Raw genomic sequence first — 50168 nt, 5'->3', positions numbered from 1 at the left:
CCCTCCTCGCTGCTGCACTGGACCCGCCGCATGATCGAGATCCGCAAGCAGAACCCGGCGTTCGGCCTCGGCACCTACACGGAGCTCCCGTCGACGAACCCGGCGGTGATCGCGTTCCTGCGCGAGTACGAGGACGACCTCGTGCTCTGTGTGCACAACTTCTCGCGGTTCGCGCAGCCCACCATGCTGGATCTGCGGGAGTTCGACGGCCGGCATCCCGTGGAGCTGATCGGCGGGGTGCGTTTCCCCGCGATCGGTGAGCTGCCGTATCTGCTGACGCTCGCGGGGCACGGCTTCTACTGGTTCCGGCTCTCACCAGTCGCTCCCCGCAACGGCCGACGACTTTGAGGATGTGCCCGCGAAAGGACGCGTCACCATGCCGAAGACCGCACCCCTCCGACCGAGCAGCCCTGGTGTCGGCCGTCCTGCGGCCACGCTCGCCGGGCTGCTGCGCGAATGGCTGCCCGGGCAGCGCTGGTTCGCGGGCAAGGACCGGCCGGTGGCCGACCTCGACGTGCTGTCCACCACGGAACTGTTCCCGGGCTGTCTCCATCTGTTGGTCCACGCGTCCCACACGGAGGTTCCCGCGCCGGGTGGCACTCCCCCGCCCGGCGACTGCTACCAACTCCTGCTCGGTGTAAGGGAACATGTCTCGCCGCGGCTCGCCCGGGCCTTCATCGGCCGTGTGCACGAAGGTCCGTTGGCCGGGCTCGCGGTGTACGACGCCCTGCGGGACCCGCGGTCGGCGGAACTGCTGCTGGAGCGGCTGCGGCAGCCCGGTGCGGCGGGTCCCCTGCGCTTCGAGGCGGACCCGTCGATGTCGGTGTCCGCCGGTCTCGCGCCCCGGCTGCTGGACGCCGAGCAGTCCAACTCCTCGCTGGTGTACGGCGACCGGTTCATCCTGAAGGTGTTCCGGCGCATCCAGCCCGGCGTCAACCCGGACCTGGAACTGCCGGGGGCACTGGCGGCACAGGGCTGCACACGCGTGCCCGCTCCGGTGGCGTGGTTCCGGACGACGGAGCCGTGGGCCGCGACGCTCGGTGTGCTCCAGCCGTTCCTGCCGGACGCCTCCGACGGCTGGGCGCTGGCGCTGCGCGCACTCGCCGCCGGCGATCAATTCACCACGGAAGCTCACGAGTTGGGGCAGGCAACCGCCGATGTCCATCTCGCGCTGGCCGCGGCTTTTCCGTCCGAGAGCGCTACGGGAAACGAACACACGGCGACTTCGATGACCGAGCGTCTCGAGGCCGCCGCGCACTCCGTTGCCGCGCTGCGGCCGTTCGTGCCGGGGCTGCGGACCGCGTTCGGCGCGCTGGTGGGCCGTGACGCCGGGCCGCCCGCCCAGCGGATCCACGGTGATCTGCATCTCGGGCAGGTGCTGCGGGCCGGCCGCGACTGGTTCGTCATCGACTTCGAGGGCGAGCCGTCCAAGCCGCTGGCCGAGCGGCGCAGCGCGCAGTCCCCGGTGCGGGACATCGCCGGGATGCTGCGTTCCTTCGACTACGCGGCCCGGCAGCGCCGTCCCTGGCGCCCCGAGTGGGCGCTCCGCTGCCGCGAGGCTTATTGTGCGGGCTACGCGGCCCGGGCCGGCTGGGACCCCCGCACCAAGCATGCTCTGCTGCGCGCCTACGAGACGGACCGCGCGGTCTATGAAGTGCTGTACGAGGCCAGACACCGCCCGGACTGGCTTCCCGTACCCATGGCGGCGATCGAGCGACTCGCCGTCCGAGGAGGCTGAACTCCGTGGCCCTGCGCGACACTTCACCCTCGGAGGCGGGCGGCCCTGCCGTGTACCTTCCCCTGGACCCGGCCGACCGCGAGCGCCTGCTGTCCGGTGCCCATCACGACCCGCACGCGCTGCTCGGCGCGCGCCCGGTCGCGGGTGGGATCGCCTTCCGGGCGCTACGGCCGTACGCCCGGGCCGCGAGTGTCGTGATCGACGGCATGCGCAACCCGCTCGCCTCGGAAGGGGGCGGCCTCTTCTCCGGCGTACTGCCGCTCGACGCGATCCCGGCGTACACGCTGCTGGTGTCGTACGCGGAGGGCGACGAGCGCGAGGTGGACGATCCGTACCGTTTCCTCCCCGCGCTCGGGGATCTCGATCTGCACCTGATCCGGGAGGGGCGCCACGAGGAGTTGTGGAAGGCGCTCGGCGCGGAGCCGATGACTCATGAGGGAGTGTCCGGTACCCGCTTCTCCGTGTGGGCGCCGAACGCCCAAGGGGTGCGTGTCGCCGGGGACTTCAGCTCCTGGGACGGGACGGCCTTCCCGATGCGGTCGCTGGGTTCGTCGGGTGTGTGGGAGCTGTTCCTGCCGGGCGTGGGCGAGGGTGCCCGCTACAAGTTCGAGATCACCTCGCGGCAGGGCGACCGCTTCCTCAAGGCGGACCCGATGGCCCGGCGCACGGAGGTGCCGCCCGCAACGGCGTCCATCGTGACGGCCTCGCACCACGAGTGGGACGACGGCGAGTGGCTGGCCCGGCGGACGGAGACTCCGGTCCATGAAGCGCCGTTGTCCGTGTACGAGGTGCATCTCGCGTCCTGGCGGCCCGGCTTGACGTACCGTCAGCTCGCCGTCGAACTCCCGGCGTACGTCAACGACCTGGGCTTCACCCACGTCGAGTTCATGCCGGTGACCGAGCATCCCTTCGGTGGTTCCTGGGGCTACCAGGTCACCGGCTTCTACGCCCCGACCGCGCGCCTCGGCACCCCCGACGACTTCAAGTTCCTGGTCGACGCCCTGCATCAGGCCGGTATCGGCGTGATCATGGACTGGGTTCCGGCGCACTTCCCCAAGGACGACTGGGCGTTGGCCCGGTTCGACGGGGAGCCGCTGTACGAGCCCGGGGACGCGCGGCGGGCCGAGCATCCGGACTGGGGGACGTACGAGTTCGACCTCGGGCGGACCGAGGTGCGCAACTTCCTGGTGGCGAACGCCGTCTACTGGTGTCAGGAGTTCCACATCGACGGCCTGCGCGTGGACGCGGTCGCCTCGATGCTCTACCTCGACTACTCGCGCGACTCGGGCCAGTGGACCCCGAACGTCCATGGCGGGCGCGACGATCTGGACGCGGTCGCGTTCCTCCAGGAGATGAACGCGACCGTGTACCGGCGGGTGCCCGGTGTCGTGACGATCGCCGAGGAGTCCACCGCCTGGGACGGTGTCACCCGCCCCACCGACACCGGCGGCCTCGGCTTCGGGTTCAAGTGGAACATGGGCTGGATGCACGACTCGCTCGGCTATCTGGCGCACGAGCCCGTCCACCGCAGGTTCCACCACCACGAGATGACCTTCTCGATGGTGTACGCGTACAGCGAGAACTACGTCCTGCCCATCTCCCACGACGAAGTCGTCCACGGGAAGCGGTCGTTGGTGTCGAAGATGCCCGGCGACTGGTGGCAGCAGCGCGCCGACCACCGGGCGTATCTGGGGTTCATGTGGGCCCACCCCGGCAAGCAACTCCTCTTCATGGGGCAGGAGTTCGCCCAGGGCGCCGAGTGGTCCGAATCCCACGGCCCCGACTGGTGGCTCCTCGACCCGGCCTACGACGCCGAGCCCGACCACCGGGGTGTCCAGAACCTCGTCCGCGATCTCAACAGCGTCTACCGCCGCACGCCCGCTCTCTGGCAGCTGGACACCCGGCCCGCCGGCTTCCGGTGGGTGCTGGGCGACGCCGCCGAGGACAACGTCTTCGCGTTCCTGAGGTTCGACGCCGAGGGCGCGCCGCTTCTCGCCGTCAGCAACTTCTCCCCCGTCGTCCGCCACGACTACCGGCTCGGCGTCCCGGACGACATCCCGGCCTGGCGCGAGACGCTCAACACCGACTCCGCCGCTTACGGCGGCAGCGATGTCACCAACCCCGACCCGGTCAAACCGGAGGACGGCCAGATCCGGCTCACCCTCCCGCCCCTGGCGACGGTGTGGCTGACACCGGCGTGAGTCGGCCGTGTCCTCGTACACCCCTCTTTGTCAGGTCGGTTCCGGGCAACCACCAAACTCCGTAAGGCCACTTCCCTGTTCCCCTCACCAATCGCTCACACCTGGGCTACATTCGAGCACCGTCGATAACAGCAATGATCGGCAGAGTCACGCCCCGTACAACCCAGGAGCAGCGCATGCGCGACTTCGCCGTCGCTCCACCCCCCACCTCCGCCCTGACCACCCTGACCGGCGGCCTCGCCGACAGCGTCTTCGAAACCGCGGCCGTCAATCCCACCCTTCCGCTGATCGCACGCCGGACCGACCCTTCCTCCACGGTGTGGGAGGAGGTGACGGCGGTCGAGTTGCGGGACGAAGTCGTCGATGTGGCCAAGGGGTTGATCGCCTCCGGGATCTCGCCGGGCAGCCGGGTCGCGATCATGGCCCGCACCCGTTACGAGTGGACGGTGCTCAGCCACGCCCTGTGGGCCGTCGGCGCCGAGGTGGTGCCGGTCCATCCGACGTCCTCGCGCGAGCAGGTCGAGTGGATCCTGCGGGACGCCAACTGTGTGGCCGTGGTGGTGGAGGACGAGCAGGGCATCATGACGGTCGGCACGGTGTGTGCCGCGCTGCCGCTGCTGCGGCACGTCTGGCAGCTGGACTCCGGGGCGCTGGCCCAACTCGTGGAGCGGGGCACGTACATCCCGCAGACCACGGTGGACTCGCTGCGCCGGATCGTGATGCCGGACTCGACGGCGGTCGTCGCCTACACCTCGGGCACCTCGGGCCGCCCCATGGGCTGCGCGCTGAGCCATCGCAGCCTCGCCAGCCCCTGCGACACCCTGCTCTCGGGCTGGCCGAACACGGCGGCGCCCGCGGGGGAACAGCCGGCCGTGCTGGCCTTCCTGCCCTTCTCCCATGTGTACGGCCTGATGATCCAGGGGCTGTGCACGCGCGGCGGCTGGCTGATGGCGCACGAGCCGGAGATGACCGAGGCCGCGCTGGTGTCGGGGCTGCGCTCCTTCCGGCCCACCTATCTCTACGCCGTGCCGTCGGTCTTCGAGAAGATCTACAAGAACATGTTGCGGACGGCCCAACAGCTGGGCCGCGGCGCGCTGTTCGAGCGGGCCGCGGCGACCGCGCGGGAGTTCGCGACGGCCGAGGAACGGCTGAGACTCGGCCGGGGCTCGGGCCCCGGCCTCGATCTGCGGCTGCAACACGCCGTGTACGAGCGGACGGTGTACCGCAAGCTGCGCGCGGGCCTGGGCGGCCGGGTGGTCGGCGGCACGTCGGGCGGCTCTCCGTTGAACCGTGAACTGTCCCTGTTCTACGCGGGCATCGGCATCATGGTGCACGACGGCTACGGGCTCACGGAGACCGCGGGCGGGATCACCATGCAGCCGGCGGGCCGGGAGAAGATCGGCACTGTCGGGCAGGCGCTGCCGGGCACCGAGATCCGGGTCGCGGAGGACGGCGAGATCCTGGTGCACGGTCCTTCGGTGTTCCAGGGCTACATCAACGACGAGCGGGCGACCCGATCGGCGATGCACGCGGGCTGGCTGGCGACCGGGGACATCGGGCGGCTGGACACCGAGGGGTATCTGACGATCACCGGCCGCAAGAAGGACATCATCATCACCAGCAGCGGCAAGAGCGTCGCGCCTGCCGCCCTGGAGAACCGGCTGCGCATGCATCCCCTGATCCATCAGGCGGTGGTCGTCGGCGACGACCGGCCCTGTGTGGGGGCGCTGCTGACCCTGGACCCGGAGTTCGTGGCGCACTGGCAGGCCGGTCTTGCGATGCAGAGCGACGCGCGGGGCCGGGAGGCGCGTGAGGAGAACGCGCTGCGGGAGGAGATCACCCGGGCCGTGGCAGCCGCCAACAGCCCGGTGGGGCGCGCCGAGTCGATCCGGGTGTTCCGGGTGCTCCCGCAGCCGTTCGACGTCGCGGGCGGGCTGTTGACGCCGTCGATGAAGCTGCGCAGGGACGCGATCGTGCGGAAATACGCGTTCGAGATCGACGCGATGTACCAGGCACGCGCGCGTGCCCCGCGACTGCCGACGGCGGACGAGCAGGTCACGGGGTGGGAGGACGCGGACAACGTGTTCCGGTAAAGCCCGTCCGGGGGTCAGTCCGGGCGGTGGGCGACGACCGCGAACATCGTCACGGACATGTGCAGCGCGCCCTGTTCGGCGGCCTCGGTGAGATCGGCGTAGGCACGGTCGCGCTGGGACTCGGTGAGCGCGCCGCGGCGCACCGCGGACTCGCCCAGCATGCGGATCAGGGGCCAGACGACCGACCGGTGGTCCTGGAGCAGCGCCTGCGAACCCCGGTCGTCGACGACGAACCCGGCCGCGCTGAGCTGGCCGACGAGCCGGCGTCCCGCGTAGGGGTTGGCCGCACCGGTGAGGGCGCCCGAGGTGAGCGCGGCCATGATCTCCGGGTCGCCGGGGTGCAGGATCGTGGTCGCCCAGTCGGTGTCGAGGAGGGCCACGCGCCCGCCGGGGCGCAGCACACGCGCCATCTCGGCGACGGCCTTGTCCGGTTCGGCGAGGTGCTGGAGCACCCGTTCGCACCAGACGACGTCCACGGAGGCGTCCGACACGGGCAGGGACAGCGCGTCGCCGTCCGTGAAGCGGGCCGGGTTGCCGGCCTCGGCGGCGCGTTCCTGGGCGATCGTCCGCAGCCCGGGGTTGGGCTCGACACCGAGCGCCGACCCGCTGTCCCCGACCGCCGCGGCCAGTTCACGGGTCGTGGAGCCGGTACCGGACCCGATGTCGAGGGCGCGCTCGCCGTCACGCGGGGCGAGTGCCTCGTGCGCCCAGGCCCGCAGCCGTCGTACGCCGGGATTGGTTTCCTGTATGTCGAGCGCGGCCACCAGCCGCGTCACGTTGCCGGGGTCGATGTTCTGGGTGCGGAAGCCGGACCCCGGCTCGGGCTGAGTGTGCGACATGGCGTGCACTCTACGGTCCGTAGTGGTCGCCCAAGAGCGGGTAGGGGCCGGTTCGCGTACGCCATTTGTTCATGCGCCCGGGGCGTACGCCGGGCGTCGGCGGGGCATGCTGGTGCCCACGCGTTCGTCTGCCTGCCGCGCTCAGCTGGCGGAACGGCTCCCGGCACGGTGGGATCGATGTTGGTGTGCGAAGCAGCGATCCAGGGGCAGGCGGACGACGTCGAGGCAGACCGCCTGGAGCCGCAGAAGGGATGAACACCGTGACACGACCGAGGATCCTGGTGGTTGGCGCCGGCTTCGCAGGAGTGGAGTGCGTTCGCCGCCTGGAACGGAAACTGAACACCGACGAGGCGGACGTGACGCTGGTGACGCCGTTCTCCTACCAGCTCTATCTTCCCCTGCTGCCCCAGGTCGCCTCCGGCGTTCTGACCCCGCAGTCGATCGCCGTCTCGCTGCGCCGCAGCAAGAAGTACCGCACCCGGATCATCCCGGGCGGTGCCATCGGTGTGGACATCAAGGCCAAGGTCTGTGTGATCCGCACGATCAACGACGAGATCGTCAACGAGCCCTACGACTACATCGTGCTCTCCCCCGGCAGCATCACCCGCACCTTCGACATCCCCGGGCTGACCGATCACGCCTTCGGGATGAAGACCCTCGCCGAGGCCGCCTACATCCGCGACCACGTGATCACGCAGCTCGACCTCGCGGACGCGAGCGACGACCCGGCGGAGAAGGCCTCGCGGCTGCAGTTCGTGGTGGTGGGCGGCGGGTACGCCGGCACCGAGACGGCCGCCTGTCTGCAGAAGCTGACGCACGCCGCGGTCAAGCGCTACCCGCGTATCGACCCGGGGCTGATCAAGTGGCATCTCATCGACATCGCGCCGAAGCTGATGCCCGAGCTGGGCGACAAGCTCGGCAAGAGCGCGCAGAAGATCCTGACCAGGCGCGGTATCGACATCTCGCTGGGTGTCTCCATCGCCAAGGCCGGGCCGGAGGAGGTCACCTTCACCGACGGGCGCGTGGTGCCGACCCGGACGCTGATCTGGACGGCCGGGGTGGTCGCCAGTCCGCTGATCGCCACGCTCGGCGCGGAAACGATTCGGGGGCGGCTCGCGGTCACCGCCGACATGAACCTCCCCGGGCACGACGGGGTGTTCGCGCTCGGCGACTCCGGCGCGGTGCCGGACGAGGCCAAGGGCGGGGACGGTGCGATCTGCCCGCCGACCGCGCAGCACGCGATGCGGCAGGGCAAGGTGGTCGCCGACAACGTGATCGCGACCTTGCGCAACCAGCCGCTGAAGCCGTACGTCCACAAGGACCTCGGGCTCGTCGTGGACCTCGGCGGCAAGGACGCGGTGTCCAAGCCGCTGGGCATCGAACTGCACGGTCTGCCCGCCCAGGTCGCCGCCCGCGGCTATCACTGGGCGGCACTGCGCACGAACGTGGCCAAGGTCCGCGTCGCGACGAACTGGACGCTGAACGCGCTGGCCGGCGACGACTTCGTGCGCACCGGCTTCCAGGCCCGCAAACCGGCCACGCTCAAGGACTTCGAGTACACCGACTCGTATCTCACGCCGGAGCAGCTGCGGGACCGCGTCGAAGGGGCCGGACCCCAGGAGCCGTAGCATCGGTCGTACGGATCTTGGCGTGAACCTGGGGAGAGTACGGCGGCGTGAGGGCAGCGGGACGGGCGGCGTGGGCACGGGTGCGGTATCGCGTCGCGGCGTCCGATCCCGGGCTGCTGCGGCTGACGGCCGGGCTGCGGACGGTGGCCTCGATCGCACTCACGCTGACCGTGCTGTCCCTCCTGCATGCCTCGGTGCCGCATCTGGTGGCCGGGGCGATGTCGGCGATGGTCTCCACGTTCGCGATCCGCGAGAAGCAGCGCGCGCAGCAGGCGGTGACGCTCGCGCTCGGCCTGCCGGTGGCGCTGGCCTCGGTGTCGCTGAGCGCGCTGCTGAACTCGCGGGTGGTCGCCGGTGATGTCTTCTTCGTTCTGCTGATCTTCGGCGCGGTCTACAGCCGCCGCTTCGGCGACCGCGGCACCGCGCTCGGCCTGATCGGCTTCCAGATCTACTTCCTGTCCCTGTTCGTCGGCGCGACCGTCTCCGCGCTGCCCCGGCTGTACGGCGTGATCGGCGTGGCCTTCGTGTGCAGCGCGCTGGTGCGGTTCGCGCTGGTGCCGGAGACGCCCACGGGGACGCTGGACCGGCTGCGGCGGGCGTTCCGGGCGCGGTTCGCCCAACTGGTCACCGCGCAGCTCGCGTTGCTCGACGCCGGTCCCGACGACATGGAGAAGGCCCTCGACGACGTACGGGAAGGAACCGCGCGGCTGCACGAGACGGCGCTGCTGATCCAGGGCCGGCTGGAGGACGGGACCTCCGACGAGGGGGTGGCGCGGCTGGTGCAGCGCAGGATCGCCGACGCGGAGATCGCCGCCGAACGGCTGGGGCTTCTGCTGCTGACCGCGCGCAGCGCCGAGCGGGGCCACACCCTGACCCTGCATCTGCCGGGCGCGCCGGTCCCGTCGGCCGACCGGCTGCCGGCGCGGGACGGGACGACCGACACGCTGCGCCGCGAGTTGGAGGCGCTGCGTCTGCTGGTGCTGCGGCCCGTGGGTGCGGACTCGGGCACCGGGCTGGCCCAGGTGCGCAACCGGCTGCTGGGCTATCGCGAGGAGGAGAACCTGCCGCCGGCCTCGGACGCCGTGCAGGACGTGTTCCGGGGCATCGGTGAGGCCGCGCGGGCGGTGCTGGGGCTGCGGATCGCCGTGGACGGGCCGCAGGACGAGTCCGAGGACACGCCCGCGACGACCCGCTCGCGCGAGGAGCTGGACGCGGAGGACGTCTCCATCGCGAGCAGCGAGGAGGCCGAGCGGGAGGACGCGGAGCGCACGGGGTTGCGGCGACCGACGACGCGCGCCGCCGTGCAGGTGGCGGTGGGGTCGTCGCTGGCGATCCTGGGCGGCGAGTTCCTGTCCAGTCAGCGCTGGTACTGGGCGGTGCTGACCTGCTGGATCGTGTTCCTCAACACCTCGTCCACGGGCGAGATCCTCGTCAAGGGCTACCGGCGACTGCTCGGCACGGTCCTGGGTGTCGTCGCCGGTATCGGTCTGGCGGGCCTGGTCGGGCACCACACGTGGACGGCGTTCGCGCTGGTGCTCCTCTTCATCTTCGCGATGTTCTACACGGCACCGTTGTCGTACACCCTGATGTCCTTCTTCGTCACCGCGATGCTCGGCCTGCTCTACACGCTGCTGCACACCTACAGCGCGTCGGTGCTGGTGCTGCGGGTCGAGGAGACGGCGCTCGGCGCGGCCTGCGGGGTGGTCGCGGCCGCGCTGGTGCTGCCGGTGCACACGGACCGCCGTACGAACGAACTGCTCGGGACCGTGCTGGCGCGGCTCGCGGAGGTCACCGAGGCCGCCGTCGACCAGCTCAGCGGTGGAGCTCCGGCCGAACTCCTCGACAAGGCAAGGGATTTGGACCAGGCGCTGGCCGACATGAGCGCTTCGACGCAGCCGTTGACGCACCCGATCACGCCGTTGCGGGCGCGGCGGGACACGGCGCGGTTCGTCGTCGCGCTCCTGGAGACCTGTGCCTATCACGCGCGGTATCTGGCGGCGACCGCCGAGCTGCTGCCGACGCATCCGTCGATCGCGGCCGATCCCCGGCTGCGGGAGGCGGGGCGCCGGATCGTGCACAACATCGGGGTCATCGGCGCCCATGTCGCCGACGGGGAATCCGTCGGCGACATCGAGACCGGGCCGAGCATCGCGTCCCTGCTGCGGCCCGGCACGCCCGGGACCCCGCGCTACGGCCGGGTCACCGACCGTGTGCTGCGGCATCTGCAGCGCCTCGACGAGGCCGTGGTCGGCCTGGCCCGCCCGCTGGGCGTGCCGATCGCGGAGCCGGCGCGGTGAACTCGGCGTACGGGGGTAGGCGACGTGCATGAGTGATGTCGTGGACTCGGACGAACTGTTGCGGCGCATCCAGCAGGCGCGGGCCTTCGCCGCCCAGCAGGCGCGTACGTGGTCGGAACAGGGCGACCCCGTACGGGAGGTGGCCTACGAGGCCGTGCTGCGGGTGCTGGACGAGATCGTGGCCCCCGGACCGCAAGCCGCGAAGTGAAACCGGTCACGCGACCGGTTCAGGTGGGTACGAAATGCCCGCTGATGGTTTACGGTTCATTCATACGTGGTCACGGAGTCGACCGTACCGTCCTCCGCCGCCACCGCTTAACGGCCCTGGCTGGTCTCCCCCGTCCAGCCAGGGCTTTTTCATGCCCCGATTCCGTCCCCCGAGGTGCCCGGGACGTCGACAGCGGCTGAAATGGGCGTAGGGAGAATTCCGGAACCGCTGCCGGCGAGGAGCCCCGAGCCATGACCAAAGCGATAAAGCTGCTGACCGCCCTGCCCCAGACCCAGCGCGAACGGCTGATGGAGCTCGCCCAGGAGGTCTCGTTCGCCGAGGACTCCAGGATCTTCGAGGCGGGCGGCACGGCCGACCGTTTCTGGGTGATCCGCTCCGGCGCGGTCTCGCTCGACCAGCGGGTGACACCCCAGCAGCGGGTGACCGTGGGCAGTCTCGGCGCGGGCGACCTGCTCGGCTGGTCGTGGCTGTTCCCGCCCTACCGGTGGGACTTCGGCGCGGAGGCGTTCAGTGCCGTGCGGGCCTACGAGTTCGACGCGGCGGCCGTCCTCGCGCTGTGCGTGGAGGATCCGCTGCTCGGGCTCTCCCTGGTCCGGATCGTCGCGGAGATCCTGGCGCACCGGCTGGAGCTGACCCGGGGCAAGCTGATGGAGCACTACACGCTCCACCGGCCGGTCTGAGCGCGCCCTCAGATGCGGTAGCGGCGCAGCGCCGGAACCGTGAAGGCCAGCGTCAGCATGATGACCACGACCAGGATTCCGCCGCCCGCGACGGCCGTGCGGGGGCCGAAGGCCGCGCCCGCCGTGCCGTGCAGGACGTCGGCCAGGCGCGGGCCGCCCGCGACGACGACGGTGAAGACGCCCTGCATACGGCCGCGCATCTCGTCGGTGGCGGCGGACAGCAGGATCGCTCCGCGGAACACCATGGAGACCATGTCGGCGACCCCGGCGGCGGCGAGGAAGACCACGCCGATCCACAGATTGCTGCTCAGCCCGAACCCGGTGATGGCCGCGCCCCAGGCGACAACCGCGCCGATCACCATCCAGCCGTGCCGCCGCGCCCGCGAGAACGCGCCGGAGAACAGTCCGCCGACCACCGCCCCGATCGGGATCGCCGCGAACAGCATGCCGAGCGCGACGCCCTCGTCGTAGGAGGCGTAGGTCTGGGCGGCGAGCTGCGGGAACAGGGCGCGGGGCATGCCGAAGACCATCGCGATGATGTCGGCCAGGAAGGACAGCAGCAGCACCTTGTGGAGCGAGATGTAGCGGAACCCGGCGGCGACCTCGCGCCAGCCCGCGCGGCGGGGTGTGGCGGACTCCAGGGGCGGCAGTGAGGGCAGCCGGACGACCGCCCAGAGCGTGACGCAGAGGGCCAGCGCGTCGATGAGGTACAGCTCGGGCAGGCCGATGACCGGGATGAGGGAGCCCGCGAGGAGCGGTCCGACGACCTGGCCGGTCTGCATCACGGTCGAGCCCAGCGCGTTGGCGGCGGCCAGTTGCCCGGCGGGGACCAGGCGGGCGATGGAGGCGTTGCGGGCGGGCGCGTTGAGGCCCCAGAAGGCCTGCTGCATCGCGAGCAGCAGCATCAGCGCGGCCACCGATTCGAGCCCGGTGACGGCCTGCAGCCAGAACAGCACCGAGGTGACCGCTATGCCGCTGTTGGTGATCAGGAGCAGCTTGCGACGGTCCATGCTGTCGGCGATCGCGCCGCCCCACAGCGCGAACACGATCAGCGGCAGCAGGCCCGCCAGGCTGGCGGCGCCGACCCAGGCGGAGGAGCCGGTGATGTCGTAGATCTGCTTGGGTACGGCGACGGCGGTGAGCTGGCTGCCGACGGCCGTGACGATGGTCGAGGACCACAGTCGGCGGTAGGCCGGGATGCGCAGCGGGCGGGTGTCCATCGCCCAGCGGCGCCAGCCGCGCCGGGGGCCTGTCGCCGGTTCCGCATCCTTCTCGGCCCCGGGTTCGGTACCGCTGTCGGTGCTCTCGCTGGTGTCCACTGGCTTCCTGGTTGCTCGCTACATCTAATCGGCCGGGGTTCACTATCGCAGCACCGGCTGTGGCCGCCGAATCCGCGATCTCACGTTCCGGCGACGAGAGTTGCGCCGAGACCGATCATCGTCGCGGCGACCAGGCCGTCCAGCACCCGCCAGGCCGAGGGCTTGGCGAGGAAGCGGCTGAGCAGCCGGGCGCCGAAGCCGAGCGCGGTGAACCAGCACAGACTGGCGCAGACCGCGCCGAGGCCGAAGGTCCAGCGCAGCGGGCCGCGGTCGGCGGCGATCGAGCCGAGCAGGAAGACGGTGTCCAGGTAGACGTGCGGGTTGAGCCAGGTCATCGCCAGGCAGGTGAGGACGGCCCGGCGGCGCGAGCCGGTCGCCTCGCCCTCGGCGTGCAGGGCGGCGGGGCGGAACACCCGGCGGGCGGCGAGGACGCCGTAGACGAGGAGGAACGCTCCGCCGATGAGCCCGACCGCCTTGAGCGCGCCCGGCCACGCGACCACGATCGCGCCGACCCCGCCGACACCCAGCGCGATGAGGAGGGCGTCGGACAGGGCGCAGATGCCGACCACGGCGAGGACGGCCTCGCGGCGGATGCCCTGGCGCAGGACGAAGGCATTCTGGGCGCCGATGGCGACGATGAGCGAGAGGCCGGTGCCGAATCCCGCGGCGGCGGCGGAGAGTGCGTTGGTCACGCCCTCGACGCTAGGGACACCGGCATCAGGAGTACAGCTAAAGATTCTTACGTAGCATTAGCGCTCGTGATGGTTTCGGAGCTGCCTCTCGATCAGGTGCGGACGCTGCTCGCGGTGGTCGACGAGGGCACGTTCGACGCGGCGGCCACCGCCCTGCATGTGACGCCGTCGGCGGTCAGCCAGCGGGTCAAGGCCCTGGAGCAGCGCACGGGCCGGGTCCTGCTGCTGCGCACCAAACCGGTGCGGACGACCGAGTCCGGCGAGGTGGTCGTGCGGTTCGCCCGCCAACTGGCCCGCCTGGAGCGGGACGCGCGCGCCGAGCTGGGGATGAGCGGGGCCGGGGAGCCGACCCGCGTGTCTGTCGCGGTCAACGCGGACTCCCTCGCCACCTGGTTCCTGGGCGCCCTCACCCGCGTCCCGCGCGACGTGCCGGTCTGCTTCGAACTCCGCCGCGAGGACGAGGACCACACGGCGGCCCTGCTGCGCGAGGGGCTGGTCATGGCGGCGGTGACCTCGTCGGCGGACGCGGTGCCGGGCTGCTCGGTGCGGGCGCTGGGGCGGATGCGCTATCTCCCGGTGGCGAACCCGGAGTTCAGGGAGACATGGCTCGCAGGTCCGTTGCGGGACGCGCTGCCCGAGGCACCGGTGGTGACCTTCGACCGGTTGGACGACTTCCAGGACGCCTTCGTGCGGCGGCTGCGGCACGGGCAGGGCGGGGCGAGTGCGGTACGGCATCTCGTGCCGACCTCGGAGGGCTTCGTGGCCGCTGTCGTCGCCGGTCTGGGGTGGGGCATGGTGCCCGAGATGCAGGCCGCCGATCTGCTGACCGCCGGGCGGCTGGTGAACCTGGCGCCGCAGCGTCCGGTCGACGTACCGCTGTACTGGCAGCAGTGGAAGCTGAATTCACCGGCGCTGGCGGCCGTGGCGACGGCGGTCATGGAGACGGCGGTTGAGATGCTGCGGCGTTAGCCAGGTGGAGGGCGACGCTGTCCAGCAGCATCTCAAGGGCCGTCGGATACGCGCTGTCCACCATGCGGGTCGCCAGGAGGGGAGCCGCCTCGGCGATGCGGGGGTGGGTGGTGCGGGGCAGCCGGGCGTAGGTCGAGCGCCACATCGCCTCGTCGGCGCGCAGAGCCGCGCTCGGCAGGGCCAGGGACGCGGCGTCGAGGGCGGCGAAGGCCAGGGTCTGGTCGATGAACGCGTGGTAGATCCGCACGGTGTCCGGCAGCGGGAGGCCGGCCGTGCGCAGGACGTCGAGCACGGCCTCGTCGGCGGCGAGCTCGTTGGCCCGGCCGGTGACGCGGCTCGCCGTGAGCTGGGCGGCCTGCGGGTGGGCGACGTACGCGGCGTGGATGCGCAGGCCGATCGCGCGCAGGTCGGTCCGCCACTCCCCCGTCGGCTCCCAGCCCCGCAGCGCCTGTCCGACGAGGGCGTCACCGATGGCCAGGGTCAGTTCGTCCATGCCCCGGAAGTAGCGGTAGAGCGTGCTGGGGTCGGCGTCCAGGGCGAGGCCGAGCCGGCGGGCGGTGAGACCGGCGCTGCCGTGTTCGCGAAGCATGCGCAGGGCCGTGTCGACGATCAGTTGCTCGGACAGGACGGTGCCGCTCTTGGTGGGACGGCGTCGCCGCCGTTTCTCCTCGGGCACCACAGGTTTCGGCATCGCGGCCTCCTCGCCTCTCCTTATGCCAACGCCATTGACCTTAACCGCGCCACCGGCGTTGTATCGACGGTGAAATGTCGGCCGTGAAGGAGTTCTTGCCATGCGTGTACTGCTCGTGGGAGCCGGTGGTGTGGGTGGTGCGATCACCCGGATCGCGGCCCGGCGTCCGTTCTTCGACGCGATGGTGGTCGCCGACTACGACCTGTCCCGGGCCGAGGCCGCGGTCGCCGCGCTCGGGGACGAGGGCGCCCGGTTCCGTGCCGAGCGGCTGGACGCGAACGACGAGGAGGCCGTCGTCGCGGCGCTGCGGTCGCACGAGTGCGATGTGCTGCTGAACGCGACCGACCCGCGCTTCGTCCTCCCCCTGTTCCGGGCGGCGCGGGCCGCCGGGGCCGACTACCTCGACATGGCGATGTCGCTGTCCCGGCCGCATCCGGAGCGTCCGTACGGGGAGTGCGGGGTCAAGCTCGGGGACGCGCAGTTCGAGGACACGGCCGAGTGGGAGAAGGCGGGCGCGCTGGCACTGGTCGGGATGGGGGTGGAGCCGGGTCTCTCGGACGTGTTCGCGCGGTACGCCGCCGACGAACTCTTCGACGAGATCGAGGAGATCGGCATCCGCGACGGCGCGAACCTCACCGTCGACGGCTACGACTTCGCGCCCTCCTTCTCCATCTGGACCACGATCGAGGAGTGCCTGAACCCGCCGGTCGTCTACGAGGCCGACCGCGGCTGGTTCACCACGGAACCGTTCAGCGAGCCCGAGGTGTTCGACTTCCCCGAGGGCATCGGCCCGGTGGAGTGCGTGAACGTGGAGCACGAGGAGGTGCTGCTGGTCCCGCGCTGGGTCGACGCGAAGCGGGTCACCTTCAAGTACGGCCTCGGCAATCAGTTCATCGACACGCTGAAGACCCTGCACCTCCTGGGACTGGACCGCACCGAGCCGGTCACCGTGCCGAGTGCCGCGGGAGCAACTGCCGTATCGCCTAGGGATGTTGTCGCTGCCTGCCTGCCCGATCCCGCGACGCTGGGCGACCGTATGCGCGGCAAGACCTGCGCGGGCACCTGGGTGCGCGGCACGAAGGACGGGGCGCCGCGCGAGGTGTACCTCTACCACGTGGTCGACAACCAGTGGTCGATGGCGGAGTACGGCTCCCAGGCCGTGGTGTGGCAGACCGCCATCAACCCGGTGATCGCCCTGGAGCTGCTGGCCACGGGCGCGTGGACCGGCTCGGGCGTGCTGGGCCCGGAGGCGTTCCCGGCCGGCCCGTTCCTTGACCTGCTGACGGCGTACGGCTCGCCGTGGGGTCTGCGGGAGCAGTGACCCTGCTCAACTTCCCTCCGGCGAGGGCGAGTCGGGAAGCCTCAGGGTGAAGACGGAGCCCGTGCCGGGTTCGCTCGTCGCCTCGACCGTGCCGTCGTGGGCGGCGGCCAGGTCGCGGACGATGGACAGGCCCAGGCCGCTGCCCCCGGTGCGGCGGCTGCGGGACTGGTCGGCGCGCCAGAACCGCTCGAAGACGTGCGGGAGGTCCTCGGGCGCGATGCCGGTACCGGTGTCGGTGACGGTCAGCACGGCCCGGTCGCCCTCGCGCCACGCGGTGAGGGTCACCGTGCCGTCGACCGGCGTGTGGCGCAGCGCGTTGGAGACGAGGTTGCCGAGCACCTGGCGCATGCGGACCGGATCCGCGTCCAGCCAGATGGAGTTGTCCGCCTTGCCGGTCAGGGTGACCCCGGCCGTGTCGGCGGTGACGCGGTACGCGGCGGCGACCTGGTCGAAGAGGTCCTCGACGCGCACGGGTTCGCGGTGCAGCCGCAGGGTCCCGGCGTCGGCCGCCGCGAGGTCCTGGAGGTCGTCGATGACGCGCTGGAGGACCATCGCCTCCTCGTGCAGTGAGCCGAGGAGCGCCGGGTCGGGTTCGACGAAGCCGTCCCGGGTGACCTCCAGCCAGCCCCGGATGTTGGTGAGCGGGCTGCGCAGTTCATGGGCGATGTCGCTGACCATGGCCTTGCGCTGGGCCTCCATGCGTTCGCGGCGCTCGGCGAGGTCGTTGAAGGCCTCGGCCAGGATGCCGGCCTCGTCCCGGGTCCGCACCGGCACCCGGACGTACAGCTCCGGCGGCTGCTGGGCCGCTTCGGTCAGCGCGCGCAGGGGTCGTACGAGCCGCGTGGCGACGACCGCCGTCAGCAGGACCGTGAGCGCCAGCACGGCCGCCGCCGCGCCGACGACCTTGGCCTTGTTGGCCGGGGAGACGTCGAAGCGGGGCGCGGTGGTGTCGCCGCCGCCCAGGAACAGTTCGGCCACCGGCGCTACGTAGGGGGCGAGTTGGGCGCGGCGGGCGTTGTCGGTGCAGGCCTGCGCCTTTCGTATGTCGGCCGCGTCGCCCAGCTTGTTGTACGCGCCTGTGACGTAGCGCGAGCCGAGATTCTTGTCGAAGACGTCGACGCCGAAGTAGGGGACTTTGAAGGTCAAGCCTCCCCGCTCCAGGCAGGGCCGGGCGTTCACCAGCAGGCTCTTCAACGCCTTGCTCTCGGTGACGGTCGGGGTGTTGAGCTTCCCGTCGGCGCACGCCTCGGGCACATAGCCGTTGGCGTTGTTCCCGTCCGCGTCGGTGAGGACGGGACGGCCGCTCGGCGTCATCGTGATGGTCGTGTCGATTCCGGCCTGCGCGAAGCACGCGCGCCGCTCCTTGGCCAGCCCCATCAACCGGGCCCGCTCCTTCGTGGTCACCCGGTACGGTCCGACGACTCGCGGGTCGAGGCCGCTGAGCTGTGCGCCGGGTTCCGTGAACGTGTCGGTGTGCAGCGGGTCGACGCTCGCGGCGGCGCGGGGCGGCAGGGAGGTGCCGTGCGGCGCGGAGTCGGCGATGAGGGTGCGGTCGGAGGTGGTGAGGGCGATACGGCGGCCCATCTTCTTCGACAGGGCGCGGACGGTGGGCGCGACGCCCTTCCACTCGGAGTGGGTCGCGGCGTATCCGCTGAGCTGCGCCAGGATGCGCATGTCGTCGGCGAGGTCCTGTCCCTGTTCCTCCCGGATGGCCCTGGTGGTGGTCTGCACCGCCAGCCAGGCCGTCGCCCCGACCGAGCAGAGGGCGATCAGCACGGTGGCGACGAGCAGCCGTACCAACAGCCGCTTGCGCAGCGGTATCCGGGGCCTCACGCGCGACCGCCGCGCAGCTTGTAGCCGACGCCGAACACGGTCAGCAGCCGGGCCGGTTTGCGTGGGTCGGCCTCTATCTTCCGGCGCAGGTTCATGATGTGGACGTCGACGGCCCGTTCCGTGGACGCCCGGTCGAGGCCCCTGGTGTACTGCAGCAACTGCCGCCGGGAGAAGACCCGTTCGGGCTCGGCGGTCATCGCGAGCAGGATCTCGAACTCGGCCGGTGTGCAGTCCACCGGTGCCCCGTCGCAGCGCACCTCGTGCCGCGCCGGATCGACGGAGAGACCCGCCGCCCGTACGACGGTGTCCTCCGGTCTGCCCTCGACCGTACGGCCGCTGCGCCGCAGGACCGTGCGGATGCGGGCCATCAGTTCGCGCGGGCTGTAGGGCTTGGTCATGTAGTCGTCGGCGCCGAGTTCCAGGCCGAGCAGGACGTCGTCCTCGGTGGAGCGGGCGGTCAGCATGAGGACGGGGATGTCGTCCTGGCCGCGCAGCACCCGGCACACGCCGAAGCCGTCGATCACGGGCAGCATGAGGTCGAGCACCACGAGGTCGGGTCGCAGTTCGCGGGCCGCGGTGATGGCGGCGGCCCCGTCGTGGACGACGGTCGCGGTGTGTCCTTCGGTCAGCAGGGAGCGTCGTATCAGCTCGGCCTGCATCTCGTCGTCCTCGGCGACCAGCACATGTGCGCACATTGGGCGGATCCTAGGCGGTCAGTGCGAGAGGGACGCGGCGTCGCCCATGACGACGACGGGATGCCGGGCGGGGTCCAGGGTGCGCAGCAGTTCCTTCATGTGGTCCTCGGCGATGCTGACGCAGCCGTGGGTGGGACCGCCGTGGTCGACGTGCATCCAGATGCCGCCGCCCCGCGAGGAGCCGAGGGGGCGGGTCCAGTCGAGGGGTGAAGTGCCGGGCTGCCGGTTGTAGTTGATGGCGATCACGTAGTCGAAGGACCCGGCCAGCGGCTCGCCCTCGAAGCCGGTGCCGGGTGAGACGAAGCCCGAGCCCTGGTCGTACGACAGCTTGGTGCCGGGGTCCTTGAGCAGGCCACCCGCGTCCGTGAGCGAGTACACACCGATCGGTGAGCGCAGGTCACCGGCCATGTGGTGGTCCGACCAGCCCTTGAGCGCGTTGTGCGCGGCCCAACTGGCGGTCTGCTGCCAGCCGTCGTCGGTGCGCTCGTACAGGGCCAGGGCGGAGAGGGGGGAGTTCTTGCCCCGGCCGGTCACCAGGACCACCTGCTCGGTGGCGGCGGGTATCCGGGCGAGCATCTTGGGCCCCACGCCCGGGAGTTGGCGGGGTGCGGCCTCGGCGGATATCACCGACGAGGGCGAGGCCGGGGGCGGGGAGGCGGGAGCGGGGGCGGCGGACGTGTGGTCCGTCGCCGCCACCGCACCGCCGCCGCATCCCGTGAGAAACAGGGACACGGCGACGAGTGCGACCGGGGACATACGAGTGATCATGAGTCGACGATGACCGACACATGTGAGGAACTCGTCAGCTCCTACGGCTGGGCCGGCTTGCCTTTCGTGTAGAGCCAGGTGTGGAAGAGGGCATCGAGTCGTCTGCCCGATTTCTGCTCCGCCAGGCTGACGAACTGTGCGGTGGTGCCGTGCCCGTAGCGGTGTCCGCTCGCCCAGGCGCGCAGGATCGCGAGGAAGGTCTTGTCGCCGACGGCCAGGCGCAGTTCGTGCAGTGCCATGGCTCCGCGGGCGTACACGGGTGTGCCGAAGATGTTGGCGCCGCTGCCCGGGTCGCCGGGCGGGAACGCCCACAGGTCGTCGGTCGCCTTGCGGGCGTACAGCGCGTCGAAGGTCTGCTGGGCGGTCTTGCCGCCGTGCTGCTCGCTGTAGAGCCACTCCGCGTAGGTGGCGAAGCCCTCGTTGAGCCAGATGTCCTTCCAGGAGGTCAGCGAGACGGAGTCGCCGAACCACTGGTGGGCGTTCTCGTGCACGAGGGTGCTGAGGTCCGGCGCCGAGTCGTAGATCGGCCGACCCTGGGTCTCCAGGGCGTAGCCGACGTCCGGGGCGTGGTCGACGATCGACCCGGCGGAGCGGAACGGGTAGGGGCCGAACAGCTTGCTCTCCCACTCCAGGACGGAGGGCAGCTTCTTCAGCACGGGCGCAGCGGCGGTGGCCTCGCGGGGGTCGACGGCGTTGTACACCTTGACCCCGTCCTTGGTGGTGTACTGCTCGACCTTGAACTTTCCGACCGTCGCGGTGGCGAGGTAGGCGGCCATCGGCTCCGGCGCGTGCCAGCGGAACGTGGTCTTCCCGTGAGCCGTCTTCTGGCCCAGGAGAACGCCGTTGGCGACCGCGGTGCGCCCCTGCGGGACGGTGATGGTGAAGTCGTACGACGACTTGTCCTTGGGGTGGCTGTTCGCCGGGAACCACGTCATGGCGCCCTGCGGCTCGCCCGCCACGAAGGCGCCGTCGTCGGTGGCGATCCAGCCGTCCGCCGAGCCGTCCGGGTCGGTGACCTGCTTGGGGATGCCGTTGTAGGTGACGGCGATCTGGAACTCCTGTCCCTTGCGCAGGGCCCTGCGCGGGGTGACGACGAGTTCCTGTCCGTCGCGGCGGAAGCCGGCCTTGACGTGGTCGACCGTCAGGCCGGTGATCGTCAGGCCCTTGAAGTCGAGGTCGAAGCGGGTGAGCTTCTCGGTGGCGCGGGCGGTGAGGACCGCCTTGCCGTCGAGGTGGCGGCTCGCCGGGTCGTAACGGAGCGTCAGGCCGTAGTGGGCGACGTGGTAGCCGCCGTTCCCGGAGAGCGGGAAGTACGGGTCGCCCACGCCGGACGAGCCGGTCGTGGTGGCTCCGGCCGGCGCGGCGGCGGCGAGCAGGGCCGCGACGGCGACGGGGACGGTGGCCACGACGGCGCTGCGGCGGAGGACGGCGGTGCGTCTTGTGGACTGCTGCCGGAGGTGCGTCACATGCGCTCCTACAGAGTGAGGGGGGTGATCATTCGTCTCAGAGACTAGGCCGCCCGCTCCCTCGGAATCCCTCTCGTAGAGGCAAAGTCGTACAACGGCGTGTTCCACCCGCGCGGACCCAACACCGGCCGCGCTCCGGTCCTCGTCCCGGAGGTGACGGTCAGTCGCCGAGTACGAGCCGGCCCGTCTCCCCCGGCTGGAGGCAGACCGCGCGGCCGGGCAGCCGCACATCGATCGGCGAGGCCTCGGAGGACGGTACGTCGATGTCCAGCCGCCCTCGCTCCAGCCTCAGCCGCACACCCCAGTGGCCCTGATAGCGCAGCGCGAATCCGTACGACGACAGTTCCGGCAGCGGCACCGGATCGAGCCACAGCGCCCCGCTGCGGGTCTCCAGTCCGGTCAGTCCCCGCTGCACCAGGTCGAGGGTCCCCGCCATGGCGCCCAGGTGGATGCCCTCGCCCGTCGTGCCGCCCTGTACGTCGGCGATGTCACCCTGGAGTGCCTCCTGGCAGAACTTCCACGCCTCGGCCCGCCGTGCCCTCGCCAGCACCCAGCCGTGGACCAGTCCGCTGAGGGTGGAGCCGTGGCTCGTGCGACTCAGGTAGTGATCGACCGTGCGCCGCCAGGTGTCCTCGCCCAGCCGGAGTCCCAACCGGCCGAACAGGCCCCGGAGTTCGGCCGGCGAGAACAGGTAGCCCAGCATCAGGACGTCGGCCTGTTTGGAGGCCCGGTAGCGGTTGACGGTGTCGCTCTCGGCCTCCAGGATCCGGTCGAGGCGCCGGATGTCGCCGTACCGCCGCCGGTATCCCTCCCAGTCGAGTTCCTCCAGGTCGCCGTAGCCCTCGAACTGGCTGACGACTCCGTCGTGGAAGGGGACGTGGAGGGTGCGGGACACGTCCTCCCATTGCTCCATCTCTCCGCCGTCCAGGCCGGTGCGCTCTACGAGTTCGCGTCGCCGTGGCTCGGGGAGGGCGCGGAGCAGTTCGAGTGTGCGGGTCAGTACCCAGGCGGCGGTGACGTTGGTGTACGCGTTGTCGTCGAGTCCGGGCGCCGCCGCACCGGGATACGCGTCGTGGTACTCGTCGGGTCCGACCACGCCCTTGATCCGATGGCGTCCCATGTCCTCGTCGTAGACGGCCGCGTCGGCCCAGAAGCGCGCGATCTGCAGCAGCATCTCGGCGCCCTTGGTGTGCAGGAACTCGGTGTCGCCGCTGGCCTCGCAGTACTGCCAGACGTTGTAGGCGATCGCGGAGCCCACGTGGTGCTGGAGGTGGGAGTAATCGGGCAGCCAGCGGCCGGAGTTGGGGTTGAGGTGGTGCCGCTGGGTCTCCTCGCGTCCGTCGCTGCCGCTCTGCCAGGGGTACATGGCGCCCTTGCGGCCCGCTTCCCGGGCTGCGGTGCAGGCCTGTTCGAGGCGCCGGTGGCGGTAGCGGAGCAGGGCGCGGGAAACCTCGGGGAAGTGCAGGTTGAGATAGGGCAGGACGAACAGTTCGTCCCAGAAGACGTGACCGCGGTAGGCCTCGCCGTGCAGTCCCCGGGCCGGTACGCCGACGTCGAGGTCGGCGGTGTGCGGGGACAGGGTCTGCAGCACGTGGAAGAGGTGCAGCCGCAGGATGCGGCCGGCCTCGCCGTCCACATCGAGGGCGGAGCGGCGCCAGAGCTGGTCCCAGGCCGTTAGATGGTCGTCGAGCAGATCGTCGAAGCCGGGTGCCCGGCCGACCCGGTCGACCGCGGCGCGCAGCGGATCGCTGATCGCGGGGTCGCGGGAGGTGTGCAGCACGATCGTCTTGTCCACGGTGACCGTGCGGCCGTCCGCCAGGCTCAGTCGCACGTGCTGCAAGGCGCGCGGCCCCTTGTGAGTGGCCGTCACGGGCGCGTCGGCGTTCAGCCGCGCCGCCATGGCGAGCCTGATGTCCGAGGTGCGGGTGCGGCAGCGCAGCCACACCGTGTCCGACGCGGCGGTTCCGGTGTGGACGTGAGTGAGGTGACGTCCGTCCAGGTCCCGGTAACGCGCCACGCCCGCGTTGGTGACACCGCCGTCCAGTGCCGCCTCCACGTCGAGTTCGCCGGAGAAGCCCTCGGCGGTGAACTCGGTGCGCAGCGCGGCCACATGGGGGTCGCCCATGTGCACGAGCCGTTGCTGCCGTACGGCCAACGTCCGTTCCCCGCCGAGGTCGAAGCGTGTCCGCCGTTCCAGCAGCCCGGAGGCCAGGTGGAGGCACTGGCGGTGCTCGATCACCGGTGTGTTGTCCGGGGTGAGCCATGGCCCGCCGCTCAGCTTGAACCGCAGGGGCAGCCAGTTCGGCACGTTGACCATGTCCTCGTTCTCGACCCGGCGGCCGGCCACGTCCGAGGTGAGCCGGTTGTAACAGCCGGCGACATACGTGCCGGGGTAGTGCACCTCGTCCGCGTCGCACTCCGGAAGGGCGCCGCGGGTGGCGAAGTAGCCGTTGCCCAGCGTGCACAGCGACTCCCGCAGACGCTCGTCGGCGGGAACGTAGCCCTCGTACTCCCAGGTCCAGTCCGTCACTTCGGCGATTCCTCCGTGCAGAGCTCTCCGAGATCCCGTACGACGATGTCGGCGCCGTGCCTCAGCAACCTCTCGCCCGTGCCGCGGTCGGCCGCGCGGTCCACACCGATGACGAGGGCGAAGCCACCGAGACGGCCCGCCTCCACACCGGCCACGGCATCCTCGACGACGGCGGCACGAGAGGCGGGGACGCCGAGACGGTGGACCGCCTCCAGGAAGAGATCGGGCCGCGGCTTGCCCGGCAGGCCCAGCCGGGCCGCCTCGCCTCCGTCCACCAGCACGTCGAAAAGGTCCAGCACCCCGGCCCGGGTGAGCAGTTCGCGGGCGTGGCGGGACGCGGAGGCCGCGGCCCGGGGAACACCGGCCCGGCGCAGGGCGCGCACCAGCCGCACCGTTCCGGGATACGCGTCGACCCCGTGCCTGCTCAGGTGCTCGGTGAACAGCCGCTCCTTGTCGTCGGCGACCTCCCGCACCGTCCGCGGCGACGGCTCGATGCCGCGCGAGGCGAGGAAGGCGGTGGCGCCGTCGAAGCGGGACTTGCCGTCCACGTGGCGGAGGTAGTCGTCGCGTACGTCGAACGGCCCGCGCAGGGCCGGATCCTCGGGCGGGTGCTCGCGCAGGAAGGCGTCGAACGCCGTCTTCCAGGCCGCGGCGTGCACCCGGGCCGAGTCGGTGATCACTCCGTCGGTATCGAAGACGACGGCCCGCACGTCCCTCAGTACTGGGGACGGCAGGTCGTGGAGCGTGGGGGTGGTCGGTCGACGGTCCATCGTCACACCGGCTGCGGTACGACGGCCACCGGGCAGTCCGCGTGGTGCAGCAACGTGTGTGCCACGCGGCCCAGTTGGAGGCCGAAGTGACCGGTCCGGCGCTTGGCTCCGACGATCACGAGGTCGGCGGCGGCCGTCCGGTTCAGCAACACCCTGCGGGCCGGGCCCTCCACCGTGCTGCGGCGCACCCGCACACCGGGGTGGTCCGCCGCGGGGTCGTGCAGCAGGGCGTCGAGCAGGGCGGCCGCCCACTCCTCGTGGTGGTGCGCCGGGTCCTCGGCCAGCCGCGGGTCGTCGGCGGTCTCGTGCGCCGGGCAACGCCAGGCGCGTACGACGTCGAGGGTGCACTTGCGGGCCTCCGCCTCGCGGAAGGCGAAACGCACCGCTTCTCCGCCGGTGGCGGGTTCGCCGGCACCGAGCAGGATCCGTTCGTGGGTGCTCTCCAGACCGGCCCTGTCCCCGCGGACGACGATCACGGGGCAGTGGGCGCGGGCGGCCACCGCCAGGCTGACCGAACCGAGGAGCAGACCTGCCACTTCGCCGCGTCCGCGCACTCCGGTGACGAGCGCGGACGCGTTGTGGCCTTCGCGTACGAGGATGCTCGCCGCCTCGTCGGGGACAACCTCCGTGGAGACCTTCACCTCGGGACGGCGTCGGCGGGCGCGCTCCGCCGCCGATCCGACGGTGTTGTCCGCCATGACCTGCCGGGAGGGGCGCTCTCGGCCGCCCGACGACACCGCGCTTTCGTATCGCTCCCACAGGGATGCGTACACCAGCCGCAGCGGCAGCCCGAGCCGGGCCGCTTCGTCCACCGCCCAGTCGACCGCGAGCAGGCTCCCGTCCGATCCGTCGACACCCACGACCAGGGGCAGTTCCATCGTTCTCGCCGCCTTTCGTCGGGCTGCGCAACCGCACAGCAGAACGGTTCCGTTGCCCAGCGTCGCACTCCCCCGTCCTGTCGCAGCAGGGGCACTTCGGCCCCGAAAGTGGCCGTTCGGCCCATGTGAGGTGCCCGCTCCGCGGTGGTGACCACCGCGGCCGGGACGTTCCTCCCTCGGAATCGGGGCCGATCGGCCCTGGCGCGGGACTGGCCCGCGTGTTGTGCTGAAGGTGACGGGAAGGGCCCGCAGAGGGACGCGGAGAGGCGGTCTTCGAGCCGTGCACCGCGCAATCAGGATCCGCGAGAAGCGGATGGACCCTTCCCGCCCCTTTGTGAAGCCTGCCCGTCATCGTCCGGTGCACTGGCCACGAAGATGGGCCGCCCGGCGACGCCCGTGCTCGGTCAAGTCCGGCAGCCGGCTCGCGCGGGCCTGCCGACGGCACAGGTTTTCCGGCGTCGGCGTACGTCGGGTACAACACGTACGTCAGGCGTCCACCGCTATCCGCCGCCCGGTCATGGCGTCCGGTCGGACGGACACCCACAACTCGCGCTGCCCGCCCGCCCACGGTGTGCTGTACGCCAGCTCCGTCAGCCTGCGGACGGCGTCAGGCTCCGTCACAGCCGTCGCCCTCCCTCGTACGAGTACGCTCCAGCCAGTGCTGAACGCGTCGTCGATACGGTCGACCTCGAAGGCCACGCGACAGCCGACCGCCCGGGACGTGACGCTGCCGGGATCGGTGCGGAAAACGATGAGGCCGTCGACGACGCTGTAGTTGACGGGAACGATCACAGGCCCGTCCTCGACGGGTATCGCCAGCCGTCCCACGCCGTGCGTGGAGAGCAGGGTGCGGCACTCCTGCGTGCTCAGTTCGACGAATCCGGCATGGCGGTCGGCCTGTTCCGGGCCCGGCGGCAACTCGACGTCACCGCCCGTCAGATGCGCCAGCGTGGTGCCCAGGACGCCCGCGAGACGGAGCAGGACGCCGGTGCTGGGCGCGGCGCCATGATGCTCCTCCAGGTATCGCAGATAACTCGGGGCCACTCCCGCCCGGTCGGCCGTCTCCTTCCGGGTCAGGCCGCGCTCCGTACGTCGCTGGACGAGGCGACGCCCCAGGTCGCCCACCGGTGGCCGGTGGGTCGTGTCCGGCGTAGCTCGGTGGCTCATGGTCTGTCACGTCCTCTCCTCTGGCGGCCCAACCACAACGACTTCCTCGTGCCGCGTCCCGCCGAGTACGACCTTGAGGGCACCGGTGTCGGCGGCCTTGCCGAAGACCTCGTACGCCTCCTCCATACGCTCCAGCGGGAACGTGTGGGTGACCAGCTGCGAGGTCGGCAACCGACCGGCCGCAGCCATCCGCAGCAGCGTGGGCGTGGAGTACGTGTCCACCAGACCCGTGGTGATGGTGACGTTCTTGATCCACAAGTCTTCGAGGTGCAGGGTCGCGGGCCTGCCGTGCACACCCACGTTCGCGACATGACCACCCGGACGCACCATCCGCGTGCACAGCTCGAACGTCTCCGGCACTCCCACCGCCTCGATCACGACGTCCGCCCCCATCCCGTCGGTCAGATCGGCGACCAGTTGCTCGGGGGCTTCACGGGCATCCACCACCGCATCCGCACCGAACCGCTTCGCCGCCTCCAGCCGGGCAGCGGCCACATCCACCGCGACGACCCGCTCCGGCGAGAACAACCGCGCCGTGGCGATCGCCGCCAGCCCCACCGGACCGGCACCGACCACAGCGACGGTGTCGCCGGGACGCACCTGTCCGTTGAGCACACCCACCTCGTACCCGGTGGGGAAGATGTCCGCCAGCAGCACCGCGTCCCTGGCATCCAGCGCGCTGGGCAGCGGATGGACGGACAGATCCGCGTGCGGGACCCGCACGTACTCCGCCTGCGTGCCGTCGATCAGATGCCCCAGGATCCAGCCCCCGCCACCGCGGCACTGCCCGTACATGGCCCGACGGCAGTAGGCGCAACGCCCGCAGGCCGTGATGCAGGAGACCAGGACCCGGTCCCCGGGCCGCACTGTACGCACGTCGGAACCCGCCTCCACCACCTCCCCCACCGCCTCATGACCCAGCACCGTCCCCGGGCGCACCTCGGGCACATCACCCCTCAGAATGTGCAGATCGGTTCCACAGATCGTGACGGCATCAACACGCACGATCACATCAGTGGGATCCTTGATACCCGGATCCGGGACACCGTCCCAGGAGGACCGACCCGGCCCGTGGAAGACATAGCCCTTCATGACGTTCCTTCCCTTCTCGGTCTCCCCGAGAGCCTGGCCTCCGATTGCAGGGACGGGCGCGGCTTCCCCAGAGGCGCACACGATGACCGAAATGCCCATCACATCCAGCTTGTCGCGGATTCCGGCCCGGCGCTTGGGCCGGTCGGCCCCGATCGGCTCGCCGGTCGGGGGTCCTCGGCCGGACCCCGTCCGCTGTGCGGGCCTTGTGTTCCCCCGGTCCGGCCCATGCCACGGCCGCTTCCAGGCCGGCACCGTCGTGACCGGTGAGCACCGCAAGGAGGTGCGGTTCGATGGGCGGCGGCAGGCGTACGGCAAGACTGTTCTGGCGGTGGCGGCGCAATTCGTTGCGTCGGCGCGACGACATCGTCGAGGCATGAATCGTGCCGGCCGTGTCGCTGGTCGTCCTGCTCGGAGGCGCGCCGGTCGGCCTGGTGACGGCTCACAGCGCCGACGAGGTGTTCGCCGGGCGGCACCCGGCTCACGCGGTCCTCCTCACAGCCGCCCCCCAGCAGCGGCTCGGCGATCGGCGGAGCCCGTCCGCGTCCGCCGTCTAGTCGGCACCCTGGACGGCGCCGCCGCTCTCGGACCCGCCGGTACCGCGATCGGCGCCGGAGCCGTCGCACGGTGGTGGCTCGACCGGTGACGGATCGAGCGGTGGGGCTGGCGTGGGACGTGGCCGGTCCGCGGTGGGGGCACAAGACCGGTTGACCGATGTCACTGGAAGGCCGCGTGGATCTCCTGTTCGGTGGCCGCGTGCGAGACGACGAGAAGTTCGTCGCCGCTCCGGAGCCGCATCTCGGGGGTGGGGACGGTGGGCTGGCCGTCGCGGATGACGGTGGCGATGACCGCGCCCGCGGGAAGGGTGATCTCGGCCAGTGTGCGTCCTGAGGCGCGGGACTGCGGTGTGATGGCGGTTTCGATGACGTCGACACCCGCCTTGCTCAGGCGCAGCAGGGCCACGGTGTCCGTGGCACCGGTGGCCTCCTCTATGAGCGAGATCAGCGGAGTGGCCGCCGGGACCGCCGTGTCGACTCCCCAGTTCCGGTCGAACAGCCAGGTGTTCTCGGCCTCGTTGACGCGTGCCGCGACCCGGGGCACCTCGAACTGCCGCTTGGCGAGCAGGCTGATGACGAGGTTGTCCTCGTCGTCGCCGGTGGCCGCGATGACGAGGTCGGCGGCGAGCACGCCCGCGTGCTCCAGGACGGCGGGTTCACAGGCGTCCCCGGTCAGGAGCCGTACGGGAAGGTGGCCTTCGAGCCCGGCGACGCGGTCCTCGTCGATGTCGACGAGGGTGACGTCGTTGCGGGCCGCGGCCAGGACCTGGGCGATCTGGGTGCCGAGGCGCCCCGCTCCGGCGATGAGCGCCTTCATGTCCCCAACTCCTTGTCCAGAAAGCCGCGCAGGCGGCCGAGCGCGGTGGCCGCGACGGCGAAGGTCACCAGGTCGCCCGGCTCGGCGCGGGTGCTGTGGGCGGGCACGAGCGACCGTCCGCCGCGGGTGACCTCGACGACCCGGACCTCACCGTCCACGTCGAACTCGGCCAGCCGCCGCCCGTTGAGGTAGGAGGGCAGCTCGGAGCGGACCAGCAGGGTCTCACCGTTGCCGAAGGTGAGTTCCGGTGTGAGGTGGCGGTGCAGCAGCATCTGGTGGATCTGGTGCACGGTCCAGCGGACGCTGGCGATGGTGGGGATGCCGAGCTCGCGGTAGATGTCCGCGCGGCGCGGATCGTAGATGCGGGCGACGACGATGGGGACCCGGTAGGTCTCCTTGGCCGTCCGCGCGCTGACGATGTTGCTGTTGTCGCCCGAGGTGGCGGCCACGAACGCGTCGGCGTGCTCGATCCCGGCGGCTTCGAGGACCGTCCGGCTGTACGCGTTGCCCTCGTGGAACCGGCCGGGGAAGCCGGTCGGCAACAGTTTGCGGGTGCCGGGCCGGCGGTCGATGAGGTGTACGTCGTGGCCTTCGGCGACGAGCTGGACGGCGAGTGCGGAGCCCACCCGCCCGCAGCCCGCGATGATCACTTTCATTGCGCTCCTTCCTTTCGGTCTGTGGGCCGGCGGTGCCGCAGCCACCACTTGCGGGCTTCCTCGGCGGCCAGCAGCAGTACGCCGAATCCGGCGAGGACCGCCCAGTCGGAGGCTGCCAGCGGGGCCGTGTGGAAGACCGCCTGCAGGAGCGGCAGATAACTGATCGCGGCCATCAACCCGATGCCGAAGCAGCCGGCGGCCAGCAGCCAGGGGTTGGACAGCAGGCCGATCCGGAACACGCTCTGCCGGTCGGTGCGCACGGCGAGCGCGTTGAAGAACTGGCTGACCACGATGCCTGCCTGGACCATGGTGATCGCCTCCCGGTAGGCGGTGTCGTGCACGGTGAAGTCGGCGTAGGGGATGCCGGAGGCGTGGATGTGCCAGAAGAACACGGTGCACACGCCGAGCGACTGGATGCCGCCGAGGAAGAGGATCCGGCCCATCACGGCGGTGGAGAACAGCCGTTCGTTCTTCGAGCGCGGCGGGCGGTCCATGACGTCGGGCTCGGGCGGCTCGGCGCCCAGCGCGAGGGCAGGCAGGACGTCGGAACCGAGGTCGATCGCGAGGATCTGCACGGCGGTGATCGGGACAAGTGGGAATCCGGCGAAGGTGGCCGCGAGGATCGGGACGAGTTCGGCGATGTTGTGGCTGAAGAGGTAAATCAGGAACTTGCGGATGTTCTGGTAGACCGACCGGCCCAGGCGCACCGCCGTGGTGATGGACGCGAAGGAGTCGTCCAGCAGCACCATGACGGCGGCCTCACGGGCCACGTCGGTGCCGGAGGCGCCCATGGCGACGCCGATGTCGGCGTGCTTGAGCGCGGGTGCGTCGTTGGCGCCGTCACCGGTGACGGCGACGACCTCGCCGCGCCGTTGCAGGGCGGCGACCACCCGCATCTTGTGCTCGGGGCTGACCCGGCACAGCAGCAGTTCCCCCGACTCGGCGAGCAGGGTGTCCAGGGCGTCGTCGTCGAGTGCGTCCAGGCGGACGCCGGTCACGACGGTGGGCTCCGGCCCCCGGACGATGCCCACCCGGCGGGCGACGGCCTCCGCGGTCAGCGGGTGGTCGCCGGTGACCATGACGATGCGGATGCCGGCGTGCCGACAGGCATCGACGGCGGCCCTGACCTCGGGCCGGGGCGGGTCGAGCATGCCGACCAGGCCCAGCAGGGTGAGTTCCGACTCGGTCTCGTCCTGGGTGGGACGGCCGTCGGGGAGATCCCGCGACGCCGCCGCCAGGACCCGCAGTCCCTGAGAAGCCAGTTCGTCGTTGGCAGCGATCACCGCCGCCCGCAGTTCCTCGGTCAGCGGCCGTCGCTCACCCTTCCAGTCGACGGCGGTGCAGCGGGCGAGCAGTTCCTGCGGCGCGCCCTTGACGCAGGCGTGGAGAGCGCCGTGCGCGTCGCGGTGCACGGTGCTCATCAGCTTGCGGGTCGAGTCGAAAGGGAACTCCGTGACGCGGGGCGTCGCGGCCTCCTCGGCCGCCGGGTCGACACCGGCCTTCGCCGCGGCGACGAGTACGGCTCCCTCGGTGGTGTCCCCCAGGACCCGCCAGCCCTCCGGCTCCGACGGCGGGACCATTCGCGCGTCGCAGCACAGGGCCGCCGTACGGAGCAGCTCACGCACCGGCTTCGGGTCGGTCACCTCGCCGGTCGGCGTGTACCCCACTCCGGAGACGGGGTGTCGGACGCCGCCCGCCCACACCTGTACGACGGTCATCTCGGCCTGGGTGAGGGTGCCCGTCTTGTCCGTGCACACGACGGTGGTGGAACCGAGGGCCTCCACCGCCAGCAGCTTCTTGACAAGTGCGCGCCGGGCGGCCATACGCCGTACGCCGATCGCCAGCGACACCGACAGCGTCGCGGGCAGTCCCTCGGGCACCATGGCGACCATCACGCCGAGCGCGAAGACGAAGGTCTCGACGAGCGGCCGGCCGGCCGGCAGCCGCACCGCGAACAGCAGCGCTCCGATCGCCAGCGCCGCGCCCGCCACCCGGCGGGCCATCGACGCGACCTGGATCTGCAGAGGGGTCTTCTGGCGCGGTGCCGCGGCCGCGAGCCGGAAGATGCGTCCGAACTCGGTCTCCCCGCCGGTGGCGAACACCACGGCTTTCGCGGTGCCCGCCACGACGTCGGTACCCATGAACAGGCAGTTGCGGGCCTCCAGCACCGGCCCGTCCGCCACCGGTTGGCGGGTACGGCCGACGGCGTCGCTCTCCCCCGTGAGCGCCGCGTTGTTCACCGAGACCTCGTGCGCCTCCACGAGCCGGCAGTCCGCCGGCACCGCGTCCCCCGCCTCCAGGACCACGACGTCCCCGGGGAGCAGATCACGCGCGGGCAGCTCCAGCCGCTCCCCGCCCCGCAGCACCCGGCAGGTGTGGGGCACCATCGCCTGGAGCGACTCGGCGGTCCGCTCGGCGGAGTACTCCTGCACGAAGCCGATGCCCGCGTTCAGCAGCACCACGCAGAGGATCGCCACGGCCAGTTGCAGGGTGCCCGCGTCATGCGGTTCCTGGAGTCCGTATGCCAGGAAGGTGATCCCGGACGCGACGGCCAGGACCACCGCGAACAGGTCCGTGAACTGGCCGGCGAGGTCCCGCCACCAGCCCCTGCGCCGGGCCCGCGGCAGCTCGTTGGGGCCGTACCGCTCCCGCCGTCGGCTCAGGTCCGCGGGCGCCAGGCCGCGCGGCGAGGTGTCCAGGGCGGCGAAGACGTCCCGGGTGGCCAGGGTCTGCAGCGCGGGGCCGCTCGTCGTCACGGCGTGGCCCCGGATACGGCCGTGGACTCGGACCTCGCGGCCGGGCGTGGCCTGAGGACGTCGAAGAGGGCGGCGTGGCAGGCGGCCATGTACTCATCGTGGAGTCCGTCGTCCCGGGTCGCACCTCCGTCACCTGGGATCACGTACGGTGCCCGCTGCGGCGCTTGTGCGGCGTTCATCCCCCAAGAATCCGTGGTTCCGCGCCGCACGGGCGCGGGCCGTACGGCCCTCACGGAGGAGCCGTTCGGCCCTGCGAGCGGCGGCGGTTGCCGCGCGTCTCGCAGAGGTGCCGGAGCGGCCGATGCCGGGCCGGATGCCGCCGTCCGGGGCCCGTCCGGCCCTGGCCGGACGGGCCGCAGCGGGCGGACTCTGGCGGACAAGGGGGTGCACCGACCGGCCCCCGTCCAGTGCGGAGAGGGGACGACCGTGCTCACGACCAGGCAAGCCGCAACGCAGTTCCTCACCGGAAGGCGTGCCGCCCCACCAACGTGCGGTGACGTGCCGAGGGGGGTGTGAGCCATGGAACGTGACGACTCGGCCCGCCGGCTGCACCGGATCGACCGGTGGCTGTACCGCGGCGGCCGCCCGGGACGCCTGGCACGCGTGATGAACCGGCAGTCGGCACTTGCCGCTTCGGCGGGGCTGGCGCCTCGGCGCATGGTCACGCTGGAGGTGCCCGGGCGCCGTACGGGCCGACGTATCTCGCTGCCTCTGGTGGTCGCTGACTACGAGGGCGAGCGCTATCTGGTCTCGATGCTCGGCCCGGACGCGAACTGGGTGCGCAACGTCCGGGCGGCCGGCGGGCGGGCGGTGCTGCGGCGCGGCCGGCGCGAGGCCGTACGCCTCGAAGAGGTCGAGGTCGGCGACCGGGCGCCGGTCCTGCGCCGCTATCTCGCCCTGGCACCGGGAGCCCGGCCGCATCTGCCGGTGGACCGGCGGGCCCCGCTGGAGGAGTTCGCCCGGATCGCCGACCGGGTTCCCGTCTTCCGGGTCCGGCCCGACCGGCCGGGGTCGGGCGACGGAAACCGAACCTGACCACCGCGTCCGCCGCCGCGGGAAGCCCCGCCGCCGCTCGCGAGCATGCGTCGCCGTCTCCCACTCCTCCGGGGTGGTGAAGAAGGTCGGGCCGGCCGAACCGTGGAGAGCGGCACCCTGGCCGGACTGCGTCACCCGACCCGCGCGCCGACGGCGACCGGCCCCGCCTGCACGTCACCGCGACTGCGCCTGAACAGTCCGGCCGCCTCTCGTCACCCGGGCACCACGACCACCGGGCATCCGGCCTGCTCGACCAGCCCCTTCAGCGCGGAGCCGAGCCTGTTCTCCCGTCGCCCCGCCACCAGCAGCTCCGCCCGGCCGGAAGCCCGTACCAGTGCCTCAGCGGCACCGAAGTGCACGACGTCCTCCAGTACCTGCACACGCGGATACTTCTCGTGCCACGGGCGCAGCACGTCGGACAGGAGCCGCATCTCCTCGTCCTCCCGGGCCGCGCGGTCCCTGCACCGCGCGACGAACGGGAGCGCGGATCCGCCGGGCTCCGGCATCGTCCAGGCGTGCACCACGCGCAGGCGGGCGTTCGCGCGGCTCGCCCTGTCGAAGGCGAAGCCGATGGCCGCCTCGTCCGGCCGCCGCGCGTCCACGCCGAGCGCGACCTTGTCAGTACGCCATCCCGTGCCCGCGCAGGCGGGTCCGCCCGGGACAAGGACCACGGGCCGGGCGGAGCGCTCGGCGACCGCGCCCGCCACCGAACCGACCGCCTGCCCCGCGCACCCTCCTGCGCCACGCATCCCGAGCACGAGCAGTTCGGCCGAGGCGCCCAGGGCGAGCAGCCGGGCTGCCGGCTCACCGTCGACCCGGACCTCATGCACCGTCAACTCGGAGGGCCGGGACATCAGTTCGCGTTCCGCCACGCCGGGCAGCGGCTCCCCGAGGCCGGAGCACGGCCCGGACGGACCCGTACCGGACCGCTCCGACACATGGACCACCTGCAGAAGCAGCCCGCGCCGCAGGGCCTCCCGGGCCGCCCAGTCCGCCGCCACTCTGCTCCGCACGGAGCCGTCCACTCCGACAACGATCGTCCGTTCCATGCCGGTTCGCCTCCCGCCTGCTTGCGGCACCACTGTCTGCGTGTCCCACGGTCGTCCCGGGCGGGGAGCTCCGGGCAGGGGTCGTACGGGTCAAAGTCCGGGACCGGTGGCCCCTCCACCGCGCGGTTGTCCGGCACGACGATGGGGACCGGGCCGAGAAGGACCCGCCGGGCGAGAGCCAGGGAGGTGCGCCATGTCACGACCGGTCGTCGTCGGAGTCGACGGATCTCCGGAGAGCCTGGCCGCCGCCGAGTGGGGTGCCCGGGAGGCGGTGCGGCGCGGCCTGCGACTGCACCTGGTGCACACCTCCGACCGGGGCCCGGACCAGGCGCTCTCTCCCGCGGCGAGCGCGATACGGCACCGTCTGGGCCGGGCCGTCCTGCGCACGGTCGAGGAACGCGTCGCGCGGGCCTGCCCGGAGGCGCTGCTCACCGACGAGCACATCGAGGGTCCGGCGGCGGCAGTACTCCTGCACGCCGCGCGGAACGCCGAGTTGCTGGTGCTCGGTTCGCGCGGGCTGAACTGCGTCACCGGATTCCTCGTCGGGTCGGTGGCCCAGGCCGTCGTCGCCCGGACCACCCGTCCGGTCGTCCTGGTCGAGGCCGGGCAGCGGTCCGCGGACGAGCATCTTCTGAACGGGGACGGCTACGCGTCGCCCGTCACGCCGTACCGTGACGTCGTTCTCGGCGTCGACCTGGGCGAGGCGTGCGACGAGGTGATCGAGTTCTCCTTCGAGGCAGCCGCGCTGCGCGGGGCGCCGTTGCGCGTGCTCCATGCCTGGGACACCTCGTCGACCGCTTCCCCCGGACCCGGAGACCCCGGCCTCGGCGAAGAGCCCCGGCGCGAGGAGGAGCTGCGCGGCCTCCTGGCGGGAGTGCTCCAGAACTGGCGTGACAAGTACCCGGGCGTCGAGGTCACCCCGACGGTCGTCAGGGGCAGGGCAGGAGCACACCTGGTCCGCGCCGCCTCGGACGCGGGACTCCTCGTCGTCGGCCGCCACCTGCGCGACCGCCGACCCGGTCCGCACACCGGCCCGGTCACCCGCACCGTGATCCACCGCGCGCGCTGCCCCGTCGCCGTCGTGGCGCACGGCTGAGTTCCGCGCCCGCAGACATCAACGACGAACGGCGGTGCCCACCATGGAGACAGTCTCCGCTCAGGTCGACCACGCGGCCCACCACCTGGTCCGCGCGGCCGTCAGCGCACCCTCGGTGCACAACACCCAGCCCTGGCTGTTCGTCGGCCGGGACACCGACCTCGACGTGTACGCGGATCCCACGCGCCGGCTCCTGCTCACCGACCCGGACGGGCGGGAGCAGCTCATCAGCGGCGGCGCGGCCCTGTTCAACATGCGTGTCGCCATGCGGCACCTGGGCTTCCGGCCTGTCGTACAGCTGCTCCCCACTCCCTGGAACCCGGCCCATCTCGCCCGCGTCGGCTGGGGACCGTACGCCAGGCCGAGCACCGACGAGAACCTGATGTACCGCGCCCTGTGGCTACGGCACACGCACCGCGGGCCCTTCCAGAAGTCCCCGCTCCCGCAGCCGCTGATCGGGGAATTGCGTGAGCACGCCCGTGCAGAGGGTGCCGCGCTGTACACGGTGGAATCCCATGTCGCACGGCGTCAACTCGCGGAGCTGGTCCGGTCCGCCGAGGCAGTCCACCGCAACGACCCCGGCCACATCGCCGAGTTGGTCCACTGGACGCGGGCCGCCCGTGACCGGCGTCCGGACGGCGTCCCCCTGGACGTCCGCGTCCGTCCCCCGGACCGCACCGGTCTCGTCGGGCGCGATTTCCTGGGACTCACCCGCACCCTGCCGGACGTGCCCGACGTCTGGCCGCCGGAAACGGGACTGACCCTCGTCCTCACCACGCGGCACGACACCCGGGAGGACTGGCTGCACGCAGGGCAGGCCCTCCAGCGGGTCCTGCTGCACGCCACCACCCGCTGGACCGTGGCCGCCTTCCACACCCAGCCCCTCGAAGTCCCGCGGCTGCGCGCCCAGGTCCGCGCGACGCTCACCCGCGGAGAGTTCCCGCAGATGATCCTGCGCCTCGGCCACGCCCCCCGCAGCCGCCCGACCCCACGGCGAGGGCCCGACACGGTCCTCAGCCCGGAGTGACGAGGCACCTCCCTGGGAGAGTGAGGTCGACACTCGTGCGAGCGTACATCCGCGATCAGCTCATGGCCGGAAGCCCTGTCACTGTCCGCCTCGTCGGCACCCCAGGCCACGGCCGGGCGGTGGGACGAGCCGGGATCGACGACGACAACGATCGGTGCGTACGCCGGTGTCGTCATCGTCCCCTCCGTGCCCGTCCCGGCCGGTCCGTGTCCACGCTCGTGTCGCGGCCTGCTCTCCGACCGGGTGTGCTCATGCGGGCGGGGGGAGCGCCGTTCGGGCCCCTTCCGAGTGGGAGCCGTGGTCCGGCCGGCCGTCACGTGTCGTCGCGGCCGATCGCGAGACGCACGACGATGCCTGCCCGGTGGGCCGTTCGGCCCTGGACCGGCTCCGTGGACAGGCGCAGGCTGAGAAGTGGAGGCAGAAGCCGTCGCGCTCCCCCGCAGTCCCGCTCCGGGTCCCTGCGGGTCTGCCCGCTCGGCCCTCGTACCCCTCCGCTCGGGAGTGATCACGATGGAAGCCAAGCAGTGGACCGTACAGATCTACATCACCGAGGACGGCGACGACACTCACGCACGGGCCGTCCTGCGCACCCGGGACACGTCGACGATCACCGGCCGTGGTGTGGCCAGGCGCAACCCGATGGACCGTGCCGTTCCGGAGATCGGTGACGAGCTCGCCGCCAGCCGCGCCCTGGAGGACCTCGCCATTCGGCTCCACGACGTCTACTCCGACGACTTCGTGGCGCTGGCCGGCCCTGCCGAGCCGTGACGGCCTGCCGCGCCACGGGCCGCCGGAACCAGCCGAACGGCCCCCGACAGGAGCCGTTCGGCACGCCTTCCCCACAGATCCGCGACGGACACTGAAAGTGGCGCGGAGGCAGCTCCCCCCGACGCCCCGCGCCGGGAACGCCCCGGTGGGTCGGTCCATCGGGACGGCATCCGCCTTGCGCGGGAGCGGGTGGATGCGTGCCCGCCGGTACGACCGACCGCGCCGTGCGGGCACCTTCCCCCGAGGATCCAGGGGGAGGAGTGCACCTGCACGTCCGTCCGCGGGCGGACAACCCCGTCCCCCGCCTCACGCCCCTTCGGTCTGCCGAACCGGCCGTGGCCACAGTCGTGCCGGACGTTTCGCCGCCCGGTCCTCCGCCCACCCGACCAGCAGTACGGCCACGGCGATGAGGGGCCAGGCGGCGAGATACAGGAACCAAGTGGCGCCGAGCGGCAGGGAGTTCTCCAGCGCGGGGATCCGCCACATGCGGTCGATGAGCACCACTCCGACGACCAGCGCCACCTCGTGCCACAGATAGACCGTGACGGCGCGGGCGTTGAGCAGCACCACGGTGTCGTGCAGCGACCGGTGACGCCGCACCCAGCGGTCGCTCTGCGGGCCGAGCCGCAGGAGCAACAGGACGAAGCCGAAGGACCAGAAGGCCTGTCCGAGCGGGATCGAGCCGAGGTCGTATCCCTCCTCGGTCCGGTGCGCCAGCGCGAACCAGCCGCCCACCGCCATGACGGCCGCGGCCACCACCCACACCCGGGCCGCGGGCAACCGCCGTACGAGCCCGTCGTGGTGGGCGAAGCCCAGCAGCCAGCAGGCGGCGAACGTGGCCAGGTCGGTGAACGGCTCCTCGACCCGGGCCGGCAACGGCAGCAGCTCGCTCTGCGCCAGCACCGCCAGGCCCAGCGCGGTCGCCACGACTGTCCAGGGCGCTTTGCGGAACGCCCGCAGCAGCAGCGGCGAGAGGATCACGAACAGGAGGTAGGCGCGGATGTACCAGAGCGGGGCGACGATCTGCCAGGCCCAGTCGGTGTGGGCGAAGGGCGGCTCGCTCACCGGCACGATCCAGAGAGCCATCCGCGCCCACCCGGCCGCATGCCCGCCGCCGCCCTCGTCCGGCCGCCAGCCCGTCAGCAGCATCGCGACGACCATGACGAGGCCGAACAGCCACACCGGCGGCAGCAGTCGTCGCATGCGCGCCCGCACCACCGCCGCCGGGGTCCGGTCATGACGGTCGAGCGAACGGGCCATCAACGAGCCGGCCAGCGCGAACATGACGCCCATGGCCGGGAACGCCAGGGTCAGCCAGGCCCAGTTGAAGGTGTGGTAGGTCACCACGCGGACCAGGGCCACGGCGCGCAGGAAGTCCAGATACAGGTTCCGGCCGCCGTTCTTGCGAACCGCCGCCGGTGGGGCGGCCGTTGTGGCGGTGGCCGTCGATGCCACTGCCCGTGTCGGCGGCCCCGGCGCCCTCACCTGACCCGTGCGGCGCAGCTTGTGCCAGCGCAGCCGGACGCCGGTGAGCGCCGTGGTGCACGACTGGAGGAGCACCGCGTAGAGGAACTGCCGGTAGAAGAGCTGTTGCAACGGCAGCGCCCACAGCGCCCGCCGCTTCTCGCCGTCGAGCCGCAACGCGTAGGCCGCGCACAGCAGTTGTACGGTGAGCAGCGCGCCCCAGGCGGCCACGGTGCGCACCGGGTCCTGGAAGAGGAGTCCGTACAGGAGGAACAGGTCGATGAGGGGAGCAAGCAGCGGGGTGAGCACGGTGAACAGCACGACCAGTGCGAGTCCGTAGCGGCCGAAGTGTCCCGCGTGCCCCCGTTCGACGACCGCGTGACGGTGCTTCCACATCGACTGGAGGGTGCCGTAGCTCCACCGGTAACGCTGGCGCCACAACTGGCCGACGGTCACGGGCGCTTCGGTCCAGGCGCGGGCACCCTCCTCGTACACCACGTGCCAACCGCCCCGGTGCAGCGCCATGGTGAGGTCGGTGTCCTCGGCGAGGGTGTCGTCGCTCAGGCCGCCGACGTGGCTCAGTGCGGTGCGCCGGAACGCGCCGACGGCCCCCGGTACCGTGGGGATGCAGCCGAGCTCGTCGTACATGCGGCGGTCGAGGTTGAGGCCCATCACGTATTCGAGATGCTGCCAAGTGCCCAGCAGGCTACCCCGGTTGCCGACCTTGGTGTTGCCGGCCACCGCCCCCACCCGCCGGTCGGCGAAGGGCTGCACCAGCCGGTGCACGGTGTCCGGCTCGAAGACGGTGTCGCCGTCCATCATCACGATCAGCGGGTACGAGGCCCTGGCCACACCTGTGTTGAGCGCGGCCGACTTGCCGCGGTTGGCCTGTCGTACGACGGTGACGCCGGGCAGCGCGAGTGCCTCCACCGTCTCGGCCGTGCCGTCCGTGGAACCGTCGTCGACCACGACGACCTCGACGGGGTGCTCGCTCTTGACCACGGACTGCACGGTGTGGGCTATGCACTTCCGCTCGTTGTAGGCGGGGATCACCACGCTCACGGGTTCGGTGATCTCCGGCCCCCAGGAGAAGCCCGGATCGCGGCGCCGCCGGGCGTGGCGGCGGGCGAACACCAGCATGGCCGCGAAGCGCAGCAGCATCAGGCCGCCCACCAGGGCCATCAGCGTTGCCAGCGCGGGCACGAGCCACTCGCCGACGGCCACGGCCGTCACGAAGACCCGGCCGCTCCACAACTCCGCGCCGGAGACCGGGTGATGGGCGCTGCCCGCGCCCAGCCCGCCGGTGACGGTGGTGAACCGGTAGCCCCGGCCGAGGAGTTCGGGTATCAGGGTGTCCAGGGCGCGGACGGTCCGGGAGCGGTCGCCGCCGGCGTCGTGCAGCAGTACTACGGCACCCTGCCCGTTCAGCCTCCCTGTGACGCTGTCCGCGATGTCGGTCGCGCCGGGCCGGCGCCAGTCCTCGGTGTCGATGTCGACGAGGGCGGTGATGTACCCCTTCGCGCCCAACTGCCGGACCACGGACCAGGAGAGGTCGTCCAGGTCCGCCGCGTGGGCCGAGTAGGGCGGGCGGACGAGCGAGCTGTGGATACCGGCCGCTCCCGCCAACGCGAGCTGGGTCTGGGCCAGTTCGCGGTCCGTGCGGGAACCCGACTGGTACACGAGGTCGGGGTGGGTGAAGGTGTGCACGCCGACCTCCTGTCCGGAGGTCACCATCCGGCGTACGAGGCCGGGTTCGCGGGCGGTCGCCGCGCCGGTCACGAAGAAGGTGCCCCTGACGCCGTAGTGGTCGAGCACGTCCAGGATCTTCGGGGTCCAGGTCGGGTCGGGGCCGTCGTCGAAGGTCAGGGCGACGGTCCGGTCCGGCATCCGGTGGCTGCGCGTGACGGAGCCGGTGGTGTCGATCACGGGGCCGCCGTGGAGCACCTTCGCCGGCACCCGGTCGGCCGCCACCGGCGGGTGCACCCGGTGGTCGGCGGCGAACTCGCCGTGCGTGTAGCCGTTCAGCAGCAGGACGCCCGTCATCACGGCCAGGACCACGAGCAGCGACACGATCCGCGGGCGGGAGGCGGTGCCGCGGCGACTCCCTCGTGTGCCGGTGGTGAGCCCCGGCTGCCGCGCGCTCATCAAGTCCCCGCAGGGACAGTGGAGATGCCGGGTGACTCCCCGTCGTCCGGCGAGCCGCTGGGCGTGCCGCCTGAACTCCCGGAGGTGGCAGTCGACGTCCCGCCCGAAGCCGTGGGACCGGTGCCGGACGGACTGCCGGAGCCCGTCGGGCCGGTCGTGGGCGAAGAGCCGGTCGGTGAGGAACTCGCCGTGGGCGCGGGTGAGGTGACGGGGCCCGTCGCCGGGGCGGAGGGGCTGCCGCCCGAGGGCGGGTCCGTGGGCAGGGCCGTCGGTCCGGGAAGCGCGGACGGGGACACCGACACGCCGCCGGAGGACGGGGCCACGGACTCGGCCGGCAGATCGCCGCGCGGGGTCTCGGTCACGGTACCGGGCTTGTCGGAGGGCAGCCCCGGTACGGGCAGTACGGTGCGTGGGGCGAACGGCGTCGCGCCCATGAAGCTGAGCGCGAGTACGCCGGTGTACGCGGCACACAGCGCGGCGGCCGTATAGGCGACGCGCCGGATGCGCCGACCACGGCGTCCGCTGGAGTCGACGAAGACGGGGTCGGAGCCGTCCTCCCCCGTGGCCGGGTGGGCCGCCGGGATCAGCGGCACCGTGTCGGTGTTCGGGTGTCCGGGCCTGGAGGGCCCCACCCGGGACCGGAACATCTCCTCCCCTCCCCCCCCTTCCGCGTCCGTCGGTCCAAGCCTTGTGCGGTACTCGGCCGTGGCCAATGGGCCGACCGGCACCACGGAGGGGTCGTCCGGGTCCTGCCGCACTGCCGACTCCCGTTCCAGCCTGGGTCTGGGGGAGACGTTCAGGGGAGGAGAAGATCATGGCGTCCGTCACCTTCGACCACGCGACCCGGTGCTTCGCGGGCATGGATCACCCGGCCGTCAGCGACCTCGATCTGGAGATCGCCGACGGCGAGTTCATGGTCCTGGTGGGGCCCTCCGGCTGCGGCAAGTCGACCAGCCTGCGCATGCTCGCCGGGCTTGAGGAGGTCGACTCCGGGTCGATCCGTATCGGCGAGCGGGACGTGACCCATCTGCCGCCCAAGGACCGCGACATCGCGATGGTGTTCCAGAACTACGCGCTGTACCCGCACATGACGACGGCCGCCAACATGGGCTTCGCGCTCAAGATCGCACGCATGCCCAAGCCTCGCGTCCAGCAGCGCGTCCAGGAGGCCGCGGCCATCCTGGACCTGGAGGAGTACCTCGACCGCAAGCCCAAGTCCCTCTCCGGCGGCCAGCGGCAGCGGGTGGCGATGGGGCGCGCCATCGTCCGCGAACCCCGGGTGTTCCTGATGGACGAGCCGCTGTCCAACCTGGACGCCAAGCTGCGCGTCCAGACCCGCACACAGATCGCCGTGCTGCAGCGCCGTCTGGGCACCACCACCGTGTACGTCACCCACGACCAGGTCGAGGCCATGACGATGGGCGACCGCCTCGCCGTCATGAAGGACGGCGTGCTGCAGCAGGTGGGCAAGCCCAAGGAGGTCTTCGCGCTCCCCGCCAACACCTTCGTCGCCGGCTTCATCGGCTCTCCCGCGATGAACCTCTTCCGGCTGCCGCTCACCGCGGACGGGGCCCAACTGGGCGGGCTGGCCGTGCCCTTGACCCGTGCCGCGCTGAACGCCGCATCCGCCGACGGCGGCACCGAGATCACGCTCGGCATCCGGCCCGAGCATCTCCAGGTGCTCTCCCCCGACGACCTGGAGACCCCGGCGCTGGACCTGGTGATCGACACGATCGAGGACACCGGGGCCGTCGTGTACCTCCACGCGACCGCGAAGCTCGGCCAGGACCTCGTCCCCGTCGACGTCCGGCTCCCCGGTCGCCCCACCCAGGGCAAGGGATCCGCGATCCGTGTCGCGGTGCGCGATGACGCGGTGCACTGCTTCTCCGCCATGACCGGCCTGCGGCTCGCCGGGGACACGGGGGCGGTGCCCGCGGACGCGCACGCCACCGGACAGACCGCCCCGGCGGACGGGCCGAGCCCTCATGACATGGCCTCGGTTCACCCGGCCGGGTCGCCTGCGCAGTCCACACCGGCGTCCGAGGAGGCCCCTACGGTCTGAGCCCGTCCGAGTCGTAGGTGAGGTGGTCCGTGATCGCGACGACGCCGTCCACCTGTCCGGCGATCCGCGCCGCGAGCCGGGCGTCGCCGCGTCGCGCCAGGTGTCCCCGCAGCGTCACCACCCCGTCGGCGACAGCGGCGTCCACCTCGTACCGGGGACAGTCGATCCCCCGGACCAGCCGGTCGACGACGTCCCGGCCGATCTCCGCGTCCGGGCGCAGGAAGAGCTTCAACAGGTTGCCCCTGGTGACGATGCCGACCAGACGGTCCTCGTCGTCCACCACGGGCAGCCGCGCCACATGGTGCAGATCCATCATCGAAGCGGCGTCCGTCACGTGCTGCTCCGGGGCGACGATGAACGCGGGTCGTGTCATGAGCTGCTCCGCGGTCCTGGCCCAGGCCTTGGCCGCGGCCGAGCGCGCGGAACGGTTCGGCCGTGGCACGTGGAAACGCCTGTGCCGGCGGTCCGGATCCTGCCGAACCTGGTGGTAGAGCAGGTCGGTCTCGGAGATCACCCCGACGACCTTCTCCTGGTCGTCCACCACCGGCAGTCCGCTGATGCGGTGCTCCGCCAGCAGCCGGGCGACTTCCTTGAACGGTGTGTCGCGGCGGGCGCGCACGACCTCGCGGGTCATGACTTCCTTGACCCTGAAATCACCCATGGCCGTTTCCTCCCGCTATTTACGATCTGTTGCGATTCACTCCGTCGACAACGCCAGCGTCGCCCTAGCGCAGCCCACGCCGCTTGGGCCCAGCGGGCGTCAGTGAGGACCATCAGCCCATCCCCCACCGGAGTCGACACACCCCACTCCTGTCACGGCTCTCCGCTTCCGGGCGTGCGGACCGGTCGGCAAGACCTTCCGTTTCCTTCACGACGGCTGCCCAGCCGCCCTCGGCGACTTCCGTTCCACCGGCGAGCGGCTGCGCGAACCGTGCCCGCCCGGACGTAGGCTCACGGCACCACCGCCACCCGAGGGAGCCCCGCCCGTGACCGTACGCGTGCGCCGTGTCTACGATCCGCCCGAGCCGGAGGACGGCGTCCGCGTCCTGGTCGACCGGCTGTGGCCGCGCGGCCTGTCCAAGGACGCGGCCCGCGTCGACGAGTGGCCCAAGGCCCTCACCCCGTCGAACGAACTGCGCCGCTGGTACCACGCGGGTGAGGGGTCGTACGAGGAGTTCACCAGTCGCTACGAGGCGGAACTCGCCGATCCCGAGGCGGCTCAACTCCTGCACACCTTGGGGAACTTGGTCCGTATGGGCCCGGTGACCCTACTGACGGCGGTCAAGTCGCCGCAGGAGAGTCACGCGGCGGTGCTGGCCCGCCTCCTCGGCAGCTGAGGAGGCGGGCCGTGGTGTCCGGTCAGGCGGTCTGCTTGGCCGCCGCGCGGCCCGCCGCGCGCCCGGAGAAGAGGCAGCCGCCGAGGAAGGTGCCTTCGAGGGCGTTGTACCCGTGCACGCCACCGCCGCCGAAGCCGGCCACCTCCCCCGCCGCGTAGAGTCCGCCGATCGGCGTTCCGTCGGCGCCGAGGGCCCGGGAGTCGAGGTCGGTCTGGATCCCGCCGAGGGTCTTGCGGGTCAGGACGTGCAGCTTGACGCCGATGAGGGGGCCTGCGGCCGGGTCGAGGATGCGGTGCGGGGTGGCCACGCGGCCCAGGCGGTCGCCGATGTAGCGGCGGGCGTTGCGGATGCCCTGGATCTGGGAGTCCTTGCTGTACGGGTTGGCCATCTGGAGGTCGCGGGCCTCGATCTGGCGCCGCACCACGGCCGCGTCCAGGAGCGGCTTGTCGGTCAACTGGTTCATTTTCTCCACCAGTTGCTCCAGGTTGCCGGCGGTCACGAAGTCCGCACCCTTGCGCAGGAAGGCGTCCACCGGGCCGGGCGCGCCCTTGCCGAGCAGCCGGTCGCGCAGGACCGCCTTCTTGTCCTTGGCGGTGATGTCGGGGTTCTGCTCGGAGCCCGACAGCGCGAACTCCTTCTCGATGATCTTCTGGGTGAGGATGAACCAGGAGTGGTCGTGCTCCGCCAAGTCCGCTGTCGTCCGCAGGTACTTGAGGGTGTTGAGGGTGTCGTAACCCGGCAGGCACGGGTCGGGCAGGCGGCGGCCGAGGGCGTCGAACCAGAGGGAGGACGGGCCGGGCAGGATGCGGATGCCGTGGCCGGGCCAGACCGGGTTCCAGTTCTGCAGGCCCTCGGTGTAGTGCCACATGCGGTCGCGGTTGACCAGGCGTGCGCCCGCTTCGGCGCTGATGTCGAGCATCCGGCCGTCGACGTAGGCGGGGACGCCGGTGACCATCTCGGTGGGCGGGGTGCCGAGGCGTTCGGGCCAGTAGCGGCGGACGATGTCGTGGTTGGCGCCGATGCCGCCGGTGGTGACGACGACGGCCTGCGCGGTGAGTTCGAACTCGCCGATGGCCTCGCGGCTGGAGGAGACACCGCGCGGCGAGTCGTCCTCGGCGAGGACGGTGCCGCGAACGCCGCGCGCCTCGCCCTCCGCGACGACCAACTCGTCCACCTGGTGGCGGTAGTAGAAGGTGAGGAGCCCGTCGCGGGCGGCCTGCCTGGCGTAGTTCACGAAGGGTTCGACGACTCCGGTGCCGGTGCCCCAGGTGACGTGGAAGCGCGGGACGGAGTTGCCGTGTCCGTGGGCGCGCAGGTCGCCGCGTTCCGCCCAGCCGACGGTGGGCAGCAGCTTGATGCCGTGCCCGTCGAGCCAGGTCCGCTTCTCGCCGGCCGCGAACTCCACGTAGGCGCGCGCCCAGCGCACCGCCCACGAGTCCTCGTCGTCGACGCGGTCGAAGCCGGCGCTGCCCTGCCAGTCGTTCCAGGCCAGGTCGAAGGAGTCCTTGATGCCGAGGCGGCGCTGTTCCGGCGAGTCGACGAGGAACAGCCCGCCGAAGGACCAGAACGCCTGCCCGCCGAGGTTGGCGGCGTTCTCCTGGTCGACGAGCGCGACCCGGCGTCCCTGGCTGGTCAGTTCATGGGCCGCGACCAGACCGGCCAGACCGGCTCCGACGACGATGACGTCCGCATCCATGGCGACCGTTGCCTTTCTCATTCGAGGGCGCGGCTGCCGTCGGTCAGCAGCGCGGTGAGTAGTTGCTTGAGCCAGACACGGGCGTGCTCCACGTCCTTGTCCAGCAGCAGTTGGGTGGTGACTCCGTCGTACGCGGCGATCACCGCGTGGGCCGCGCTGTCGACATGGTCGAGCACGGTGGGCAGTTCGAACCGGCCGGCCGCTCGGGCGAGCCGATCGGCGATCGCCGCGCGCAGCCGGGCCCGGTGGTCGAGCAGGCTCTGCGCGACGGCCGGGTTGCGGGCCGCGTGCACCAGGAAGTCCGTCTTGACCAGGAGCCAGTCCAGGTCGAGGAGGAGCACGTCGGTGACCCGGTCCACGGCGGCCGGTACGTCGAGGTCCGGTCCGTCGAGGGCGAAGGCACCGGAGACCTGGTCCGCGATCAGCTCGGCCCGCTCCTGGTAGAGGGCGAAGAACAACTCGTCCAGGCTGTCGAAGTTCGAGTAGAAGGCGCCCCTGCTGTAGCCGGCGGCCTCGCAGACCTCCTCGATGGAGACCCGGCCGAAGCCTTTCGCGGCGAACACGGCGAACGCGGCGTCCAGCAGGTTGGCCCGTGTGCGGACACGGCGCCTGGTCACACGCTTGGGCGTCATCTCGGTAACCATGCCCGGACCTCCGTTCGATACGCGAATGTATCCGATACACCGATGCATCAAAAGAGCCAGGTTCAGATTGGAACAGACATTCGAATAAGGGGTACGCTGGTTCCATGACCGCGCACCACCTCCAGGGCTCCCTCTTCGACCAGACCGACCGACTCCGCCTCGGCCCCCTCCACGGGATCCGCCGCACCACGCTGGGTCTCGGTGCCTGGATCGACGTGCTGCCCGGCTGGCTGAGCGGCGCCGACACCCTGTTCGAGGAACTGGCCGCCGAGGTGCCGTGGCGCGCCGAGCGCCGTCAGATGTACGACCAGGTCGTTGCCGTACCCCGGCTGCTGGCCTTCTACGGTGCGGACGACGCGCTGCCGCATCCCGTGCTGGCCGAGGCCCGGGACGCGCTCTCGGCGTACTACGCACGGGAGTTGGGCGAGCCCTTCACCACGTCCGGGCTGTGCTACTACCGGGACGGCCGGGACAGTGTCGCCTGGCACGGTGACCGGATCGGGCGGGGTGCCCGCGTGGACACGATGGTGGCCATCCTGTCCGTGGGCGCGCCCCGCGACCTGCTGTTGCGTCCGCTGCGCGGCGGCGCGTCGGTGCGGCACGCGCTGGGGCACGGCGATCTGATCGTGATGGGCGGCTCCTGTCAGCGGACCTGGGAGCACTGCGTCCCCAAGACCACCCGAGCCGCGGGACCGCGCATCAGCGTGCAGTTCCGCCCGCACGGCGTGCGCTGAGGCGGAGAGGCGGCCGCTTCGGACGCGCGCGGGGGCCGCCTCCGGCGGACGGTGCCGGAGGCGGCTTCCCCCGCGCGCGCAGAGACCCTACGCGTCTGGTTGGCTGGATCCCGAATCACTGGCCGGATCCGAACAGCACCACCAGGCAAGGAACGATCATGCGGGCAGAAGTACGCCAAGTCGCCGACGCCACCTATCTCGTGCACGGCAGCAACACCAACTGGGTGATCCTCACGGACGGCGACACGGCCACGTTGGTGGACACCGGGTATCCCGGGGACCGTTCGCTCGTCCTCGACTCCCTTGAGCAGGTGGGGAGTTCGGCGAAGGCGGTCGTGGCGGTGCTCCTCACCCACGCCCACAACGACCACCTCGGCTCGGCGGAGTACCTCCATGGCGCCCACGGCACACCCGTCTACGCGCACGAGGCCGAAGTCCCGCACGCCCGCCGGGAGTTCCTCCAGCAGGTGACACTGGGCGACGTACTGAAGAACGCCTGGCGTCCCGGCGTACTGCCCTGGGCGGTGCACACGATCCGCTCCGGAGGCATGGAGCAGCATCCGGTCGCCGCGGCCGAGGCGTTCCCGGCCGGGGACGGCCCGCTCGACCTGCCCGGCCGGCCCGTCCCCGTGCACACCCCCGGCCACACGAGCGGGCACTGCGTGTTCCATCTCCCGGACAGCGGGATCGTGATCTCCGGGGACGCCCTGGTCAGCGGCCATCCGACCTCGCGGATCAAGGGCCCGCAGCTGCTCCCCGGCATGTTCCACCACGAGCGCGACCGTGCCCTCGCCTCGCTGGACGTCCTCGAAGCGCTCGACGCCGACACCCTGCTGCCCGGCCACGGCCCCGTGCACACCGGTCCGATCCGTGAGGCGGCCCGACGCGCCCGCGAACACACGCTCTAGGGTCGTCTCATGGCACTGCAGATCAACGCGACCAACCCCGAGCATCCGGCGCTCCTGCTGGAACTGCCCTGGGACGTTCCGCTGGAGGAGTGGCCCGACGAGTACCTGGTGCCGCTGCCGCGCGGCATCTCCCGTCACGTCGTGCGCTACGCCCGCGCAGGCAGCGAGGTCATAGCCGTCAAGGAGCTGGCGGAACGGCCCGCGCTGCGCGAGTACGAGCTGCTGCGCGACCTGGACCGGCTCGGCATCCCCGCCGTCGACCCCCTCGCCGTGGTCACCGGGCGCGCCGACACGGCCGGCGAGCCACTGGAACCGGTCCTGATCACCCGGCACCTGGGCGGCTCGATGCCGTACCGCTCGATGTTCGAGACGACGCTGCGGCCCGCCACCATGCACCGGCTGATGGACGCGCTCGCGGTACTGCTGGTGCGGCTGCACCTGGCCGGGTTCGCGTGGGGCGACTGCTCGCTGTCCAACACGCTGTTCCGGCGGGACGCGGGCGCCTACGCCGCGTATCTCGTGGACGCCGAGACCGGCGACCTGCACGCGCGACTGAGCGACGGGCAGCGGGACTACGACCTCGATCTCGCCCGCGTGAACATCAGTGGGGAGCTGCTCGACCTGGAGGCGTCCGGGGCGCTGCACCCGTCCGTCGACCCGATCGAGTTCGGCATGGAGATCTGCGCCCGCTACCAGGGCCTGTGGGAGGAGCTGACGAGGGTCTCGGTGTACCCGGCGGGCAAGTACCACTTCATCGAACGCCGGATCCGGCGCCTCAACGAACTCGGCTTCGACGTGGCCGAGATGCAGATCGAGCACTCCCCGAACGGCGACACCGTCACCTTCGTGCCGAAGGTCGTCGACGCGGGCCACCACCAGCGCCAACTGCTGCGGCTGACCGGCCTGGACGCCGAGGAGAACCAGGCGCGGCGGCTGCTCAACGACCTGGAGAGCTGGATGGCCACCCAGGACGACTACGCCCCGGGCGATCCCCTCGCCGCCCGGCCCGAGGTGCTCGCGCACCGGTGGGTGCGGGACGTGTTCCGGCCCACCGTGCGGGCCGTACCGCTGGAGCTGCGCGGGTCGATGGACTCGGCCGAGATCTACCACGAGCTGCTCGAACACCGCTGGTATCTGGCGGAGCGGGCGCAGCACGACATCGATCTGGACACGGTGGTCGAGGACTACATCACCAACATCCTGCCGAAGGTGCGCGAGACCCTGGAGCCGGCCTCGGCGGAGTGAGCCGGCTCAGCCCGTGCCGGGCGCGCCCGTGGTCCCCCGGACCACGAGACGCGGTGCGACGACCTGCTCGCCCTCCGGTACGGGCTCGCCGTCGAGGCGGGCGATGGCGCGGCCGACGGCGAGTTCAGCGAGGCGGGGGATGTCCTGGGCGACGGTGGTGAGGTCGATGTGGGCGAGCCGCGACAGACTGGTGTCGTCGAAACCGACCACGGAGATCTCGCCGGGAACGGTGACACCGGCCCGCAGGAAGGTGTCGAGGACGCCCGTGGCGCAGCGGTC

General features: G+C 71.5%; 42 protein-coding genes and 1 pseudogene (1 of these 43 cut by a window edge). 20 read left to right on the top strand and 23 right to left on the bottom strand.

Annotated elements, in window-relative coordinates:
- From OC490_RS26625 to OC490_RS26610, 4 genes are all read left to right on the top strand, one after another.
- On the top strand, positions 1–348 hold a 348-nt coding region (locus OC490_RS26625), incomplete at its 5' end, for an alpha-glucosidase C-terminal domain-containing protein (protein WP_262060517.1).
- Between the two features lie 28 nt (positions 349–376).
- Complete coding sequence (locus OC490_RS26620; protein ID WP_262060516.1) at positions 377–1738, top strand: maltokinase N-terminal cap-like domain-containing protein; 1362 nt, start codon at positions 377–379, stop codon at positions 1736–1738.
- A 5-nt stretch (positions 1739–1743) separates the two neighbouring features.
- Complete coding sequence (gene glgB, locus OC490_RS26615; RefSeq protein WP_262060515.1) at positions 1744–3939, top strand: 1,4-alpha-glucan branching enzyme; 2196 nt, start codon at positions 1744–1746, stop codon at positions 3937–3939.
- Between the two features lie 176 nt (positions 3940–4115).
- Positions 4116–6032, top strand: coding sequence for an AMP-dependent synthetase/ligase (locus OC490_RS26610; protein ID WP_262060514.1), 1917 nt, complete (start codon positions 4116–4118; stop codon positions 6030–6032).
- Between the two features lie 14 nt (positions 6033–6046).
- Here OC490_RS26610 and OC490_RS26605 read toward each other — a convergent pair whose 3' ends face one another.
- On the bottom strand, positions 6047–6871 hold the full coding sequence (locus OC490_RS26605) for a methyltransferase domain-containing protein (protein WP_262060513.1): 825 nt from the start codon (positions 6869–6871) through the stop codon (positions 6047–6049).
- Positions 6872–7122: 251 nt separating this feature from the next.
- Between OC490_RS26605 and OC490_RS26600 the strand changes: the two genes are divergently transcribed.
- From OC490_RS26600 to OC490_RS26585, 4 genes are all read left to right on the top strand, one after another.
- Entirely contained in the window at positions 7123–8499 is a 1377-nt protein-coding gene (locus tag OC490_RS26600) for an NAD(P)/FAD-dependent oxidoreductase (protein ID WP_262060512.1), read from the top strand.
- 47 nt (positions 8500–8546) lie between these two features.
- Positions 8547–10796, top strand: a complete 2250-nt coding sequence (locus OC490_RS26595; RefSeq protein ID WP_262060511.1) for an FUSC family protein — start codon at positions 8547–8549, stop codon at positions 10794–10796.
- A 28-nt stretch (positions 10797–10824) separates the two neighbouring features.
- Positions 10825–11004 carry a hypothetical protein gene (locus OC490_RS26590; RefSeq protein WP_262060510.1) on the top strand — a complete coding sequence of 60 codons (180 nt, stop codon included), beginning with the start codon at positions 10825–10827 and terminating at the stop codon, positions 11002–11004.
- Positions 11005–11255: 251 nt separating this feature from the next.
- Positions 11256–11705, top strand: a complete 450-nt coding sequence (locus OC490_RS26585) for a cyclic nucleotide-binding domain-containing protein (RefSeq protein WP_262060509.1) — start codon at positions 11256–11258, stop codon at positions 11703–11705.
- An 8-nt stretch (positions 11706–11713) separates the two neighbouring features.
- Here the strand turns inward: OC490_RS26585 and OC490_RS26580 are convergent, their stop codons facing one another.
- Both OC490_RS26580 and OC490_RS26575 read right to left on the bottom strand, forming a co-directional pair.
- The gene (locus OC490_RS26580; protein ID WP_262060508.1) at positions 11714–13024 is read right to left on the bottom strand and encodes an MFS transporter; all 1311 of its coding nucleotides are present in this window, start codon (positions 13022–13024) and stop codon (positions 11714–11716) included.
- An 80-nt stretch (positions 13025–13104) separates the two neighbouring features.
- A complete protein-coding gene (locus OC490_RS26575) occupies positions 13105–13716 on the bottom strand; it encodes a LysE/ArgO family amino acid transporter (RefSeq protein ID WP_262060507.1) in 612 nt (203 codons plus the stop codon).
- A 69-nt stretch (positions 13717–13785) separates the two neighbouring features.
- Between OC490_RS26575 and OC490_RS26570 the strand changes: the two genes are divergently transcribed.
- Positions 13786–14685 (top strand): LysR family transcriptional regulator ArgP, encoded by a 900-nt coding sequence (locus OC490_RS26570; protein WP_262060536.1) that lies wholly within the window; start codon positions 13786–13788, stop codon positions 14683–14685.
- Here the strand turns inward: OC490_RS26570 and OC490_RS26565 are convergent.
- A complete protein-coding gene (locus tag OC490_RS26565; RefSeq protein ID WP_262060506.1) occupies positions 14651–15376 on the bottom strand; it encodes a TetR/AcrR family transcriptional regulator in 726 nt (241 codons plus the stop codon). The two genes, OC490_RS26570 and OC490_RS26565, sit on opposite strands and share 35 nt — an antisense overlap.
- 100 nt (positions 15377–15476) lie before the next feature.
- Between OC490_RS26565 and OC490_RS26560 the strand changes: the two genes are divergently transcribed.
- Complete coding sequence (locus OC490_RS26560; protein ID WP_262060505.1) at positions 15477–16697, top strand: saccharopine dehydrogenase family protein; 1221 nt, start codon at positions 15477–15479, stop codon at positions 16695–16697.
- A 6-nt stretch (positions 16698–16703) separates the two neighbouring features.
- Here OC490_RS26560 and OC490_RS26555 read toward each other — a convergent pair whose 3' ends face one another.
- From OC490_RS26555 to OC490_RS26515, 9 genes are all read right to left on the bottom strand, one after another.
- Entirely contained in the window at positions 16704–18530 is a 1827-nt protein-coding gene (locus tag OC490_RS26555) for a sensor histidine kinase (RefSeq protein WP_262060504.1), read from the bottom strand.
- On the bottom strand, positions 18527–19225 hold the full coding sequence (locus OC490_RS26550) for a response regulator transcription factor (RefSeq protein WP_262060503.1): 699 nt from the start codon (positions 19223–19225) through the stop codon (positions 18527–18529). The genes OC490_RS26555 and OC490_RS26550 overlap by 4 nt, the downstream gene beginning before the upstream one ends.
- Positions 19226–19243: 18 nt before the next feature.
- Positions 19244–19993: a L,D-transpeptidase family protein gene (locus tag OC490_RS26545; RefSeq protein WP_262060502.1), complete on the bottom strand. Its 750-nt coding sequence runs from the start codon at positions 19991–19993 to the stop codon at positions 19244–19246.
- Between the two features lie 41 nt (positions 19994–20034).
- Complete coding sequence (locus OC490_RS26540; RefSeq protein ID WP_262060501.1) at positions 20035–21459, bottom strand: M1 family metallopeptidase; 1425 nt, start codon at positions 21457–21459, stop codon at positions 20035–20037.
- A gap of 160 nt (positions 21460–21619) precedes the next feature.
- Positions 21620–23989: a glycoside hydrolase family 65 protein gene (locus tag OC490_RS26535; protein ID WP_262060500.1), complete on the bottom strand. Its 2370-nt coding sequence runs from the start codon at positions 23987–23989 to the stop codon at positions 21620–21622.
- On the bottom strand, positions 23986–24759 hold the full coding sequence (locus OC490_RS26530; protein WP_262060499.1) for an HAD family hydrolase: 774 nt from the start codon (positions 24757–24759) through the stop codon (positions 23986–23988). Before OC490_RS26530 ends, OC490_RS26535 begins: the two co-directional genes overlap by 4 nt.
- A 2-nt stretch (positions 24760–24761) precedes the next feature.
- The gene (locus tag OC490_RS26525) at positions 24762–25637 is read right to left on the bottom strand and encodes a universal stress protein (protein WP_262060498.1); all 876 of its coding nucleotides are present in this window, start codon (positions 25635–25637) and stop codon (positions 24762–24764) included.
- Between the two features lie 486 nt (positions 25638–26123).
- Positions 26124–26804 (bottom strand): helix-turn-helix domain-containing protein, encoded by a 681-nt coding sequence (locus OC490_RS26520; protein WP_262060497.1) that lies wholly within the window; start codon positions 26802–26804, stop codon positions 26124–26126.
- Positions 26805–26810: 6 nt separating this feature from the next.
- Positions 26811–27896, bottom strand: coding sequence for a zinc-dependent alcohol dehydrogenase family protein (locus OC490_RS26515; RefSeq protein ID WP_262060496.1), 1086 nt, complete (start codon positions 27894–27896; stop codon positions 26811–26813).
- A gap of 389 nt (positions 27897–28285) precedes the next feature.
- On the opposite strand from OC490_RS26515, the gene OC490_RS26510 reads away from it, so the two are divergent.
- Positions 28286–28450 carry a hypothetical protein gene (locus OC490_RS26510; RefSeq protein WP_262060495.1) on the top strand — a complete coding sequence of 55 codons (165 nt, stop codon included), beginning with the start codon at positions 28286–28288 and terminating at the stop codon, positions 28448–28450.
- A gap of 160 nt (positions 28451–28610) precedes the next feature.
- Here OC490_RS26510 and OC490_RS26505 read toward each other — a convergent pair whose 3' ends face one another.
- The 3 genes from OC490_RS26505 to OC490_RS26495 are packed head-to-tail and all read right to left on the bottom strand — an operon-like array spanning position 28611 to position 32679.
- Entirely contained in the window at positions 28611–29267 is a 657-nt protein-coding gene (locus OC490_RS26505) for a potassium channel family protein (RefSeq protein WP_262060494.1), read from the bottom strand.
- Positions 29264–29923 carry a potassium channel family protein gene (locus tag OC490_RS26500; protein ID WP_262060493.1) on the bottom strand — a complete coding sequence of 220 codons (660 nt, stop codon included), beginning with the start codon at positions 29921–29923 and terminating at the stop codon, positions 29264–29266. Before OC490_RS26500 ends, OC490_RS26505 begins: the two co-directional genes overlap by 4 nt.
- Complete coding sequence (locus OC490_RS26495) at positions 29920–32679, bottom strand: cation-translocating P-type ATPase (protein WP_262060492.1); 2760 nt, start codon at positions 32677–32679, stop codon at positions 29920–29922. Before OC490_RS26495 ends, OC490_RS26500 begins: the two co-directional genes overlap by 4 nt.
- Before the next feature lie 519 nt (positions 32680–33198).
- Between OC490_RS26495 and OC490_RS26490 the strand changes: the two genes are divergently transcribed.
- Positions 33199–33714, top strand: coding sequence for a nitroreductase/quinone reductase family protein (locus tag OC490_RS26490; protein WP_262060491.1), 516 nt, complete (start codon positions 33199–33201; stop codon positions 33712–33714).
- 212 nt (positions 33715–33926) lie between these two features.
- Here the strand turns inward: OC490_RS26490 and OC490_RS26485 are convergent, their stop codons facing one another.
- The gene (locus tag OC490_RS26485) at positions 33927–34763 is read right to left on the bottom strand and encodes a universal stress protein (RefSeq protein WP_262060490.1); all 837 of its coding nucleotides are present in this window, start codon (positions 34761–34763) and stop codon (positions 33927–33929) included.
- Between the two features lie 193 nt (positions 34764–34956).
- Here OC490_RS26485 and OC490_RS26480 point away from each other — a divergent pair, with 193 nt between their 5' ends.
- The 3 genes from OC490_RS26480 (at position 34957) to OC490_RS26470 (ending at position 37654) form a co-directional block, all read left to right on the top strand.
- Positions 34957–35859 (top strand): universal stress protein, encoded by a 903-nt coding sequence (locus OC490_RS26480; RefSeq protein ID WP_262060489.1) that lies wholly within the window; start codon positions 34957–34959, stop codon positions 35857–35859.
- 43 nt (positions 35860–35902) lie between these two features.
- Positions 35903–36886 carry an Acg family FMN-binding oxidoreductase gene (locus OC490_RS26475; RefSeq protein WP_262060488.1) on the top strand — a complete coding sequence of 328 codons (984 nt, stop codon included), beginning with the start codon at positions 35903–35905 and terminating at the stop codon, positions 36884–36886.
- A 510-nt stretch (positions 36887–37396) separates the two neighbouring features.
- Complete coding sequence (locus OC490_RS26470) at positions 37397–37654, top strand: DUF1876 domain-containing protein (protein ID WP_262060487.1); 258 nt, start codon at positions 37397–37399, stop codon at positions 37652–37654.
- 306 nt (positions 37655–37960) lie between these two features.
- Here the strand turns inward: OC490_RS26470 and OC490_RS49600 are convergent, their stop codons facing one another.
- Positions 37961–41263, bottom strand: a complete 3303-nt coding sequence (locus OC490_RS49600) for a glycosyltransferase (RefSeq protein ID WP_410098996.1) — start codon at positions 41261–41263, stop codon at positions 37961–37963.
- Positions 41263–41910 (bottom strand): hypothetical protein, encoded by a 648-nt coding sequence (locus tag OC490_RS26455; protein ID WP_262060486.1) that lies wholly within the window; start codon positions 41908–41910, stop codon positions 41263–41265. The genes OC490_RS49600 and OC490_RS26455 overlap by 1 nt, the downstream gene beginning before the upstream one ends.
- A gap of 167 nt (positions 41911–42077) precedes the next feature.
- Here OC490_RS26455 and OC490_RS26450 point away from each other — a divergent pair.
- A pseudogene (locus tag OC490_RS26450) lies at positions 42078–43175 on the top strand (ABC transporter ATP-binding protein); the annotation flags it as partial.
- Positions 43176–43314: 139 nt separating this feature from the next.
- Here OC490_RS26450 and OC490_RS26445 read toward each other — a convergent pair.
- Positions 43315–43986 carry a CBS domain-containing protein gene (locus tag OC490_RS26445; RefSeq protein WP_262060484.1) on the bottom strand — a complete coding sequence of 224 codons (672 nt, stop codon included), beginning with the start codon at positions 43984–43986 and terminating at the stop codon, positions 43315–43317.
- A 325-nt stretch (positions 43987–44311) separates the two neighbouring features.
- Here OC490_RS26445 and OC490_RS26440 point away from each other — a divergent pair, with 325 nt between their 5' ends.
- Positions 44312–44662 carry a DUF488 domain-containing protein gene (locus tag OC490_RS26440; RefSeq protein WP_262060483.1) on the top strand — a complete coding sequence of 117 codons (351 nt, stop codon included), beginning with the start codon at positions 44312–44314 and terminating at the stop codon, positions 44660–44662.
- Positions 44663–44684: 22 nt separating this feature from the next.
- Here OC490_RS26440 and OC490_RS26435 read toward each other — a convergent pair whose 3' ends face one another.
- Together OC490_RS26435 and OC490_RS26430 are read right to left on the bottom strand one after the other, a co-directional pair.
- Positions 44685–46358 (bottom strand): FAD-binding dehydrogenase, encoded by a 1674-nt coding sequence (locus tag OC490_RS26435; RefSeq protein WP_262060482.1) that lies wholly within the window; start codon positions 46356–46358, stop codon positions 44685–44687.
- Positions 46359–46375: 17 nt separating this feature from the next.
- Entirely contained in the window at positions 46376–47002 is a 627-nt protein-coding gene (locus tag OC490_RS26430; RefSeq protein WP_262060481.1) for a TetR/AcrR family transcriptional regulator, read from the bottom strand.
- A 104-nt stretch (positions 47003–47106) separates the two neighbouring features.
- On the opposite strand from OC490_RS26430, the gene OC490_RS26425 reads away from it, so the two are divergent.
- From OC490_RS26425 to OC490_RS26415, 3 genes are all read left to right on the top strand, one after another.
- Positions 47107–47736, top strand: a complete 630-nt coding sequence (locus OC490_RS26425; protein WP_262060480.1) for an alpha-ketoglutarate-dependent dioxygenase AlkB — start codon at positions 47107–47109, stop codon at positions 47734–47736.
- Positions 47737–47894: 158 nt separating this feature from the next.
- Positions 47895–48644, top strand: a complete 750-nt coding sequence (locus tag OC490_RS26420) for an MBL fold metallo-hydrolase (protein WP_262060479.1) — start codon at positions 47895–47897, stop codon at positions 48642–48644.
- Between the two features lie 9 nt (positions 48645–48653).
- Positions 48654–49889 carry a DUF4032 domain-containing protein gene (locus tag OC490_RS26415; RefSeq protein ID WP_262060478.1) on the top strand — a complete coding sequence of 412 codons (1236 nt, stop codon included), beginning with the start codon at positions 48654–48656 and terminating at the stop codon, positions 49887–49889.
- 6 nt (positions 49890–49895) lie between these two features.
- Here the strand turns inward: OC490_RS26415 and OC490_RS26410 are convergent, their stop codons facing one another.
- Positions 49896–50168 carry the end of a LacI family DNA-binding transcriptional regulator gene (locus tag OC490_RS26410; RefSeq protein ID WP_262060477.1) on the bottom strand. The gene runs 759 nt beyond the window's last position, so only the last 273 of its 1032 coding nucleotides appear in the window; its start codon lies beyond the right edge, outside the window; the stop codon is at positions 49896–49898.

Source organism: Streptomyces sp. STR69, assembly GCF_024519455.1.
In the GTDB taxonomy this organism is placed as follows: Bacteria; Actinomycetota; Actinomycetes; order Streptomycetales; family Streptomycetaceae; genus Streptomyces.
The sequence above is the reverse complement of the archived record's forward strand: the minus strand, read 5'-3'. Positions and strand labels throughout refer to the sequence as shown.

Coding starts and splice junctions, on each gene's coding strand:
- OC490_RS26530 (WP_262060499.1), bottom strand. CDS start 24,759: ATGGACCGTCGACCGACCACCCCCACGCTCCACGACCTGCCGTCCCCA.
- OC490_RS26435 (WP_262060482.1), bottom strand. CDS start 46,358: ATGGATGCGGACGTCATCGTCGTCGGAGCCGGTCTGGCCGGTCTGGTC.
- OC490_RS26430 (WP_262060481.1), bottom strand. CDS start 47,002: ATGGTTACCGAGATGACGCCCAAGCGTGTGACCAGGCGCCGTGTCCGC.
- OC490_RS26560 (WP_262060505.1), top strand. CDS start 15,477: ATGCGTGTACTGCTCGTGGGAGCCGGTGGTGTGGGTGGTGCGATCACC.
- OC490_RS26620 (WP_262060516.1), top strand. CDS start 377: ATGCCGAAGACCGCACCCCTCCGACCGAGCAGCCCTGGTGTCGGCCGT.
- OC490_RS26490 (WP_262060491.1), top strand. CDS start 33,199: ATGGAACGTGACGACTCGGCCCGCCGGCTGCACCGGATCGACCGGTGG.
- OC490_RS26610 (WP_262060514.1), top strand. CDS start 4,116: ATGCGCGACTTCGCCGTCGCTCCACCCCCCACCTCCGCCCTGACCACC.
- OC490_RS26500 (WP_262060493.1), bottom strand. CDS start 29,923: ATGAAAGTGATCATCGCGGGCTGCGGGCGGGTGGGCTCCGCACTCGCC.
- OC490_RS26545 (WP_262060502.1), bottom strand. CDS start 19,993: ATGATCACTCGTATGTCCCCGGTCGCACTCGTCGCCGTGTCCCTGTTT.
- OC490_RS26445 (WP_262060484.1), bottom strand. CDS start 43,986: ATGGGTGATTTCAGGGTCAAGGAAGTCATGACCCGCGAGGTCGTGCGC.
- OC490_RS26550 (WP_262060503.1), bottom strand. CDS start 19,225: ATGTGCGCACATGTGCTGGTCGCCGAGGACGACGAGATGCAGGCCGAG.
- OC490_RS26520 (WP_262060497.1), bottom strand. CDS start 26,804: ATGAGCCACCGAGCTACGCCGGACACGACCCACCGGCCACCGGTGGGC.
- OC490_RS26475 (WP_262060488.1), top strand. CDS start 35,903: ATGGAGACAGTCTCCGCTCAGGTCGACCACGCGGCCCACCACCTGGTC.
- OC490_RS49600 (WP_410098996.1), bottom strand. CDS start 41,263: ATGAGCGCGCGGCAGCCGGGGCTCACCACCGGCACACGAGGGAGTCGC.
- OC490_RS26480 (WP_262060489.1), top strand. CDS start 34,957: ATGTCACGACCGGTCGTCGTCGGAGTCGACGGATCTCCGGAGAGCCTG.
- OC490_RS26415 (WP_262060478.1), top strand. CDS start 48,654: ATGGCACTGCAGATCAACGCGACCAACCCCGAGCATCCGGCGCTCCTG.
- OC490_RS26515 (WP_262060496.1), bottom strand. CDS start 27,896: ATGAAGGGCTATGTCTTCCACGGGCCGGGTCGGTCCTCCTGGGACGGT.
- OC490_RS26600 (WP_262060512.1), top strand. CDS start 7,123: ATGAACACCGTGACACGACCGAGGATCCTGGTGGTTGGCGCCGGCTTC.
- OC490_RS26605 (WP_262060513.1), bottom strand. CDS start 6,871: ATGTCGCACACTCAGCCCGAGCCGGGGTCCGGCTTCCGCACCCAGAAC.
- OC490_RS26505 (WP_262060494.1), bottom strand. CDS start 29,267: ATGAAGGCGCTCATCGCCGGAGCGGGGCGCCTCGGCACCCAGATCGCC.
- OC490_RS26565 (WP_262060506.1), bottom strand. CDS start 15,376: ATGCCGAAACCTGTGGTGCCCGAGGAGAAACGGCGGCGACGCCGTCCC.
- OC490_RS26425 (WP_262060480.1), top strand. CDS start 47,107: ATGACCGCGCACCACCTCCAGGGCTCCCTCTTCGACCAGACCGACCGA.
- OC490_RS26455 (WP_262060486.1), bottom strand. CDS start 41,910: ATGTTCCGGTCCCGGGTGGGGCCCTCCAGGCCCGGACACCCGAACACC.
- OC490_RS26570 (WP_262060536.1), top strand. CDS start 13,786: ATGGTTTCGGAGCTGCCTCTCGATCAGGTGCGGACGCTGCTCGCGGTG.
- OC490_RS26485 (WP_262060490.1), bottom strand. CDS start 34,763: ATGGAACGGACGATCGTTGTCGGAGTGGACGGCTCCGTGCGGAGCAGA.
- OC490_RS26470 (WP_262060487.1), top strand. CDS start 37,397: ATGGAAGCCAAGCAGTGGACCGTACAGATCTACATCACCGAGGACGGC.
- OC490_RS26585 (WP_262060509.1), top strand. CDS start 11,256: ATGACCAAAGCGATAAAGCTGCTGACCGCCCTGCCCCAGACCCAGCGC.
- OC490_RS26525 (WP_262060498.1), bottom strand. CDS start 25,637: ATGGAACTGCCCCTGGTCGTGGGTGTCGACGGATCGGACGGGAGCCTG.
- OC490_RS26420 (WP_262060479.1), top strand. CDS start 47,895: ATGCGGGCAGAAGTACGCCAAGTCGCCGACGCCACCTATCTCGTGCAC.
- OC490_RS26590 (WP_262060510.1), top strand. CDS start 10,825: ATGAGTGATGTCGTGGACTCGGACGAACTGTTGCGGCGCATCCAGCAG.